Origin of the sequence: Sunxiuqinia dokdonensis (genome assembly GCF_001270965.1) — a bacterium.
Taxonomy (GTDB): Bacteria; Bacteroidota; Bacteroidia; order Bacteroidales; family Prolixibacteraceae; genus Sunxiuqinia; species Sunxiuqinia dokdonensis.
This window is the reverse complement of sequence record NZ_LGIA01000006.1, coordinates 1-48,754: the sequence shown is the minus strand read 5'-3', so window position 1 is coordinate 48,754 and position 48,754 is coordinate 1. Positions and strand designations below refer to the sequence as shown.

At 44.7% G+C, this 48,754-nt stretch carries 52 protein-coding genes and 2 tRNA genes; 20 read left to right on the top strand and 34 right to left on the bottom strand.

Annotation, left to right across the window (positions count from 1 at the left end; all coding sequences use genetic code 11):
- From NC99_RS00640 to NC99_RS00630, 3 genes are all read left to right on the top strand, one after another.
- The coding region (locus NC99_RS00640) for a T9SS type B sorting domain-containing protein (RefSeq protein WP_157624322.1) at window positions 1–1,884 on the top strand (1,884 nt) is incomplete at its 5' end.
- A 12-nt stretch (window positions 1,885–1,896) separates the two neighbouring features.
- Window positions 1,897–2,844: a PorP/SprF family type IX secretion system membrane protein gene (locus NC99_RS00635; protein WP_082326237.1), complete on the top strand. Its 948-nt coding sequence runs from the start codon at window positions 1,897–1,899 to the stop codon at window positions 2,842–2,844.
- 21 nt (window positions 2,845–2,865) lie between these two features.
- Entirely contained in the window at window positions 2,866–4,704 is a 1,839-nt protein-coding gene (locus tag NC99_RS00630) for an OmpA family protein (protein ID WP_053178800.1), read from the top strand.
- A gap of 402 nt (window positions 4,705–5,106) precedes the next feature.
- On the opposite strand, the gene NC99_RS00620 is transcribed toward NC99_RS00630, so the two are convergent.
- From NC99_RS00620 to NC99_RS00600, 5 genes are read right to left on the bottom strand one after another with little or no spacing between them, the layout of a single operon-like run.
- On the bottom strand, window positions 5,107–6,897 hold the full coding sequence (locus tag NC99_RS00620) for a MutS-related protein (protein ID WP_053178796.1): 1,791 nt from the start codon (window positions 6,895–6,897) through the stop codon (window positions 5,107–5,109).
- Between the two features lies 1 nt (window position 6,898).
- Entirely contained in the window at window positions 6,899–7,594 is a 696-nt protein-coding gene (locus NC99_RS00615) for a phosphatase PAP2 family protein (RefSeq protein WP_053178794.1), read from the bottom strand.
- Window positions 7,591–8,640, bottom strand: a complete 1,050-nt coding sequence (gene obgE / locus NC99_RS00610) for a GTPase ObgE (RefSeq protein WP_239684381.1) — start codon at window positions 8,638–8,640, stop codon at window positions 7,591–7,593. Before obgE ends, NC99_RS00615 begins: the two co-directional genes overlap by 4 nt.
- A gap of 28 nt (window positions 8,641–8,668) precedes the next feature.
- Window positions 8,669–9,241: an adenylate kinase gene (locus NC99_RS00605; protein WP_053178792.1), complete on the bottom strand. Its 573-nt coding sequence runs from the start codon at window positions 9,239–9,241 to the stop codon at window positions 8,669–8,671.
- A 32-nt stretch (window positions 9,242–9,273) separates the two neighbouring features.
- On the bottom strand, window positions 9,274–9,813 hold the full coding sequence (locus tag NC99_RS00600) for a phosphoribosyltransferase (protein ID WP_053178790.1): 540 nt from the start codon (window positions 9,811–9,813) through the stop codon (window positions 9,274–9,276).
- A 108-nt stretch (window positions 9,814–9,921) separates the two neighbouring features.
- Between NC99_RS00600 and purE the strand changes: the two genes are divergently transcribed.
- From purE to NC99_RS00575, 5 genes are all read left to right on the top strand, one after another.
- Entirely contained in the window at window positions 9,922–10,428 is a 507-nt protein-coding gene (gene purE, locus NC99_RS00595; protein ID WP_053178787.1) for a 5-(carboxyamino)imidazole ribonucleotide mutase, read from the top strand.
- Window positions 10,429–10,502: 74 nt separating this feature from the next.
- On the top strand, window positions 10,503–11,318 hold the full coding sequence (locus NC99_RS00590; RefSeq protein ID WP_053178785.1) for a PorV/PorQ family protein: 816 nt from the start codon (window positions 10,503–10,505) through the stop codon (window positions 11,316–11,318).
- Window positions 11,315–13,318 carry a ComEA family DNA-binding protein gene (locus tag NC99_RS00585; RefSeq protein WP_053178783.1) on the top strand — a complete coding sequence of 668 codons (2,004 nt, stop codon included), beginning with the start codon at window positions 11,315–11,317 and terminating at the stop codon, window positions 13,316–13,318. The genes NC99_RS00590 and NC99_RS00585 overlap by 4 nt, the downstream gene beginning before the upstream one ends.
- A gap of 41 nt (window positions 13,319–13,359) precedes the next feature.
- Window positions 13,360–14,493 (top strand): glycerol acyltransferase, encoded by a 1,134-nt coding sequence (locus tag NC99_RS00580; protein ID WP_157624320.1) that lies wholly within the window; start codon window positions 13,360–13,362, stop codon window positions 14,491–14,493.
- 99 nt (window positions 14,494–14,592) lie between these two features.
- Window positions 14,593–15,072, top strand: a complete 480-nt coding sequence (locus NC99_RS00575; RefSeq protein WP_053178779.1) for a DUF4251 domain-containing protein — start codon at window positions 14,593–14,595, stop codon at window positions 15,070–15,072.
- Between the two features lie 554 nt (window positions 15,073–15,626).
- Here NC99_RS00575 and NC99_RS00565 read toward each other — a convergent pair.
- Complete coding sequence (locus NC99_RS00565) at window positions 15,627–16,217, bottom strand: T9SS type A sorting domain-containing protein (RefSeq protein WP_157624318.1); 591 nt, start codon at window positions 16,215–16,217, stop codon at window positions 15,627–15,629.
- 240 nt (window positions 16,218–16,457) lie between these two features.
- Between NC99_RS00565 and NC99_RS00560 the strand changes: the two genes are divergently transcribed.
- On the top strand, window positions 16,458–17,147 hold the full coding sequence (locus NC99_RS00560; protein ID WP_053178773.1) for a 2-phosphosulfolactate phosphatase: 690 nt from the start codon (window positions 16,458–16,460) through the stop codon (window positions 17,145–17,147).
- A gap of 107 nt (window positions 17,148–17,254) precedes the next feature.
- The gene (locus NC99_RS00555; RefSeq protein ID WP_053178771.1) at window positions 17,255–18,421 is read left to right on the top strand and encodes a MalY/PatB family protein; all 1,167 of its coding nucleotides are present in this window, start codon (window positions 17,255–17,257) and stop codon (window positions 18,419–18,421) included.
- On the opposite strand, the gene NC99_RS00550 is transcribed toward NC99_RS00555, so the two are convergent.
- From NC99_RS00550 to NC99_RS00530, 5 genes are all read right to left on the bottom strand, one after another.
- The gene (locus tag NC99_RS00550) at window positions 18,418–19,431 is read right to left on the bottom strand and encodes a glycosyltransferase family 9 protein (RefSeq protein WP_053178769.1); all 1,014 of its coding nucleotides are present in this window, start codon (window positions 19,429–19,431) and stop codon (window positions 18,418–18,420) included. The two genes, NC99_RS00555 and NC99_RS00550, sit on opposite strands and share 4 nt — an antisense overlap.
- Before the next feature lie 35 nt (window positions 19,432–19,466).
- A complete protein-coding gene (atpC, locus tag NC99_RS00545; protein ID WP_053178767.1) occupies window positions 19,467–19,709 on the bottom strand; it encodes an ATP synthase F1 subunit epsilon in 243 nt (80 codons plus the stop codon).
- Window positions 19,710–19,722: 13 nt separating this feature from the next.
- Window positions 19,723–21,237: a F0F1 ATP synthase subunit beta gene (atpD, locus tag NC99_RS00540; protein ID WP_053178764.1), complete on the bottom strand. Its 1,515-nt coding sequence runs from the start codon at window positions 21,235–21,237 to the stop codon at window positions 19,723–19,725.
- Between the two features lie 116 nt (window positions 21,238–21,353).
- The gene (locus NC99_RS00535) at window positions 21,354–22,346 is read right to left on the bottom strand and encodes a polyprenyl synthetase family protein (protein WP_053178762.1); all 993 of its coding nucleotides are present in this window, start codon (window positions 22,344–22,346) and stop codon (window positions 21,354–21,356) included.
- Window positions 22,343–24,691, bottom strand: a complete 2,349-nt coding sequence (locus NC99_RS00530; protein ID WP_239684380.1) for an efflux RND transporter permease subunit — start codon at window positions 24,689–24,691, stop codon at window positions 22,343–22,345. Before NC99_RS00530 ends, NC99_RS00535 begins: the two co-directional genes overlap by 4 nt.
- 316 nt (window positions 24,692–25,007) lie before the next feature.
- Here NC99_RS00530 and NC99_RS00525 point away from each other — a divergent pair, with 316 nt between their 5' ends.
- Both NC99_RS00525 and NC99_RS00520 read left to right on the top strand, forming a co-directional pair.
- Window positions 25,008–25,772 carry a hypothetical protein gene (locus NC99_RS00525; protein ID WP_157624316.1) on the top strand — a complete coding sequence of 255 codons (765 nt, stop codon included), beginning with the start codon at window positions 25,008–25,010 and terminating at the stop codon, window positions 25,770–25,772.
- A 189-nt stretch (window positions 25,773–25,961) separates the two neighbouring features.
- Window positions 25,962–26,035, top strand: a tRNA-Asn gene (locus tag NC99_RS00520).
- Window positions 26,036–26,123: 88 nt separating this feature from the next.
- Here NC99_RS00520 and NC99_RS00515 read toward each other — a convergent pair.
- The 16 genes from NC99_RS00515 to NC99_RS21760 form a co-directional block, all read right to left on the bottom strand.
- Entirely contained in the window at window positions 26,124–27,008 is an 885-nt protein-coding gene (locus tag NC99_RS00515; RefSeq protein WP_053178756.1) for a hypothetical protein, read from the bottom strand.
- 32 nt (window positions 27,009–27,040) lie between these two features.
- Complete coding sequence (locus tag NC99_RS00510; protein ID WP_053178754.1) at window positions 27,041–29,902, bottom strand: phage tail tape measure protein; 2,862 nt, start codon at window positions 29,900–29,902, stop codon at window positions 27,041–27,043.
- A gap of 11 nt (window positions 29,903–29,913) precedes the next feature.
- Window positions 29,914–30,168, bottom strand: a complete 255-nt coding sequence (locus NC99_RS00505) for a hypothetical protein (RefSeq protein ID WP_053178751.1) — start codon at window positions 30,166–30,168, stop codon at window positions 29,914–29,916.
- Window positions 30,169–30,317: 149 nt separating this feature from the next.
- Complete coding sequence (locus NC99_RS21525; protein WP_082326236.1) at window positions 30,318–30,488, bottom strand: ribbon-helix-helix domain-containing protein; 171 nt, start codon at window positions 30,486–30,488, stop codon at window positions 30,318–30,320.
- A 270-nt stretch (window positions 30,489–30,758) separates the two neighbouring features.
- A complete protein-coding gene (locus tag NC99_RS00500; protein ID WP_157624314.1) occupies window positions 30,759–31,109 on the bottom strand; it encodes a hypothetical protein in 351 nt (116 codons plus the stop codon).
- Window positions 31,110–31,116: 7 nt separating this feature from the next.
- On the bottom strand, window positions 31,117–31,431 hold the full coding sequence (locus tag NC99_RS00495; RefSeq protein WP_157624312.1) for a hypothetical protein: 315 nt from the start codon (window positions 31,429–31,431) through the stop codon (window positions 31,117–31,119).
- A gap of 17 nt (window positions 31,432–31,448) precedes the next feature.
- Complete coding sequence (locus NC99_RS00490) at window positions 31,449–31,805, bottom strand: hypothetical protein (RefSeq protein WP_053178746.1); 357 nt, start codon at window positions 31,803–31,805, stop codon at window positions 31,449–31,451.
- Complete coding sequence (locus NC99_RS00485) at window positions 31,802–32,029, bottom strand: hypothetical protein (RefSeq protein WP_053178744.1); 228 nt, start codon at window positions 32,027–32,029, stop codon at window positions 31,802–31,804. Before NC99_RS00485 ends, NC99_RS00490 begins: the two co-directional genes overlap by 4 nt.
- Before the next feature lie 10 nt (window positions 32,030–32,039).
- Complete coding sequence (locus NC99_RS00480) at window positions 32,040–32,318, bottom strand: hypothetical protein (protein ID WP_053178742.1); 279 nt, start codon at window positions 32,316–32,318, stop codon at window positions 32,040–32,042.
- Between the two features lie 39 nt (window positions 32,319–32,357).
- The gene (locus NC99_RS00475) at window positions 32,358–32,771 is read right to left on the bottom strand and encodes a PriCT-2 domain-containing protein (protein WP_053178740.1); all 414 of its coding nucleotides are present in this window, start codon (window positions 32,769–32,771) and stop codon (window positions 32,358–32,360) included.
- Window positions 32,768–33,325, bottom strand: a complete 558-nt coding sequence (locus NC99_RS00470; RefSeq protein WP_053178738.1) for a BT4734/BF3469 family protein — start codon at window positions 33,323–33,325, stop codon at window positions 32,768–32,770. The genes NC99_RS00475 and NC99_RS00470 overlap by 4 nt, the downstream gene beginning before the upstream one ends.
- Window positions 33,322–33,534, bottom strand: coding sequence for a hypothetical protein (locus NC99_RS00465; RefSeq protein ID WP_053178736.1), 213 nt, complete (start codon window positions 33,532–33,534; stop codon window positions 33,322–33,324). The genes NC99_RS00470 and NC99_RS00465 overlap by 4 nt, the downstream gene beginning before the upstream one ends.
- A 326-nt stretch (window positions 33,535–33,860) precedes the next feature.
- Window positions 33,861–35,669, bottom strand: a complete 1,809-nt coding sequence (locus NC99_RS00460; protein ID WP_053178734.1) for a DUF927 domain-containing protein — start codon at window positions 35,667–35,669, stop codon at window positions 33,861–33,863.
- A gap of 20 nt (window positions 35,670–35,689) precedes the next feature.
- On the bottom strand, window positions 35,690–35,827 hold the full coding sequence (locus NC99_RS21765) for a hypothetical protein (RefSeq protein ID WP_157624310.1): 138 nt from the start codon (window positions 35,825–35,827) through the stop codon (window positions 35,690–35,692).
- Window positions 35,828–35,830: 3 nt separating this feature from the next.
- The gene (locus NC99_RS00455) at window positions 35,831–36,097 is read right to left on the bottom strand and encodes an excisionase family DNA-binding protein (protein ID WP_053178732.1); all 267 of its coding nucleotides are present in this window, start codon (window positions 36,095–36,097) and stop codon (window positions 35,831–35,833) included.
- Between the two features lie 10 nt (window positions 36,098–36,107).
- A complete protein-coding gene (locus tag NC99_RS21760) occupies window positions 36,108–36,269 on the bottom strand; it encodes a hypothetical protein (protein WP_157624308.1) in 162 nt (53 codons plus the stop codon).
- Window positions 36,270–36,419: 150 nt separating this feature from the next.
- Here NC99_RS21760 and NC99_RS00450 point away from each other — a divergent pair, with 150 nt between their 5' ends.
- The gene (locus NC99_RS00450) at window positions 36,420–36,869 is read left to right on the top strand and encodes a helix-turn-helix domain-containing protein (RefSeq protein WP_162231110.1); all 450 of its coding nucleotides are present in this window, start codon (window positions 36,420–36,422) and stop codon (window positions 36,867–36,869) included.
- A 203-nt stretch (window positions 36,870–37,072) separates the two neighbouring features.
- Here NC99_RS00450 and NC99_RS00445 read toward each other — a convergent pair whose 3' ends face one another.
- From NC99_RS00445 to NC99_RS00435, 3 genes are read right to left on the bottom strand one after another with little or no spacing between them, the layout of a single operon-like run.
- On the bottom strand, window positions 37,073–37,327 hold the full coding sequence (locus NC99_RS00445; RefSeq protein ID WP_053178727.1) for a Txe/YoeB family addiction module toxin: 255 nt from the start codon (window positions 37,325–37,327) through the stop codon (window positions 37,073–37,075).
- Window positions 37,327–37,581 carry a type II toxin-antitoxin system Phd/YefM family antitoxin gene (locus tag NC99_RS00440; RefSeq protein WP_162231109.1) on the bottom strand — a complete coding sequence of 85 codons (255 nt, stop codon included), beginning with the start codon at window positions 37,579–37,581 and terminating at the stop codon, window positions 37,327–37,329. Before NC99_RS00440 ends, NC99_RS00445 begins: the two co-directional genes overlap by 1 nt.
- Window positions 37,582–37,619: 38 nt before the next feature.
- A complete protein-coding gene (locus NC99_RS00435) occupies window positions 37,620–38,849 on the bottom strand; it encodes a phage integrase SAM-like domain-containing protein (RefSeq protein WP_053178723.1) in 1,230 nt (409 codons plus the stop codon).
- A 402-nt stretch (window positions 38,850–39,251) separates the two neighbouring features.
- On the opposite strand from NC99_RS00435, the gene NC99_RS00430 reads away from it, so the two are divergent.
- Both NC99_RS00430 and NC99_RS00425 read left to right on the top strand, forming a co-directional pair.
- Complete coding sequence (locus NC99_RS00430; protein ID WP_053178721.1) at window positions 39,252–40,238, top strand: 3-keto-disaccharide hydrolase; 987 nt, start codon at window positions 39,252–39,254, stop codon at window positions 40,236–40,238.
- 361 nt (window positions 40,239–40,599) lie between these two features.
- A complete protein-coding gene (locus tag NC99_RS00425) occupies window positions 40,600–42,084 on the top strand; it encodes a hypothetical protein (RefSeq protein WP_204374854.1) in 1,485 nt (494 codons plus the stop codon).
- A 36-nt stretch (window positions 42,085–42,120) separates the two neighbouring features.
- On the opposite strand, the gene NC99_RS22625 is transcribed toward NC99_RS00425, so the two are convergent.
- The 3 genes from NC99_RS22625 to NC99_RS00415 form a co-directional block, all read right to left on the bottom strand.
- Entirely contained in the window at window positions 42,121–42,273 is a 153-nt protein-coding gene (locus tag NC99_RS22625; RefSeq protein ID WP_082326235.1) for a GIY-YIG nuclease family protein, read from the bottom strand.
- 219 nt (window positions 42,274–42,492) lie between these two features.
- Window positions 42,493–42,741, bottom strand: coding sequence for a GIY-YIG nuclease family protein (locus tag NC99_RS00420; RefSeq protein WP_053178717.1), 249 nt, complete (start codon window positions 42,739–42,741; stop codon window positions 42,493–42,495).
- A 163-nt stretch (window positions 42,742–42,904) separates the two neighbouring features.
- Window positions 42,905–42,977 (bottom strand) — tRNA-Met (locus NC99_RS00415).
- A 220-nt stretch (window positions 42,978–43,197) separates the two neighbouring features.
- Here NC99_RS00415 and NC99_RS00410 point away from each other — a divergent pair.
- The 5 genes from NC99_RS00410 (at window position 43,198) to NC99_RS00390 (ending at window position 47,978) form a co-directional block, all read left to right on the top strand.
- A complete protein-coding gene (locus NC99_RS00410) occupies window positions 43,198–44,061 on the top strand; it encodes a M23 family metallopeptidase (protein WP_053178715.1) in 864 nt (287 codons plus the stop codon).
- Window positions 44,062–44,069: 8 nt separating this feature from the next.
- Complete coding sequence (locus NC99_RS00405; RefSeq protein WP_053178712.1) at window positions 44,070–45,242, top strand: 1-deoxy-D-xylulose-5-phosphate reductoisomerase; 1,173 nt, start codon at window positions 44,070–44,072, stop codon at window positions 45,240–45,242.
- Between the two features lie 7 nt (window positions 45,243–45,249).
- Window positions 45,250–46,584: an RIP metalloprotease RseP gene (rseP, locus tag NC99_RS00400; protein ID WP_053178710.1), complete on the top strand. Its 1,335-nt coding sequence runs from the start codon at window positions 45,250–45,252 to the stop codon at window positions 46,582–46,584.
- A gap of 50 nt (window positions 46,585–46,634) precedes the next feature.
- Entirely contained in the window at window positions 46,635–46,844 is a 210-nt protein-coding gene (gene tatA, locus NC99_RS00395) for a twin-arginine translocase TatA/TatE family subunit (RefSeq protein ID WP_053178709.1), read from the top strand.
- Between the two features lie 96 nt (window positions 46,845–46,940).
- Window positions 46,941–47,978 carry a DUF4837 family protein gene (locus tag NC99_RS00390; RefSeq protein WP_053178707.1) on the top strand — a complete coding sequence of 346 codons (1,038 nt, stop codon included), beginning with the start codon at window positions 46,941–46,943 and terminating at the stop codon, window positions 47,976–47,978.
- 79 nt (window positions 47,979–48,057) lie between these two features.
- On the opposite strand, the gene NC99_RS00385 is transcribed toward NC99_RS00390, so the two are convergent.
- Window positions 48,058–48,633 (bottom strand): DUF3332 domain-containing protein, encoded by a 576-nt coding sequence (locus NC99_RS00385; protein ID WP_053178705.1) that lies wholly within the window; start codon window positions 48,631–48,633, stop codon window positions 48,058–48,060.
- Between the last annotated feature and the right edge of the window lie 121 nt (window positions 48,634–48,754).

The following is a 48,754-nucleotide window of genomic DNA, read 5'->3' as shown; positions in this document are numbered from 1 at the left end:
ACATTTACAGCACCGGCTGACATCACCATCTATACCGATGCTGACTGCAACTACGATATTTCTGTAGCGAATGTTGGCGACGTAACCGATGAAGACGACAACTGCTCAACCGGGATCGAAGCAACTTACGTTGATGGTGTCCCACAACCAATAGAAGGACAAGAAGGTGCATACTCGATTGAGCGTACCTGGAGTCTAGTTGACAACTGTGGTAACGCTGTAGCCGACCAGATTCAGATGATTACCATCGAAGATAATACAAATCCAACCATTACTTGTCCGGCGACGGTTTCAGTTCCTGCTGATGCGGGATTGTGCTATGCTCTGGCCGAGAATGTGGACCTGGGAACACCAGTGACAGATGATAATTGCGGTGTAGCGTCAGTGACCAACGATGCTCCCGCTCAATTCCCGACAGGAGACACTCAAGTGACTTGGACGGTGACTGATGTGGCTGGAAATACCAATACTTGCATCCAGACTGTAACTGTATTCGACGATGAAGATCCAATTATCGCCTGTGCGGTGACTGAGGAACAATTGGTAGAGGCTAACGAAAGCTGTGTGTATGTAGTTAGTGGAACCGAGTGGGATGCCACAGCGACAGACAATTGCGGTGTGACCAGCCTGACTTATACCTTAAGTGGAGCAACAATTGGTTCGGGAAGTGCATCGCTCGATGGCGTTGAATTTAGCCTGGGAGAAACTACAGTAACCTGGACCGCCATCAATGGAACAGGCAATGAAATAACATGCAGCTTTACTGTTGTGGTGAACGACGTGAGTGCACCGACCTTCACCTGCAACGATTTCACAGTGACGCTGGATGAAAATAACCAGTACACGATTACTCCTGAAGATTTGGCCTTAATCGCCACCGATATTCAAGGTGGTTGTACCGAAGAGGCAACTGATATCACCGTTTCAGTAAACATCGAAGAATTTACCTGCGAAACATTGGGTGAGCAAACCGTAACGGTTACCGTTACAGACGCATCGGGTAATTCATCGACCTGCGAAACCACGATTACGGTTGTTGATCCGGTTGATCCAACCATTACCTGTGCAGGAGATGTTGAAGCTTCGGTGCAGTCTAATGAGAGCTGCCTCGGTTTTGTGGCCGTGCCTGCTCCAACGGTAGCAGACAACTGTGGAATCACCTCCGTAACCAACGACTTTAACAATTGGGATGATGCCAGTGGTGACTATCCCGTTGGTGAAACAGTGGTAACCTGGACGGTGACTGATAACGATGGCAATACAGCCACCTGTCAGCAGCGCGTTGTGTTGATCAGTGGGCCGCTTGCTTTGGATGATCAGGCTAGTTTGGAGGAAAATGAAGATGTCCAAATCTATGTGCTTGACAACGACGAGGATTGTGATGAGAACCTGGAGAACAGCAGCCTCACAATCACTTCGCAGCCTGCCGAAGGTACGGCAACGGTCAATGCTGACGGTTCAATCACTTATAAACCAAATATCGCTTATTACGGATCAGATCAGCTGAGCTACCAGATTTGTGATGCCGATGGACAGTGCGACGAGGCAACGGTGAGTATCACCATTACGCCAAACGAAGAACTGTTGATCCCGAATGGATTTTCACCCAACGGTGATGGAATTAATGACTATTTCCGTGTCCGTGGAATTAGCAGATATCCCAACGCACAGATTGAAATTTATAACCGCTGGGGAGCCAAAGTTTATAAGCGCGACCGCTACGGAGACATCGGGTTGTACGGAAATCCCGGCGCATGGTGGGATGGAAGGCCGAATGTGAATGGTACTTCGAATTCGGAAATACTACCTGAAGGAACCTATTTTATCATCCTGATTTTGGATGGTTCAAACGTGCACAAAGGAACGCTATACATTAACCGGTAAAAATGAACTGAGATGAAGATGATTAAGAGAATATCAAATTACGGGCTAAGCTTACTGTTGTTACTGTCTTCAGTTACAGCTTCATTTGGACAGCAAGATCCAATGTATAGTCAATACATGTTTAACATTCAGGCATTCAACCCGGCTTATGCCGGTACCTGGCAGAGCATTGGCATTATGGCCCTCGGCCGTCACCAGTGGGTGGGTTTCGAAGGAGCACCAACCACCTATACCTTGACGGTGCAAGCTCCTTTGCGCAACGAAAATGTGGGCTTAGGTTTGTCGGTTATCAACGATGAAATCGGGATTGAAAAACGCCTGGCCGTTTTTGCAGACTATTCCTATCGACTGAAAGTGACCGATGATGTGTCTTTACGCTTTGGTTTGAAGGCAGGTTTTACCAATTACGAAAATGACCTGAATGCCTATCGCTTGTATGTTCCGGAAGGCGGAACTGACCCGGCTTTTCAGGGAGTGATTGACAAAAAGTTTATGCCCAACTTTGGCGTGGGTGCCTTTATGCATTCGGAAAAATTTTATGCGGGCTTTTCAATTCCGAAAGTCCTGCAGAATGACTTTGAGAATGGCGTGGAAAACTACAACACCAGCTACGAGCTGCGCCACATGACCTTAATTGGAGGCTACGTGGTCGAACTCAGCGATGCGGTGAAGTTCAAACCCTCGTTTAATGCCCGTTACATGAAAGGGTCGCCCATTGTGACCGACATCAATGCCAGCTTCTTGTTTGCCGACCGATTCTGGATTGGCGCCATGTACCGGACGGCCGAGACCTTTGGCTTCAATACCCAATTCATCATCAACGAAAAGCTGAGGCTGGGTTATGCCATTGATTTTAATACGTCAAACATTAGCTCTTATAACGATGGAATTCATGAGGTGATGATGTCCTACGAGTTGAACTTTGTTAAATCGCGTTATACTTCACCCCGCTATTTCTAACGATAGAAAAAACATAAAGAAATGAAAACTAAATTTTTACTTTTAGCAACTTTCATCCTGATCACCCTCGGGGGCATGGCTCAAAAGCGTTTTTTCGATGCCGTGAACATGACCATCGATACGTTAAATATCAATACGGAATTCAGTGATTTTGGTCCGGCGATTATCGAGGATGAACTGTTTTTTTTATCGTTTAGCGAGAAAGACGGCAGAAAGTCGGATAACCAAAACAAGGTTTTCTACGATTTATACACGGTGGGCTTAAATGCTTTTGGCGAAGTGATGACCGAGCGCAAACGGATGAGTACCCTGGTTTCAAAATACCACGAAGGGCCAATGGCATACTGCGAAAGCACGGGTGAGTTATTTTTAACTCAATCGAATTGGCAGGATCCGCAGGAAGAAAATATCGTCTTCGTCAAAAAAAGTATCCGCCTGGGTATTGTAATTTACGAGAAGTCGGGCGATTCTTTCCGAATGAAAGACCGTCTTCCATTTAATAGCAGCGAATATTCGGTGGCTCACCCGGCCATCAGTTCAACGGGCGACACCCTTGTTTTTGTGAGCGACATGCCCGGCGGCAGTGGACAAACCGACTTGTATTATTCGGTACGAAATGGTGATGAATGGTCCGACCCCGTGAACCTGGGGCCGAAGGTCAACAGTGCCGGCGAAGAGATGTTTCCGTTTTTGAATGCCGACGGAAGCTTGGTGTTTTCCTCCAACGGCTTTGGCGGTGCCGGAAACCTGGATTTATTCTACATCGAATTTCCGGTCCTCGCATCAAGCGATCGTGGAACTTTCACTGGAGACATCAACTCCGAAGGTGACGACTTTGGTATGGTCATTCATCCCAACCAGCAGGTCGGTTACATGGCCTCGAACCGAAGTGGCGGACAAGGCGATGACGATGTTTACTTATTGCGAATCGATGACTTTGTGTTCGACGTGATTACCTACTCCAACCTGACCGAGGAAATTCTGCCAGGAGCCAGCGTTAACGTGATTGATGAGGACGGAACAGTTGCTGCATCGGGTAAGACCGATGATGAAGGCAAGCTGGAAGTGAAGCTGGAAGGTAACAAAAAATATACTGTGGTAGCAACAGCCGAAGAGTACATGGAAAAAGCGGTGGATTTGGATTTGACCAAGAAGGAAACCCTGACCGATAAGGAAGTGGAAGTTTATTTGGATCCGGAGTTCGTATTCAAAGGACAGGTGGTCGATATTATGGGTAACATCCCCATTCCGGATGCTTTGTTGGCTATTTCAGACGGAACCACCATCGATTCGATCTACACCGACGAGCAGGGAACCTTTACCTATAACCTGGAAACAGACAAACGGTACCGAGTGGATGTTTCGGCCTACAACTTCTTTGGCACCGAAGTCGAATTCAATACTATGGGCATGGACCAAGGCGTGTTTGATTACCTCATCCAGTTGTATTCGCTTGATGCCGGATCGCGGATCCAGTTGAAAAATATTTATTATGACTTTGGTGAATGGGCACTTCGGCCCGAAGCCAAGCGTGAATTGGATCGCCTGGCCAAAGTACTCGAAGACTATCCCGACATCCAGATTATTCTGGAATCGCATACTGACTCCAGGGGAACGCATGAGTTCAACATGGGACTGTCGGAAAAACGCTCGGAAACGGCCGGCAACTATATAATATCTAAAGGCATTGATGCCGCAAGAATTGAGTGGGTTGGCTTTGGCGAAACACAATTGGTGAATGAATGCGATGGCAGCATCGAATGTACCGAAGAGCAGCATTACGAAAACCGCCGCACGGTGGTCGAAATCCGCAAGTCGAAAGTCACGCGGAGAGCCAAAGGAAATATTTTCTATTTCTAGAAGAGAGATAGATGTAGAGCGGAAACGGGTTGGTAGGTTTACCAGTCCGTTTTTTCTTTATTGTTTTGCATGGGCTCGCTGGGCATAGCCGATCAATCCGCGCGTTTGCGGGCAATGATTCGACCAATAATTTATTTCGAATTGAGGCGGCTGCACCGCAAGCGCACGAACCAAAAGCAGTCATTCATCTTTATTTCCATGAAAATGGAAGCGAAAGCCAGCCGTCAACTTTCATTTCCGTGGTATTGGAAGCGAAAATCAGCCATCAACTTTCATTTCCGTGGTGTTGGAAACGAAAGTCAACCGTCAACTTTCATTTCTACAGAATCGGAAGCGAAAGTCAACCGTCAACTTTCATTCCGATGGAAATTGGAATGAAAATCCGCAGCACAAAGGGCAGGCTCAGGAAATGATGCCCATTTTGCGCATCAAAAAGTTGGCGTTCATGGTGGAGGTTACCCCGTCGGTGAGTTTGTAGTCAAACAGCAGTTCCTCGTCCGTCAGCTCAATTTCGAAACATTTGTTGGTAATGTTCTGTGGATAGCGCGTGGCCAGCTCAGTCAGCTTTAAATCGTGCGTAGCAACCAATCCCACGGCCTTCAACTGTATTAACTGTTCGATCAGTTTAATGGAGCCCGACAATTTATCTTCCGAGTTGGTTCCCTTCAGCATTTCGTCGATGATCACGAACACCGGCACACCGGCTTTAATTTCATCCAGAATGGCCTTGAGGCGCTGCAGCTCGGCAAAAAAATACGACTCGTCGTTTTGCAGGTTGTCGGTGGTGCGCATGTTGGTAAACAGTTGAATGGGCTTTAAACTGAGCCAACTGGCGTGGGCCCGGCAGCCGTTCATGGCCAGAATCAAGTTTACGCCAATCGTTCTTAAAAAAGTACTTTTGCCAGCCATGTTGGCTCCGGTAATAATCGCGATTTGCCCATGTCCATTCATCCGGAAATCGTTGCCAATATTTTTGGCTTCCTTAATCAGCGGGTGTTTTAGTTTGTTTGCCGTTAAATGAAAGTCGCCATCCTCCAGCTTGGGAAGGGTCCATTCGGGATGGTTGTGGTTGAGATTGGCCAGGCTTGATAAGGCATCAAATTGAGCCAGCACCTCGAACCACTGCTCAATGCTGCGGGCGTGTTTTCTCTGCCAGTGAAAAAGCCTGAGGCTACATCGCAGGTCCCACAGCAGCAAGGCATTGAGCACCGAGCCAACCAACAGGTTCTGGCGGTAGTCGAACTCGGCCATTCGTTGCTGAAGCAGGCGAACCGATTCGCTGGCCTTTTCCTGCCCGGTGAGCAAGTGGCTTTTTAGTTCGTTCAGCAGCGGGGCTTCAAATTCCTTTTCTTCAACCAAAACCAACAGTTCGGTATAGCTTGACAGGCGTTTGGCCTGGCTTCCAAATAAAGCATACGATTCGCCGATTCTTTTTCGGTTCGCGTACAACACGGCGCCATTCAGCAGCAGCGATCCCACCAAAAGGGCCCACGGAAGATTGAGAAACTGGCAAAGCCCAAACGACAGGAAACTGACCAGCGGAAGAATAATCAGCAGCCTGCCAACCAGCTCACTGTTGCCGAATTCAACTTGTTCGGTTATTTTTTTCAGAATTTGAAAATCCTGCTCGTCACTGGTGTTTCCCTTGGCGGCAAAGAACTGCCGCCAGCGGGAATATTTTGCCAGCTCGAGCAAGGCTTCCTGCCGTTTTTTTATCGTTGGAATGTCGGTTTCCGGCTGCCGCAAATAATTGGCCAAGCGCTTTTTGCCCAGTTGGGTCACGGTTCGGTTCACAAATTGGAAGATGGAACCGGGTCCAAAAATATCGAGGTCGAAGGTAAAATGATGATGCGGATCAGTAAATTCCTGCCCGTCATCGAACTGGTTGTATTCTTCGTCTAATGCGGCTAATTCTTTTTTGTTGATTTCAATCAGGTTCGAAAAAAGGATTTTCTCTTTTTCTTTTTTTTGAAAGCGCTTGATCCAATAAATAAACAGGAAGAAACTGACTCCGGCAACCGACCAGGCTAGCCAAGGCGAGATGCGTGGTAAATAAATGAGTGCCAGAATAATCGCAAGGAAGGCTGCAAGCCGCAAAAACGCCAGTTGACGGGTTCTTTTTTTTAACGACTCGAGTCGTTGCTGATCGTAGGTCAAAAACTTGTTGTATTCCTCAAAAAGCGCTTGCTTCATGTTATAAAAATTGAGCTTGCATCAATTGTTTGACGACAAGTAACATGGTGGATAAAAATAGCAGGAAGATCAGCAGAATGATGCCGCTCTCCTGATTGCTGAGTCCGGTTTCGGCCAGCTTGGGCATTTTCAGTATTAAAAAATGGTTCTCGATGATTAGCAGCAGCTTGTAAATGAAATGTCCGATCAGGATGCCAACCACGGCACCGGTCAGTATGTCGAAAGGATAGTGGACGCCCAGGTAGATCCGGGTGTAGCTGACCAGTGTCGCCCAGAAAAAGATAAAGACCTGGTAACGACTGTTCTTAAAAAGCTTGGCTGTGAACATGGCCACGGCGAAGGTATTGGTGGCATGCGATGAAAAGTAACTGTATAGTCCGCCTTTGCGGTACACATTGTGAACCAGGTGCTGGATATCCGGATCGTGGGTTGGCCTGAGCCGCTGAACGCTTTCTTTAACAAGAACCGAAAACTGATCGGCAATCAGAACCACCAAAGCCAGCATAACGAAAATAACCACCGCTTTCATCCGGTATTTACGAACGATGAAATACAGCAAGGTGAGGTAAAAAATACCCCAGGTAATGGTCTGGGTAAACAGCGTCATGACCACATCCCAAAAAGGGTTGTGTATTCCATTGAAAAAGAAAAACAGCGATTGGTCAACTTGCTTGATGGATTCGATAAACGCGATCATGAGGGATTTAAAATTTGCCAGATTTTGTCTTTCAGTTGTAAAATGCCCTGGTTGGCGACCGACGAAATAAAGCTGTGGGGAATGTCACTCAGTTCAGCACTGATTTCTCTTTGCAATTCTTCGTCCAGAAAGTCGGCCTTGCTGATGACCAGGTACCGATCCTTATCCAACAGTTCGGGATTGTATTTTTCAAGCTCATTGAGCAGGATGTTGTATTCCTTGCGATGATCTTTGCTGTCGGCCGGAACCATGAACAGTAGCATCGAGTTTCGCTCAATGTGCCGCAGAAACCGAAGCCCGAGTCCTTTACCTTCGTGCGCGCCCTCAATAATTCCGGGGATGTCGGCCATGACAAACGACTGCTGGTCGCGGTACGAAACGATGCCCAAGTTGGGAACCAGCGTGGTAAACGGGTAATCGGCAATTTTGGGTTTGGCTGCCGACACCACCGACAGCAGCGTTGACTTTCCGGCGCTTGGGAAACCAACCAGTCCAACGTCAGCCAGAATTTTCAATTCCAGAATTTTCCATCCTTCTTCGCCTTCTTCGCCGGGTTGTGCATAGCGCGGGGTTTGGTTGGTGGCCGACTTAAAGTGGGTATTTCCCAGGCCGCCACGACCGCCTTTCGCCAAATATTGTGTTTCGCCATCCTTGGTAATTTCAAACAGGAATTCACCGGTTTCGGCATCTCTGGCTACTGTTCCCAATGGAACTTCAATGGTTATATCCTCGCCATCGGCGCCAAAGCTGCCATGCCCGCTTCCCGATCCGCCATGTCCGGCATACACATGTCGTTTGTAGCGCAAGTGCAGCAGGGTCCACATCTGCGCATTGCCTCGCACGAATACATGGCCTCCGCGTCCTCCGTCGCCTCCGTCGGGCCCGCCTTTCGGAACAAATTTTTCTCTTCGCAGGTGAGTCGATCCGGCGCCCCCGTTTCCTGAGCGGCAAAATATTTTTACGTAATCAACAAAGTTGTTTTCAGCCATGGTATAATCTTGTGAATGTGCAAAATAAACAAAAAAAGACGAATGCATTCCAATCATTCGTCTTTATATATTTTTTGAAGATGGGTTATAATGAACGAACGGTATTTTTTAAGCGCGAAGCGATTTCGTCAACAGTTCCCATTCCATCAATGGGGAAATGTTTGTTTTGGGCTTCGTAATATTCCTTGATTGGGGCGGTTTTTTTGTTGTAAACCGAAATGCGCTTTTCAATAATCCAAACGTCCTGATCGTCTGACCGGCCGGAAGTTTTTCCCCGGAAAAGAATTCGATCGATGAGTTCCTGCCTTTCCACTTCGAGGCAAAGCATCGCCTTGATGGGCGTTTTGTTCTCTTCGAGCAAGTTGTCCAGTGCTTTGGCCTGCGCCACGGTTCGCGGAAATCCATCAAAAATAAATCCTTTGGCGTCGGGGTTTGCAGCAAATTTATTCTTAATCATTTCGATAACCACTTGATCAGGGACGAGTTCTCCTTTGTCGATCAGTTGTTTGGCTTCCTTTCCAAGTGGCGTTTCAGCCTTAATTTCCTGACGCAAAAGGTCTCCGGTTGACAGGTGGATCAAGTCAAAACTTTGAGTCAGAAATTGGGCTTGGGTTCCTTTTCCCGCGCCGGGAGGGCCAAATAAGATCAGGTTTAGCATATTCGTTATTGATTTATGCGTGTTTGATTCACTTACTCCACCACTTTAAAGATGTCGATCAAATTACGGCCTCTGCCGTCATAATCCAGTCCGTATCCAACGATAAAATCATTGGGAATCTCAATACCGATGTAATCCAGTTTGACTTCTTTAACCAACGCATCGGGTTTAAGCAAGAGTGTTGCTACTTGCACTTCAGCCGGATTATGCGCGATAATTTGTTTGATGGTGTTATCAATGGTAATGCCTGTATCGACAATATCTTCCAACACAATAATCGTACGTCCTTCCAGACTTTCATTCAGCCCAATCAGTTCTTTAATCTCACCTGATGATTGCGTGCCGGCATACGAAGCCAGTTTGACGAATGAAATTTCCGCATCGAGCAGGGTGATTCGCTTGAATATTTCGGCAGCAAACATGAATGAACCATTCAGGATACACAGGAATAATGGATTTTTTCCTGCTAAGTCTTCATTCATTTTGTCGGCCATTTTTTCAACCACCGATCGGATTTTTTCATACGGAATAAAAAGTTCAAACTCCTTGTCTAAGATCTTTATGTTACTCATTTGGCTGTCTTTATTTGTTGATGGAAAGATGAGTTTCAAATCTGTTTATTTTCAATTATTTTAGCTCAGAATTTAAAAAGTACAAAGAAACAAAAATTAATTGAAAACATGGAAGCGAAAGTGAGTATCATCATGGGAAGTACCTCCGACTTATCTGTCATGGAAGGCGCTGCAAAAATTCTGGATGAGTTCGAAATTCCGTTCGAAGTCAATGCCTTGTCGGCCCACCGTACGCCGGCAGAAGTGGAGGAATTTGCTAAAGGAGCTAAAGACCGCGGAATAGAAGTGATTATTGCCGGTGCCGGAATGGCTGCTCACCTGCCCGGAGTGATTGCGGCCATGACCACCTTACCGGTGATTGGCGTGCCCATTAAAGCCAGCCTCGATGGTTTGGACTCGCTGTTGGCCATTGTCCAGATGCCTCCCGGAATTCCGGTGGCCACAGTTGCCATCAACGGCGCACAAAATGCCGGAATACTGGCCGTTCAAATGATGGCACTGGGAAATGATGGCTTAAAGGACAAACTTGTCACATTTAAAGCGGCACTAAAGAACAAAATTGTGAAGGCCAACCAGGAATTATCTGAAATAAAATACAAATTCAAAACGAATTAGTTTTTTCTTCATTTTAAAATTTGTAACTTAACCATGCTTGTTGCTTAAGAGTGTGTGGATTACACTCTTTTGTTATGGTTAGAAGTTATGCTGTTTTTGTTTTGTTATTGATTGTTGGGAGCGTGGCTGGTCAGGAAGTTTTTCGTGTTCCGGCCCGGTTTCGTTCCATGGGCGATGCCAGTGTCAGTTTGCAGTCGCCACTTTCCCTGTTTTCAAATCCTGCGGGTATCGGATCCGAAAAGCAGCCTGCTTTTGGTGTTCAGTATGAAAAGCGTTTTCTGCTGAACGAGTTGAGTACGGCATCCGCTTTTGTGGTTTTACCGGTTTCGAAAACGAATTTCGGATTTTCTTTTTCCCAATTTGGACAAGACCTTTACCGGGAAACTAAGCTTTCGTTTGCGGTGGCCAAAAGATTATCCGGCCGTGTCCTGGCCGCACTTCAATTTCATTATTTCAATCTGAATCTGCCCGAAAACCGGGAGCATGCTGCTACGCTGATGGTTGACATTGGAGCGCAGTACCGCGTGGGGCGGGATTTTTGGATCGGGGCTCAACTTTTCAATCCTTATCCATTGTTGGTGCAACGCTTGCAACTCGAGTTCGACTACCCAATGGTGATGCGGCTGGGCATGCACAAAGTGTTCGATGAATTGATTCTGGTGGCTGTCGACATCCGAAGACAGGATGACAGCCGGCTTGGTGTGAGTTCGGGGCTGGAATTGCGGATTCGGGAGCAGTTGCAGTTGCGTCTGGGCGTCGAAACGCTTGGATCAATTTTTTCGCTGGGAGTGGGTTATTCGATCAACCGGATTCAAACCGACCTCGCGTTTAGCCATCATCAGTATTTGGGTTATTCTCCTTCATTTTCCATTTATTATCAATTGCCATGAAACGAGCTCTGTTCCTTTGCTTGGGTGTTATGCTGACTTCGGTGGTCATGGGCCAAACCACAGATTTTGACTTTCAAACCGAATTGGAAGATCTTGTGGAAACGCTGTTGGAGGACGATGAAAACGCCGATATTGAACAGTTAATGAATGAGCTGCAGTTGTTGCAGGATCGTCCGCTAAATATTAACCAGGCTACGCGCGACGATTTTGAACGGCTCTATTTCCTGTCTTCCTTGCAGGTTGATCGTTTGCTGACTTACCGGCAACAATACGGGCAAATTTATTCGCCCTTTGAGTTGAATAGTATCGAAGGCTTTGATCCAAAGTTGATTCAACTGTTACAGGCTTTTGTGTATTTTGGCGAAGTGGATGCGCGGCCGATGACTTTTAAACCACGGCAGGAAATTTTGATGCGCTCCATCCGTTTGCTTGAGGAGCAAAAAGGTTTTCAGGAGCCAGCAAAATACGAAGGATCGCCGGAGAAGCTTTATTTCCGTTACCGCTTTTCATCGTCGCAGGTTAACGCCGGACTAACAGCAGAGAAGGATGCCGGCGAGTCCTTTTTCGGCGGCTCCAATCCCCGCGGATTTGATTATTACAGTGCCTTTGTCAATTTTGGTTTGAACAAGGGAAAGCACCAGCTCTATTTTGGCGACTACCTGGTTCGCTTTGGGCAGGGCTTAACGGCCTGGCAAGGTTTTGCCCTATCCAAGTCGGCCGAAGTGGGCAATGTGGCTAAGTTCAACCAGGGAATCCGGAGCTACTCGTCAACCGATGAGAATAACTTTTTGCGAGGCGGCGCGGCCAGCTTGTCGTTGGGCCAATTTGAGTGGAGCAGCTTCTTTTCGTATAAAAAATTCGACGCCAACCGCGATAGTATTGATGGAGCGCCGGTTTTTACTTCCTTTCAGTCGTCGGGTTTGCACCGCACATCCGGTGAGATTGAGGATAAAAACTCGGTGGCAGGTATCACGGCCGGGACGAATCTCAGCTATTCCGCCGGGCGCTTTTCATTTGGCTTTTCCGCCATTCACCTTCAATATGAATTTCCGTTGCAACGGCAGTCATCCAGTTACAACTTGTTTTTGTTTGAAGGGAAGCAAATCAGCAATCTGGGGGTGAATTATCAATGGGGAATTAACCGTTACTATTTTTTTGGCGAAGCGGCCTGGGCAAGCACAAACGGTTTGGCCACGCTGCATGGGCTTCAGGCCAGTCCGGCCGATCAGGTTGAGCTGTCGGTGATTTACCGGAACATCAGCAAAAAATACAATGCCCCGCTTGCCGGTGCATTCACCGAAGGCAGCCAGGTAAACGATGAGCATGGCTTTTACGTCGGTGCAACCATTCGTCCTGTAGCAAAGCTGAGTTTACGGATGTATGCCGATTTTTTTGAGCACCGTTGGGTGAAGTACACCACTGCCGGACCTGCCAGCGGCCGCGAATATTTGGTGCAGGCTTCTTACAAACTTGCTGATCGCTGGGATGCCTACAGCCGTTATTTTTATGAGTGCAAGCCAGTTCGGGCCAATGGCGAGTTTACGAAAATCAACCTGGACCAAACCCGACAAAAACTGCGGATTCACGTGAATGGTTCGCTGAGCGATCGCTTTTTTCTGAAAAGCCGGGCCGAATGGACTTGGTATGCGCATGAAGAAATGTCGGCTGGATGGATGGTGCTGCAGGATGTGGGTTATCAATCGTTGGAAAGCAGGATGAGCTGGTGGCTGCGACTGGCTTATTTCAGTACCGATAATTACGATGCCCGAGTTTATGCCTACGAGAACGATCTGCTTTACCAATTTTCAGTTCCCGCTTTTTACGGGCAAGGCCTGCGTTCCTATGTCAACGGAAAAGTTAAAATATGTGAAAAGTTAGATGTGTGGGTCAAGCTTGCAAGAAGCTGGTTTATTGACGTTGAAAGCATTGGTAGTGGAAACAGTCTCATTGATGGCAACAAGCGCACCGAGGTTAAATTTCAGTTAAGATTCAAGTTTTAAGTTGCATTTTATATCTTTGCCGCAAAACTTAAAGGATTGGAGTGAAAATGAGCTACGACGATATTCGGCCGTATGACGACCACGAAGTCAACCATTACATCAACGTGTTGTTGGAAGACGAAATTTTCCAGCAAGTACTTCAGTTTATTTTCAAGGATGAAAAGGAGCTGGCCGGAGCCAAGCAGATGTTGTCTAAAATTCAAACTGTTGAGGAACTGCAGCTGAATTTTATGTATCCGCTGGTTAAGAACTGGATCATTGATAAAACAACGAGCGGTATCAGTTGGAGCGGTCTCGACAAGCTGGATAAGTCGAAAAGTTATTTGTTTATTTCAAACCACCGCGATATTATTCTCGATTCGGGAATTTTGAACTACATCATTGTCACTGCCGGAATGAATACCACAGAAATCGCCATTGGCAATAACCTGCTGATTTACGATTGGATTGTTCATGTGGTCAAGCTAAACCGCGCTTTTGTTGTGAAGCGAAATTTGCCGGCCCGTGAGTTATTGACCGCTTCAAAGAAATTATCCAACTATATTCGCGATGCTGTCACCAAGCGTAACCGGTCGGTATGGCTGGCCCAGCGCGAAGGACGAACCAAAGACGGCAACGACCAAACCCAGCAAGCCCTGCTCAAGATGTTGAACTTGAGCAATAAGAAAGACTTTGTGGAAGGATTTCGCGAGTTGCAAATCGTGCCGCTTTCGCTTTCGTACGAACGTGAGCCCTGCGGTATTTCGAAAGTTGAAGAACTGTACAAGCGCGAGAGCGAAGGCTACGAGAAAACCCAGGCCGACGATTTGAAAAGCATGGCTTTTGGCTTGACACGTCCCAAGGGGCGGGTGCATTTTTCGTTTGGCAAGCCCATTGATGCTCCGCTCGAAGAATTCGCCAAGGCCGAAACGCTGAACGAAAGTATTCAGCAACTGGCCAACTACATCGATAAACGCATTTATTACAACTACAAACTGTGGCCAAACAATTACCTGGCGGCCGATTTGTTGCATGGGCGCGACGACCACGCCGACAAAATTGAGCCGGCCACGCGCGAGAAGTTTGAAGAGTTGTTGCAGGATTTGGTGGGAACCATCGGTAACGGTGACCCCAAACGGCAGCAGGAACTGTTCATTCAGATGTACGCCAATCCGCTTTTAAACGCCGAAAAGTAAGTAGCCCCGTTTTTCAGAAATGTTAAAGGACCTTTAGCTTTTGAGTCTGGCATCTATTTTGATGATTGATAGCCGGTTTTAAAAAGAAAGGTTTTTATTATGAAGCAATTCGCATTGATCATCCTGATGTCATTCATGCCTTTCGTCCATGCTTTTGCACAAGAAAAGGAGAGCGGCGAAAAGGAGATTCTGGAATTGATCGAAAGCAAACAGTTTAAATTTACAGCACGGTCGGTGACGCCTTTGAGTGGTTCCACGATCAACTTAACGTCCACTTACGACCTGGTTGTAGATAGCGCGGAAGTTGAGGCATGGCTTCCGTTTTACGGGCGGGCTTATCAAACAGACTACGGCAGCACCGAAGGCGGCATTAAATTTAAGGAGAAAGCCAAAGTTTTTGAAGTTGAGGTGAATGAGAAAAAAGAAATGTATGTGATCCGCATTGAAGTGGATACCACGCGCGATTCGTACAAAATCATCATTCATACCGGCAAAAGCGGATACGGCAGCATGAGTATCACCTCAAACAGGCGGCAGTCGGTGAGTTACTACGGAATTATTGAAGCACTGGAAGAATAAGGAAGCAGATGGCCTTGGGCATGCTCCCTGGTGTTTTTATTTCAGAAAAAATTACATTGAACCAAGAAGGGTTTCACAGGCGTGAAGCCCTTTTTTAGTTTTCAGTCGCAGTTTTCAGTCCCAGTGATCAGTCACAGTCACAGTTTACAGTCGCAGTGTGCAGGGGCCATTCCGTCCGTCAGTTGCCGGATCGGGATCCCTCGGCGGGTGGAGCAGGAGCCGCTTCTATTGATCCGATACCTCGAAGTCATCGGACCAATAACTTCCTCGGGGCGAATTTCTTTCAACAATTCCTTTTCTGTAAAGATACGATAGGTGATCGTTTTGGGTCTGGCTTGGTGCCACGAAAGCTTGAGGTTCAGTGATCGTTCTTCCAGCAACTCGCTGGCGGATCGTGATCCGGCGGTTGCCGGACAGGAAGATGTTTTGTTTTTCGGGGGTGGAGCGATCTGCTGAGCTTTTGAGCCAGGAAACAAGGGATGAAATTGAGTTTTGGAGCAAAAAAATGCGGTCTCTTTTGGATAACCGCATTGGAAAAAAAGTTTAGGACTTTCTTATTTTACAGCGACTGCATAGTCGTAAACTTCATTTCCTGAAGCCAATACCACCTGGTATTCTCCCGAAGCTAATTTAGAAAGATTAAGTCCTTCGTTTACAGAGAAAGAATTTTCCAATGCTTTGCTGTAAACCAATTCCCCATCATTGTAAATGTATAAGTTTGTTTTTTCACCCGCGTGGTTCAGGAAAGCGACACGTAAAATGTCTTCCTTGTATGAAAAGAACGGAGTGGCCAGCATTTTTTCTTTTCCAACGTTGATTGATCCGTTGTTGATGGCGAATTCACGTTGGCCTTTCACGCCGTCAAGGCTGACAATCAATTTGTAGTTTCCGTTTTCCAGTTTCGAAAAGTCATATACTTTCCGGTAGTCAGCAACATTTCCTTCAGTCTCTTTAAAGTAAACCACGCTGCCGTATGCATCTTCAATACTGATTTGAAATTTGGTTTCCCCATCATTCGAAATGGCTACTACAGCACGTTCTGCATTCAGCGGCAGAATGTTCACACGCAAGTTTCCCGTTGCCAGGGCGATGTTTGCAATAACTGTTAAAGCAAGCATCATGCTAATTGTTCTAAATGTTTTCATAGTTTTGAATTTTTAAAAGTTCACTATTGAATCACAGAACAAATGTAACATGTTTTACAGCATGTGTTATAAAACATACGTTAATGGTGGGTTAAGTTTATGTTTCGAGATCGATAGAGAGAATTGATGGAGGAAAGAAAGTCTCGAACAGTAGTTTTTGCAGGGGGTTTGGGAGAAAACGATTCATGAAACAAAAATAGTGCCATCTGGTTTTGTTAATATTAAATCATCTTCAAGAAAATGGATATAAAAATACTTCAATTGCTCGATGGAGCCCGGCAGGCGGAAGGGTTGACCGTAATCATCGATGTGTTCCGTGCTTTTTCGGTGGCCTGTTACGCTTTCGATGGCGGTGTCCGGCGTATTTATCCGGTCGGACAAATCGAGCTGGCTTACCAGCTGAAACAACAAAACCCGGAATACCTGCTGGTGGGCGAGCGTAACGAGCAAAAGCCCGAAGGCTTCGATTTTGGGAATTCGCCTTCGCAGCTACTCACCGGTCAACTCGCCGGAAAAACCATGGTGCACACCACCAGCAGCGGCACCCAAGGAATTGTTAATGCCACCCATGCCGATGAGATCATCACCGGAAGCTTTGTAAATGCAGGAGCCATTATCGACTACGTGAAGCGCCAGAATCCGGAGAAACTATCGCTGGTTTGTATGGGCTATGCTTGCCAGTACCCAACCGACGAGGACACTTTTTTGGCCGAATACCTGAAAGCGAAGCTGGAAGGGCAGCCGGTTGATTTTCCGGCCATGGTCGACAAGCTGAGGCATGGTGCAGGAGCCCGTTTTTTTTCGCCCGAAAAGCAGCTGTGGGCACCCTCAGCCGATTTCGATCTTTGCCTCGATCTCAACCGTTTTAACTTTGTATTGAAAGTTGAACGAGAAAAGGATTTGTATTTTCTGAAAAAAATTGAACTTTAAGCCCGCTTTTGTCTTACTACCTGTGAAGATTGTTTACCGAAAAGTCGGGAGATTTTCCTTTGGTAAAGAAGCGAATTTTGATCAAGACAAATTGGAAATAACAACGCATGAAGAATTATAATTTTGACGAGTTGGTTGACCGGACCAACACCAACAGTATTAAATACGATGCCCGCGAACAGTTTTTCGGTACGGGAGACCTGTTGCCGCTGTGGGTGGCCGATATGGATTTTAAAACGCCCGATTTTATCATTCGGGCCTTAAAGCAACGGCTGGAGCATGAAGTGCTGGGCTACACCTTTCGCGGAGATTCGTACGCTGATGCTATTGTCAGCTGGCTGGATCAACGTCACGGTTGGAAAATCGAAAAGGAGTGGATTTCGTTTAGCCCGGGTGTGGTGGCCGGACTCACTTTGGCCATTGATACCTATTCGAAGCCGGGCGACGAGGTGATTGTGCAGCCTCCGGTGTACTTTCCGTTTTTCGATTCGGTGAAAGGCACCGGCCGCCAAATGGTTGAAAATCCGCTGAAACTTGTAGATGGCCGTTATACGTTTGATCTGGAGGATCTGAAAAGTAAAATCACGCCCAAAACCAAGATGCTGCTGCTGTGCAACCCGCAAAATCCCGGTGGCATGGTTTGGACGAAAGCGGAGCTGGAAGCGCTGGCAACCATTTGTCTCGAAAATGAGGTATTGATTGTTTCCGACGAAATTCACTCGGATCTGGTTTTTAATGGGCATCGACACATTCCGCTGCCCACCCTTTCCGAAGAAATTGCCAACAACTGCGTGGTATGCATGGCCGGAAGTAAAACTTTCAATATTGCCGGTTTAACCACCTCGTTTGTGGTCATTCCGAATAAAAAATTGTTTGTGCGCTACGAACGCACCTTGAAAGTGCCACACCTGCATATGGGCAATATCTTTGGTTCGCTGGCACTGGAAACCGCCTACCGCGAAGGAGGCGCCTGGGTCGATCAGATGATGGACTACTTGCAGGAGAACTACCGATTTTTGGAATCTTTTCTGAAGGAACACCTGCCACAGGTGGTGCCGATGAAGCCGGAAGCCACTTATTTGATCTGGCTTGATTTCTCGGCCTTCAATCTCAGCGATGAAAAATTAAACGACAAGCTGATTCAGGCTGGCGTTGGACTCAATCGCGGCGTGCAGTTTGGTAAGCAGGGGAGCGGCTATATGCGCATCAATATTGGTTGTCCGAAAGCCACACTGGAGCAGGCTTTAATTCGGATGAAGGAAGCTTTCGCCTAAAAATTCTTCTCAATCCATTTGGCCATTTCCGCTGTGTTCTGTTCGAGCATGCAGCGGAAATGTTTTTTTGGACAGTATTGCCGCCCAATCTTGGAGCAGGGCTGGCAGCTCAAGCCATCAAGCTTTTGAATGTGCGATGCCGGATGAGGCAGGTATGGCGTCATGCCCAGGTCGGGTGTAGTGCTTCCCCAAACCGACAGGATTTTCTTTTTAAAGGCCGCAGCGATGTGCATCAGGCCGGTGTCGTTCGAAACCACCACCCGGGCAGTTTTTACCAGGGAAGCCGATTGGTTAATGCTCAGTTGATGACACAGGTTCAGGATTTTTCCTTTGGCCTGTTGTTCAATTTCCCGGGCCAATTTCACTTCACTTTTTCCACCGATTAAAATGCAGGGGACGGTGAGCCGGTTGAGAAATTCCACCTGCTTTCTGGCCGGTAGCCTTTTGGTGTAGTAGGTGCCCGACAGAACCACTGCGACGTAGCCTTTTTTATATTCTTCGGGTAGGTTTTCCTGGCTAAAGCTTTCTCCTTCGGGAATGAAATAGTCCAGCCCGTGGCCATCGTCTTTAATCCCAAGCGGAGCCACGGCGTGCATCATCCGGTCGACAATGTGAATTTTTGGAAGAATATTGATTTTGAAGGAGACCAGCAGCCATTTCTTAATGTTCAGTTTTTTCAGGGTGAAGGATTTCTTCCGGAGGTTTCGCTTAATGAACTGGCTGCGCAGGTTGTGGTGGAGATCAACAATGTAATCGAACTCTTCTTTTTGAAGTTGCTGCACCAGCTCGGTCAGATTCGAACTTAGCAAATGGATCCGATCAATATAAGGATTGGCCCGCAGCAGGTTTTCGTGCTTTTCTTTGGTCAGAAAATGAATTTCAGCTTGATGTAGCTGCTTTTTCAAGCAACGAATCACCGGGCTGGTTAATACGATATCGCCGATGGAACTAAACCGTATGACTAATATTTTGGTTTTCAATGGTAAAATAATACCCTGAAAGATATTCATCTTTCAGGGTATTCCAATTGTTCATGCTTATTTTTTTAGGCCGATTCGGTTAGCACGATAATTTTGTTGTGCTTCACCTCAGCAACGCCGCCATCAATATCAAAAAAGCTGATCTGGTCACCTTTCTCCACCACTTTAATTTTACCTGCTTCCAAGGTTGAAATCAGCGGGGCATGGTTTTTTAGAACGGCAAATGAGCCTTTGGTTCCCGGCAGTTGTACCAGGGTAACTTCGCCGGCAAACACTTTCTTTGATGGTGTTATAATTTCAAGAAACATAGTTCTAAGTTTTTTAAGCTTCGGCTTCAGCCAGCATTTTCTCACCTTTTTGTATGGCTTCTTCAATCGTACCAACCAGGTTGAAGGCCGATTCCGGGTATTGATCCACTTCACCATTCAGAATCATGTTGAAACCCTTGATGGTATCTTCAATCGAAACCAGTTTTCCTTTTAAGCCTGTGAATTGTTCGGCAACAAAGAAAGGCTGCGATAAGAACCGCTGAACGCGCCGGGCGCGGTGAACGACCAGCTTGTCTTCTTCCGACAGTTCGTCCATACCAAGAATGGCAATGATATCCTGCAATTCCTTGTAGCGTTGCAGAATTTCTTTCACTTGTTGGGCGCAGTTGTAATGCTCATCGCCCACAATGTCGGCGGTCAAAATTCGCGAGGTGGAGTCCAGCGGATCAACGGCCGGATAGATTCCCAGTTCGGAAATTTTACGGCTCAAAACGGTGGTCGCGTCCAGGTGAGCAAAGGTTGTTGCCGGTGCCGGGTCGGTCAAGTCATCGGCAGGTACATACACCGCCTGTACCGAGGTGATGGAGCCGTTTTTGGTTGAGGTGATCCGCTCCTGCATTTCACCCATTTCGGTGGCCAGTGTGGGCTGGTAACCTACTGCCGAGGGCATCCGTCCCAAAAGTGCCGAAACCTCCGAGCCTGCCTGGGTAAAGCGGAAGACGTTATCGACAAAGAAAAGAATGTCGCGGCCGCCGGGGCTGTCAGAACCGTCGCCGTCGCGCAAGCTTTCGGCAATGGTTAGTCCTGAAAGGGCCACACGGGCACGGGCGCCAGGGGGTTCGTTCATCTGCCCGAACACCAGTGCCAGTTTCGACTTTTTGATGGCTTCCGGATCAACTTTCGAAAGATCCCATCCGCCTTCTTCCATCGACTTGCGGAACTCGTCGCCATAGTCAACAATTTTTGCTTCAATCATTTCGCGCAGCAAATCGTTTCCTTCACGGGTCCGTTCTCCAACCCCTGCAAAAACGGAAAGTCCGCTATGCGCCAGGGCAATGTTATTAATTAGTTCCTGAATCAATACGGTTTTTCCAACACCAGCGCCTCCAAACAAGCCAATTTTACCTCCTTTGGCGTAGGGCTCAATCAGGTCAATGACTTTAATTCCAGTGTAAAGCACTTCGGTTTCAGTGGTTAAATCTTCGTATTTGGGTGGTTTGTTATGAATGTCCAATCCTTCCTTGGGTAGGTTTTCCATGCCATCTACCGCATCGCCGGTCACATTCAGAAGGCGTCCCAGCACATCCTGTCCTTTGGGCATTCTGATTGGCGAGCCGGTGGCAACGACATCCATTCCACGCCGCAGTCCGTCGGTGGAGTCCATGGAGATGGCCCGGACTGTGTTTTCGCCGATGTGTTGCTGGCACTCAACAACCAGGTTGGTTTTTCCTTCGCGGATAATCTCCAATGCATCGTGGATATTGGGAAGTACGCTGCCTTCCTGGTCGAAACTGATATCAACTACAGGTCCGATAACCTGTGCGACTTTACCGATATTTTGACTCATGATAAAAAGTTTACTTCTGTGGAGCCGGAAATTACAAAAACCGGCTTAATTGAACAAATTTAATGGGTTTTATATTGTCTGTTGTTTTTACACGAATAGCAAACGTTTTTACTAGTTTAATGTTCACGTTTCATGATGGTTTTAGCCAGTAAAATCAGGGGTTTTTTCCGATCGCTTTCAAGCTCAATGGCTTGCAGTTCGTTCAGCGCTGCCAGGTAATAATCGTCCGATTTTTGTTGGCTGATTTTCTTCAGATTCAAATCGGTGTAGATTTGTTTTACGGCGGCTATTTTCTCCAGCGGGTCAAAGTCTTTTTTTGTGAGCCAATGATTTAAACGCTCTTTCTGCTCCGGCTTGGCCAGCTCCAAAGCTTTCAAAAGCAAAAAGGTTTTTTTATTGGCCAGAATGTCGCCACCGGTTTTTTTTCCAAACTTTTCCTGTTCAGCAAAAACATCGAGCAAATCATCCTGGAGTTGGAAAGCTAATCCTAAATTGATTCCGAATCGGTAAATCCGGTCAGCATCGGCATCGGTTGCCAGGGCCAGTTGGGCACCCATTTTGAAGCTTCCGGCAATTAATACGGCTGTTTTCAGGCGAATCATCTCCAGGTAGTCGTCAATGTTCACGCTGGTTTGATTTTCAAAATCCATATCGTATTGCTGGCCTTCGCAAACTTCCATGGCAGTTTTTGAGAACAGTTGGGTGACTTTTTGAATCGCCGGACTTTCTGTTTTCAATAGAAATTGGTAAGCCATAATCGACATGGCATCGCCCGACAGAATGGCCACATTTTCATTGTACTTTTTATGCACCGCAGGCTGGTTTCTCCGAATATCAGCATGATCCATAATGTCGTCGTGCAGCAAGGTGAAATTATGGAAGATCTCAACGGCAATGGCCGCATTCAAGGCTTGCGGAACCTTCCCGCCAAACAGGTCACAGGCCATGAGCAACATCACGGGGCGCAGGCGTTTTCCTCCCATGTTGAGGGTGTACTCAATGGGTTGGTATAAATTAACCGGCCGGGTTTGCCCGATTTTTCCTGCCTTCTCTTTGAGGCGGTCAATAACTAATTGTTGCAGGTATTCAATGGAATGCGGTTGTTTCATGCGTCTTTTTCTTCATTTTGTGTCCTTTCAATTTCAAGATCATCCAGTTCAATATCTTCCTCTTCGTCGTAGATTTGAAGCAAGGGCTCGTGGAACGACTTGGTGGTGGTGTATTTTTCAAGCCCGGCCAGAAGCGAGGGTAACAGGATGAGGTTCGACGTGATGGCCACAAATAGGGTTAAGGAAACCAGCACGCCCAGTGCCGCCGTTCCGCCAAATTGCGACACGCTGTAAACGCCAAATCCGAAGAAAAGCACCACAAAGGTGTACATCATGCTGACGCCGGTTTCGCGAAGCGCGCGCTTAACCGATTGCTGAATATTCCAGCCTGTGGCCGTTAGTTCCTGGCGGTACTTGGCCAGAAAGTGAATGGTGTTGTCGACCGAAATTCCAAAGGCAATACTAAAAACCAGTATGGTGGATGCTTTGATCGGGATTCCGGTAAAGCCCATGATGGCAGCGGTGAAAATGAGTGGAATAATATTGGGAATGAGTGACATGAGCACCATTCGCCACGAGAAAAACATGATGGCCATAAATGTCGAGATCAGGAAAATAGCCAGTGTCAGACTGCTGAACAGGTTTTTTACCAGGTATTGGGTTCCTCTGAAAAAAGTCACGCTGGAGCCAGTGATGGTCACGTCAAATTTGTCGGGCGGAAAAACCGAGTCGACTTCCTGTTTAAACTCCGTGTACAGTTCTTCCATGCGCTTGGTTCCCACATCGTGCATGCGAATGCTGATCCGCGTCACTTGTTTCGAGCTATCCAAAAACGAGTGTAAAGCGCTCACCCCGGCGGCTTCATCCTCTTCGCTCTCGGAGGCATAAGCCAGGATGAAGTTTTTTTCCTGGTTGTTTGGCAGGCTGTAATAACGTTCGTTTCCGTTGTAAAATGCCTGCTTCGAAAATTTCAGAATATTGAGCAGCGACATGGAAGAGGACAGCTCATCGTAGTCTTCCAGCTGTTTTTCGAGCCGTTCAATCCGCTGAAAATTACTTAGATTCATGACGCCATTCTGACGTTTGGTATCGATAATAATTTCCAGCGGCATCAGTCCATCAATCTGTTCTTCAAAATATTTTAAATCTTTGTAGATGATGTCGCTTTCAGGAATGTCATCGACCATAAAGCCGGAGCTTTTGATCAGAGAAATACCATAAAACCCCAGTAGTAAAACGCCGATGGTAGAGAAATAAACCAGTTTGCGATGGTTTTGCGAAATGGTTTCGAGTCGCTTGACGATTGTTTTAAAAACCCGGCTTTCCAAATGCTTCATATGTCGCCGGCCAGGAGGCTTGGAGAAACTAAACAGGATGGGGATGAGCAAAAGCGACAGGACAAAAAGTGTCAGGATATTTAAGGCGGCCACCACCCCGAACTGTCGCAACACTTCACTGTTGGTAATCACAAAAGTGGCAAATCCCGATGCGGTGGTCAGGTTGGTCAGAAAAGTGGCGTTTCCAATTTTGATGATCACGCGTTGCAGGGCCTTGATGTTGTTGCCATGACTTCGAAATTCATGATGATACTTGTTCAGCATGTAGATGCTGTTGGGGATACCAATCACAATCAGCAGCGATGGAATCATCCCCGTAAGCAAGGTGATTTTAAAACCAAAAAGCGACATGGTCCCCATGGCCCACAGTACCCCCGAGATGACAATCAGAATAGGGAAAAGAACCGCTTTGAATGAGCGGAAAAAGATGAAAAGTGTGATGACGCACAGCAATAAGGCCAGTCCGCTGAACAGGTAAATTTCTTTTTTTATTTTGATCGAGTTGATGACTTTGATGTAGGGAAGGCCTGAATAATGCAGGTCTAAGCCAGTTTCTTCGGAAAAGGTCTCGCAGGTTTTTTTGATGGCGAGCACGAGTTTTTCGCGCTCTTTCGACTTCATTTTATCTTTGTTGACCGTGATGGCCAGCAAGTAAAAGTCCGATTCCTGGTTGTAAAGCAGCCCTCGGTAAAACGGTAAACCGTGAAAAACCGAAGCCAGGCTGTCGAGTTGCTCTTGCGAGTCTATTTTGTCGGGGAAGATCTCTTCAATCTCGAATTGTCGTTTTTCCTGATTCTTTTTTAGGTTGTATGCGTTCGACACGGAGAGCAGGTTTTCAACGCCGTCAATTTGGTCGAGGTTTTCAACCAGGCGGTGCCAGTCTTCAAAATGATCGAGCTTGAAAAAATCCGCATCCTGCACGCCAACCACAATCAAGTTTCCTTCTTCGCCAAAAAGTTCCCGGAATTGTTGATAATCAACGTATGCACTGTCTTTTTTGGGCAGGAGTTGTGCCGACTCATACGACATTTCAACTTGAGTGGCCTGATAGGCCATAAAAATAGTCACCAGTCCTAAAATTGAAAGAAGTAACCGCCTGTTTCTTAGTATAATTCCGGAGAGCCAAACCCACATAATAAAATCTCGTATAAAAATGATGGCGAAAATAGCTAATAAAACGGGATTACGAAAGTAACGTGAATGAGGGTTTTTTGATTGTTGAGCTTTTTATGTTTCGCCTGGCTTTCTGGCAAATTAGTATTGATGAATTAATTTCGATAAGTGTCTTTTTACAATCGTTGCAATCTTGCTTCGCCAGCGTTTAACGCGGTGATGGAAATGTCGCAGGCAAAAGTCATGTAAAATACCAGTAAATCAGGAAGCTATGAAGAAGTATTTTTATTTGGTTGCCACCCCCGAATCTATTATTGTTTCTCATTTAAAGCCGCTTGACTTTGGGAATTACCTTTCGGTAGGCACGAAGAAGCAGATTCATGGGCAGGCGGTATTCTTCGAATTTGACCCTGATCAAACCAACTTGCACCAGGATTATATCAATCTGAAAATGAAGCCGTATGATGATGGTGAGCCGAAGCGTTCGGTGTTTCTTTCCATTTACCGGTGTTTTGAGCGCATACCGCTAAAGGCCCTGAAAAATCTTTACCTGGTGACCGACGACGGGAAAGTGTTGGAAATTGCGCCTCATGACTTTATTCCGAAAACAGCTAATGAAATTCATTTGTACCAGCAACTGATCCCCATAACCACACGCGTGGCCAGTAAATTATCGCCTGTTGATTTTATTCGGCGGCTGACAGATTTGAGCCAGCCGGTTTCAGCACCCAAAGTGTTTCTGGTCGATTTGAAGTTGAATGAACTGGTAAATAATCCGGATGCGCCATTGAGCGATTTGCCGTATCCCAACCCCGATCATCTGCGTGATTGCATAAAACGCTTGAAGGAGTCGCCCGCTCGCCAGACCAAAACCGTTCTGCGGTTTTTGCGCGACGACATTCCTTACCGGACCATTAAAACCGGCTTTTTTGTAGGCGATCAAAAACATTACCTTTTCTACCCGTTCCCTACAGAAAAAGAATTGGAAGGAAAATACTATTCCTGGTGGCGTTCAGCTTTGGTGCGGCACTTTTAATTTGAAGCGGCTGAAAATCAGAACGTGTTTTGCTAAATAGCTTCGGAAGCATCAGTTAGTATGACCGGTTCCGAAGCTATTTCCCAAAATTTGTAAATTAAAATTTCTCGCTTTTGTTTTTTCTTTTCAGAAAAGCTGTTATTTTTGCATCGCTTTTGAAACGAAAAGCAAGCGTTGTGAAAAATAAATTCCCTAGTAGCTCAGTTGGTTAGAGCGGCGGACTGTTAATCCGTAGGTCGTAGGTTCAAGTCCTACCTGGGGAGCTTTAAAAATAAATAACCCGTTGAAATTCAACGGGTTATTTTTGTTTAAAGAGGATTTTAAAGAGAGAATAGTGAAAGGGCCAATGTTTTATTCCCAAAAATCAATTCGGCTCTGAGTTCCCAAACTGGGGTCTTCGCTGAATCTCCGAAGTGGTTTAGTTCGGAAGGCTTTGGGATAAATAGCAACCGGGGCTTCGTGGTTGGTTCGCACAAGATCAAATATAATCGACAGGGGATCAGAGAACGGAAGACCGGCACTCCGAATATTTAAAATACCCATACGGTTGATCGTATTTAGCCCGTTCATGATTGCCTCCAGGGCTTCCAAAACTTCATTCTGAGCCTCATTCTGGGTGTAAACTGTCGTTGCTTCTTTTAGCGCATCCTCAAAATCTGGAGTAAGGACAAAAACGTTGTCTTCCTGGATAAAAAGCTGTCGGAATGGAAAAACAAAATTCAGGTCTCTGAGTCTTTGTTTCCACAAATGGAATTCTGAGCGGATAGCCAGGATCCCAGTGTAATCAGGCAGATCGAACAAGCCACTTTCGATGAGCTTTTCAGTTTTTAGAAACTCGACTTTCATCCCTTTGGCCTGAATGTATTTCTGTATAAGCCAGGTTTCCGGATTGTTCGATTTCAAAAACTCAATGATCAGATCCAGACTGAGCTCTGACATGGATTCTTCATCAATCAATTTTTCCAGCTCAAACTTCGCTTGATTGGCGGTGTCAACTAAATTGTCGTAAATTTTGTGGATAGCCTCTTTTTTTTTAGTATCCTGTGGACCAATTTGTTTTCTTTGAAAGGGGATCTGATCAGCATTTGATTCCAATTCTTTGAATTCGGGCTCATTTTCTTCTGCGGCAACTGAGCTTTTTTCCTGATCATTGGCACCAGTTTCATTTACTTTTGTTTCTGTGCTCTCGCCTACAATAAACGGAGCTTCATTCTGTTGGATTTCTTGTTCTTTCATTTTTAAAATATTTATGATTAATGATAATCTCTTTACAGGGTTACTTTCGACTTCATTTTTTTGTATTCAGATTCTTGATTTATTAGCCCATCACGCCCCAATAAGCGCGTATAAGTGCCATCTTTCCATAGCTTTTCGGCTGCATTCGTCATTTTATTTGTTGCTTTTATTTGAATTTCCATCTTAGCATCCAGTTTCTTCAATACGGCTGTCGTTTCGGGGTCGTTTTTTACAGGGGTCGGCTGTGCAACCGAGGTTTGAGCCGCCTGGGAAACGCGGGATGGATAGTTTATATGATTGCTTGGATGAACAGCCGCTATGGCCAACGGATTGACGTACGAACGGCGATTCCTTAAACCCTCCAGAGATTGAATGATAGGCCCGATGAAAGGATCCGAAACCATCCGGTTTGGGGCAATCCATTCTTTTCCTTTCTCCCCTGCTCGATATATGCGGTCGCCGTTGGTGTAGCCTCCAGCTGCGTAACCTTTGACTTCTTTTTTTGATTTTTTGGAGCCGGATGCCTGAGCAATTGTCTGGGCCAATACAAGCGCGGTATTTATTTTTGCTGAAGTGATGGCTTTAGCAGTCATTGCTGCACTGTAGGATGCCGCCAGGCCGGGACCAACGATAGGGATTGTAGCCATTTGGGCGGCGGCTACGGCAATTAATGATTTCTCTTTGGCCAGGTTTATCCATATCTGCGCAATAGCAATTGCTTTTTCGATTGCTATCATGGCAATCTGGGCGGCTGATCCCTGTTCAAACATGCCGGAAAGCGCACTCGCAATTTGACCGATTGCGGCTACCTGGATATTCTTCAATTCTTCCCTGGCTGCTGCAATTTCGGTTTCAATTTCAAGTCCTCTCACCGCTGCTGCAGTCCGCTCGTCAACTTGTTGATTCAAAAAAGCTGTCCATTCTTCCTCTGATCGTTTCTTTGATGCAAAGCGTTCGGCATCAGCCGCTAGCTCGGCCTCCACCCATCCTGTATCAATTTCTTCATCATTGGCAGGATTCAGAATACTCATATCAAATGCGCTGCTTCCATCTGTTGCAGTATTTGGTCGGTCTGAGGTCTCATTGGTTGATGTTTGAGTGGAAGTGTCTCCATCCGGCTCAACATTCCCAGGTTTTGTTTTTAACCCCGCAATAGCCTCATTTAATTCGTTTTCTTCATCGACCAATGCAGAAACTTTTTCCCGGTTTTTGTCGAGCCTTTTCCCGTAGGCGATCAATGAAGTTTCAGCGGTGGAGATGTTTTTTGCCAGTTCGTTGTATCGTGCACTTCCTGGCGCTTCTTCAGCTTGGGCGGCTTCCATTTCAGCCAGCTCAGTTTCTTTTTTTGCAATCTTTTTAATCGTTTCGAGCTCTTTTAATTTCAACTCAAAACGCTCTTTGTAGTTGTCCTTCAGAGAATCTTCCTTGATCGACAGCAGGATTTTATTTTCGTATTCGTCGTTGACTTCTTTGAGCCGGTCTCTTAGTTGTTCATTGGTCACTTTTTCTGTATCCAAATTACCTAGAAAATCAGGGTATTTGGTTTGAAGTTCTTCAATGAATTTATTCCTGGTTTCCTGTGAATTATTCACATTGGTGATCGAACCGACCAATAAATTAAGCTCCGTTTGTTCTTTGCGCAATGACTCTGCCGGAGATGTTTCGATCATCCTAACAAATGCCTGGGCGACAGACCCAGCGATTTTATACAGGCCGGTCATTGCCGGGCTTAGATTTTTACCAATTTCGACTGATGCATTGTGGAAAGCGTTGTTTGCCTGGGCTTGTATGGCTTTGGCGTTATCGGTATTTTTTGCCGCTTGCTCGATAGCGATACTGGTACCGGTTACAGCTTTCGTATATTCCTGAACTTTGCCCCGGTTCTGAACAAGCAGCTCACCCATTTTGGCGTGTTCAACTCCAAACAGATCCGCGGCAGTTTCACCACCAGCATATCTGGTGGCCAACTCTTCCAGGGCGGCATTCAGATTGAACGTACCGTTTACATAACCAATTTGTTTTTCTTTGATTTTCAGAAAAACTTTGTCGAGGGAGTTTCCAGCCATTTCCGCTTTGGCGTAGTTTGGGGCAATTGCTTCAATCAATCCGATGTTTTCTTCGAGAGAAACATTCATCAGATGCATGGTGGTACCTGATTTCTCAATTGCTTGGGTGAGGTATGGAATATCTGCGGCACCTTCTTTAGATCCGGCTGCCATAGCATTGATAATTCTCCGGCTTTCGGTAGCCGGGAGATTGAACTGGTTCATTGTTGTGGTCAAACCTTTTACGGCCGGTTCCAGGTCGGATTTGGCTGCTTCAGAAAGCAAAATAGCATCTTCAGTCACCGCTGCCAAGGCCTCCTTGTTTTTCAACAGCTCAGGCCGCTGGGATCCAACTTTGGTGAAAGCGTCCACAATATCATCGGCCGACTGCTTAATCCTCACACCGCCTTCAGTTATTTTTGTCGACATTTCCTGTGCTGTCCGGCCTAACGATTCCAAATCCTGACCTTGCAACCCGGTTAAAGCAGAAAGATTGTCAAGCCTTTCTTCAAAGTTGTCAGCGGCATCGGCTGCACGTTTATAAGCCATAGCCAAACCTGCAACTGAGGCAACCCCGGAGGCAACCAATCCGAAATACTTATTGATTTTTTCAGATGCAATTGATGTCCAGGATTTACCCATGTTGCGAACTTCCGCCTGGTGCTTAGCCAAAATTCCCTTTAACCGTCCAATTTTCTTAAATTGTTGGTTGTATTCTTCACTTCCAACGGTCATTCTTCGCTGCTCATGAATGAGTTTGCGCATTTCTCCCTGAATGGAGTTAATGTTGTTTTTCACCTCTTTGCCGTTGATGTAGAGGTTAATGCGCCTTGTGTATGATCCTGCCATAATTGAGATTCTTATTTAATTAATATTTGATCCGGGAAAGATTGCCGCTCAATGGTTTTTTGAGATGTTGCCCAGGTGAGCACATAATCATCATCATCATCAAAAATCAAGATTTTAGCGATGGTCATGGGGCATTTCTTTTTGATGTCGCTTTTTAGATAAACCGTGTCCCCTAAATCAAATCTCAATTTGCGTTTGAATTGCTGGGCATACTCCAGGGAGTTTTCGTCGGCTTCATCCAGCCTATTTTTTTCAAGTTTTGTCATAATATATTGAATTTGAAGGTTTCATAATAATCAAAAGGGGGTGCAATCCGCTGAAACGAATTATTTTGCCTGCGAGCTTCCGAACACGCCCTATCCAAGCGGGCAGAAAAAGAGGGGGAAAAGCAGGAAATATGACAGCCCCCCTTGGCCTAAATACATTCTTGATTCTGCTCATTTTCTTCCTTTTTCAGTTCGGCTTTGATCAACTGTCGGATGAGCTCACTCCGGGTTATTTTTCTGAGTTCGCACATTCGATTGATCCCGGCGTACTCGGTTGGTGTCATTCGGAATGAAAACCACTCGGTGAAAATTTTCTTCATGATCTTATCTTTTAAAATCTAACATGAAGGTAAGTTAGGCGTGTCACACACGAAAGGACAGATTCAAACGGGGCTCAGGGTGCACATAAGATGCGAATAAAAAATGTAGCTGTACAGAAAAAGCAGCTACATTTAAGTCTTTAGAAATGTGTTTTTAGGTATCGCGTGAAAGGAAAAAGCCCCCACGTGTGAGGGCTTTTTCTATGGCATATTCTTTTTTCTTGTTCGGCTTTTTTGAATTTGCGTTTACTGGGTAAGTGTCAGGTCTGGTTATCTTTGCTTGCTAAACAATCGCTTCCACCAGGGTTTTCTTTTTAATCCCCAACGGGCTGCCCATTCGCGGTTTTCTTTTTGGCTCCACCATTCATCATTGAGCGGATAAGGGTTGATCCCTTCTTTCTCCAAAAAAGTTACAATGGCTAAATACATATTCCCATATCGGTTGATCGACCTTTTGATGGTATTCTTAAAATCAAGCGATTCGTCCGTATCAACCGATCCATACTTATAAGACATATCTGTATCGACCATTCTCTCCAGCGCTTCAAGCCCGGTAATCGCGACCGGTAGTTCTTTTAGCATTTTCTGTGCGTGTTCGATTTTTTTTGTCGGTGTGTTCATTCGCTTTTTATTTTGAGGGTAAATTACTTTCGCCATTGGCTTTAAAAATACTCAGCCGGTTAATGGCCCAACGCAAAGTAGCGATAGAGTCAAGCAACCTTTCGGGGGAAATAACTTGATCGCCATGCAGATGAATAGATGTCATGAAGTCGATCACCTCATCAAGCTGTTTGATTTCACTGTTGATGGCGGAATTATTATTCCCCTGGAGATCCCTGATTTCTTCGGCAATTTCTTCAGTCATTTGAACATCATGGAGCAGGAATTCTAGTCTTGGGATAGCGCTATTCTTACTTTCGATTTTCTTTTCTTTTGTTGTCATTTCTTGATTTTTATTGGTTATTTACTCACAGCTGTGACTTCCTTGGAAACTACATATTTAAAATCAGCTACCATTGAATTTGCCACCTTCCGGGCTTCTTCTTCATCTTCGGCCCGCAAATGAAGCTTGACTTCCCTCAGGTCGCCGTTACTGTATTTAAGCAGCACTGAAACATAAAAGACATGGAGGTAGAAAAACTGGGTAGTGACTTTCAATATTTCATAAGCTTCAACATCTGTCCAGCCACAAATAATCTTATCGGCTTCCCGTTCCGCTTCTACTTCATTATCAGCAAAGCATGCTATACGAACCAGTACATTCTTCCGATTTTCTGCTCCGTACTCAATTTCGGCTTTGACAAAGTATTTTCTCATTGTTCTGCCTCCGTAGTTTTTTCCTGGTCAGTGTCAGGAATGGGTAAATCGCTTTGCCATTTGTCTAGATCGTGCTCCAGATCCACCAAAAAGCTTAGGTAGTAGATTGCTTCCGATTCGTCAATACCGGGTTCTTTGGCGGAGAGAATCAAAAAGTTTTTCACTTTGTTGATTCTCTCCAGGTGCAAACTGATTGCATTTTCATAAAAAATGTCTGATTTCATCAGTATTTGTTTATGGCTTTTCCAATTCAGTTAAGTAGTCCCGGCAGTAGGAAAGATCAGAGGATAGGTTCATTAAGTATTCCGTTCGTGATTCTTTGTCAAGTCCGGTATAGTCAAGGACCTCTTTCGATATAAAGCAGATTGCTTCAGCTATATACCCTTTAAGATCTTTAATAGATTCATTGTCGTTCTCCTGGAAAGTTTTTAGCTGTTCAGCTACCTTAGTGTTTAATACTGCACCATTGACAACAATAGTTTGATTTGCTTCAAGTTTGATTTGCTTTTCCATAATTCTAAATTTATTGATTGATAATTGATTAAAAAATAATTACACTTTTATATTTATTCCGGCCGATTGGGCCAGATAGAAAAAAGTCTTAATCGAAACGCCTGATCGCCTACCTTGCAGGCATTTGCTGTACTGCCGGTCACAATCTGCCTGGTTGTAGCTCGGGTGAAACCGGCTAAGGCGGTGGTAATAGTCCCGGCCGGTTTCGCCCAATCCATCAGCCAGGGCAAAGCCTACAATAAGCCAGTCCTGGTAATTCATGGTAAGATCCAGCTGATGAGCTTCAATCCGGCGAACAACAACTTCGATGTCGTGCTGAATCCCGGTTTCGTTTTTGATTGTCTGGGTTTGTCTGGGTCTCAATTTCCTTTGTTTTGGCTTTTCAAGCCAATCTTCCGGATTAAATGGACGGCGATTGGTGAGCCATATTTCCAGGTCGAAATTTGCTTTCATCTTATTAGGTGTTTAGGGTGAACAAAGGCATCTGGATCCCAGCTCAAAAAACAGACGCGGCAAATATCCCTGCCTGACTTGTCGATTTCCAGTTGATGAGTGCTTTTGATGTAATTTTTAATAGCATCGAAATACTGACCGTGTGAATATTTGCCGGAAATATCAATCTGAACAACCCATTTTAGGCCGTTACCGTTGGGCGAAACAAACAGCAATTCCGTATAAAAATGCGGGTCTTTCAACAGACGATCCTTCACGGCTGCCACATTCTCCAGGTGATCAAAATCTAAAACCATATACCCGGAGTGTTGAATTAGGCTCTTTTCGTTTCTTCGTGAGAACGTGCCGGAAAATGTAACAAAGCTGAAATTTGTTGCTTTAAAATTCCGGTTTTCGGTTTGATCTGTTATTGACCTCAATTCAAGGGTGGCCCGTTTGAAATAGTCGCCACTGATAGCCAGATAAGCATCCCGGATCGTGATCTGTCGATCAGGTGAAACATTGGCCACCGGTGCCTTGAAAAAGCTGAACTTTGGTGTATCGTTTAGTATCATTTTTTCCCTTTATATGAAAAGTGACATTTACCGGGATCCAATACTTCCCAGTCGATGAATTCGAATTTCATTCCCATCCGGGCACGCTGCATAAAATTCTCAACTTCCTTTGCTGCCTCCCATCCGGTTGCAGCAAAAGTTTTTCGTGAAGAGGTTTTCTTCTTTCCCTTTTTGTTGGAGATTAAGAAACTAATTTCAAATGCTTCCATATTGGTTGATTTTTGAATTGCTTTTTTTTGCCGGGCTTTTATGTATGTGTAGGGTTGTAAATGTTGTAAATCCTGTAAATGATTTCGAATAAAACATAGTTAATCAGCACATTACAGAAACTACCATTGTAAATCTGCTTTTTCACCTCAATGGTGTCTAATGGGCACAATATCAATTTATTGAGTGCTGTTTTGAGACATTTACAACATTTACAATGCATTTTTATGTTTATTGTTAGCTGTGTAAATCCTGTAAATGTGTTGTAAATGTTTAAGGTGTTGTTTTTCATTGGTTTATATTTCAATATTTACAATATTTACAAGATTTACATGTTTAACTCTACTTCATTGATTGCAAAACCGTTTTCATTTGATTCGAGCCGAAATTGATAGCAAGAGCCAAAATAGGAATCAGTGTAAGCTGCACTTCTGCCCTTCTGTACATTGGCGATAAATGGTTTGTAGGCTTTTGACGTTAAAAGCATGCGGAGACTATTTGAGTCTAAGAATCGTTGGTTGTTATTTTTGCAATAGCGTACATATTCTGTGTAGATCAATTGAAGTTTAATTTGCAAAATTGATTCTCCGGATTCCTCCATTTTTTTGCGGTAATGACATCTTTTAGGATCGCTACCGGGGTCATCATGAATAAACTGAATTAGGTTTCCGTTTCTCACATTGTAAGCAAATGCCTGCCAAAAGATTGTCACTTCATCGGTTTGCTTTAGGAGGCTGTTTTGGTCTTTTGCGTTGTCCACGACGGCCCTCTTTATTTCATTAAAGGCAAAGGGTAATTGAAGTTTTTTACTAAGCAGTTTAGCGGGGGTAAGCACTAGGGCGACATGCTTTAAGGTTCGTTCGGCAAAATCGGCTTTTAAGTCAGTTCTTAGCTCCTTTATATTCTCGTCAAATTCTCTTTTGAAGTTTTTGGCGAAATATTCACGGTGTTTCAGAATATCGGTTACAACAATCCCAAAACCATTATCCTTTATCCGATGCAAGCCTTCAAATGCTTTTCGCTGTTCGGGTGTAAACTTGTTGTTTTCAAAGTTCAACAAGATCATTCGACTTAGAACAGCCGTTTTTTGGTTGGGCAAATGGTTCCCATCAAAGATGATTGCTGATTTAACCGCTGCAATTCGGGTTCGGTTGTCGTTGCTTTTTACTCCGGTTACCCGGCCGGATCCATCGTAAGCAGTGAGAATGAGATCCTGGTTCGCTTCGTCTGTTTCGGGTGTGTATTCCTTGAGGTAAAAAATGGTATTGTTTCGGCTTGCGATTGTTCGGGATAGCGCAACCTGTGTGGCATTATTAAGCGGGATCCCAATGAAATCTTTTCCGAAAACTCGTAATAGGTTTTCGGTCATTGACGTTTTTCCGGTACCATAGGCCCCAAACAGAAAAAGGAACGGAAAGAACCCCACCTGGTTAAAAACTACATCCCAGAAAACCGAGAGGATCAGGAAAAGAATGGCTATTCCGCCGTTGGTTTCAAAAGCTTGGAAATAGAGCTTTGACCATTTTTCGAAATCAATTTCTCCCTCGATGTAAACAAATTTGCGCTCGCCTTCGTAATCCAGGTTGTTGATATGAGCTTGTCCAAAAGCCGGTAGGTAATATTTACTTTGAGTTTCTGGATCCGCGATAATGCCAACATCATCCACTTTTAATAGTTGCCCGGCCTTCGTAAAAATTGCATTTGCAAAAGCGTAAATTTGATGTTCAGGGTTCCATCCCATTACCTCAATAATAGTTGCCTGAACTTCTTCGTCCATCCACCTGGCGAATATCCGCTTGAGCTGGTAAGTGTTACCGAGAAAAGTACACTGTTTGCTTTTCAGGGTGGTTTCAAAACTGTCCAGTCTCATTTCTGATGATTGCAATTCAACCAGGTAAGTTTCTCCTGTGTATCGCTGGATCAGGATAATTCGTTTGCTGTTGTTGGTTCCATTGACCAGGTGGAACAAACTTTTCCCAACGAAATTTGAAAGTTCAACTTTTACCTTGTTCCGTCTTTGTATTTCAATCGTAAAGTATTTACTACCTGAAATATAGAACCCATAGATTTCATGGTGTTCTCCATGGTTTTCCGAGTCCGGGATTTCAGCAAGTACTTTTTTATTGTTGTTTGTCATAATGGTTTTCTAACAAGTGCCTATTCTTCTTTCTTCTCTTTCTCGTTCTGCTCCCGAATCACCTTTTGGAGCCAAAGGATCCTTTCGGCTCTCTCTTTAGATATTTCGACTTTTCCGATGCCTGGAAAGTGAGCTGTGTAGGTTTTTTTATTTTTCATGGGCTAGTCGATTTTTTTATAGGCTTCGATCAACTCAGATTTCAATAAAAAGCGGGTGGGGCCTTTTCCGTGTACCGGCACTTTGCCTGCCTTAATCCACTTACAAAGTGTGGTGTAGCTCACATCAATGTACTTTGCTCCCTCGCCTACGGTCATTTTATCAGCTTCAAAGTTCGTCTGCTGTTTTTGTTGGGCGGAATGTTCGTCCAGGATTATTCTTAACCCTTTGGCTATTTCTTCTGCTGTGGCGAGTATTATTACTTTTTCCATGGCTGAAGATTTAGAGGTCAAAAGTTTCTTTCAAAGCGAAACGGATCACATTGGTGAGCGTTACCTTGCGGTCGCGGCAGTACTGCTTAATTCGCTTGTGTTCGGTAGGGGTCACTAGAACAATCATCCGTTTGGTTTTGGTTTCTTGTTTGGGGATAGTTACATCTTTCATGTTGTTATAATATTAAGTGTTTATATGTGCAAATATAACTGATAAGTTTTTTAAATGTGCATAAAAGATGATAAAAAATCTGAATAGTTGTATTTGTGTTGTTTTAGTGTAAAATGATCCAAATAGTATTATTTTTACAACATGTTAGTTTTGAAACGGATAAAAGAACTCAGGAAGGCAAAGAAAATCAGTCAAAAACAAATGGCTGAAGCACTAAACATTAGCCAACCTGGATACCAAAAAATAGAGCAAGGAATAAATGTTTTAAGTATTGAGAGATTTTTGGAGATTTGCCGGATTCTTGGAATAAATTCATATAACGATCTATTGCCAGCAGTAAGTGCAGACGTTGTTGAAAGTATAAATAATACATTAATCGAAGGCAATTTGTCATTTTCACATATCTTAGAAAATGCCAAATATTCAGCCAAACTGGTAGATGAATTAGTTGATCGAATTAAAGATTCGGATATTAGCAAGGAAGGTATAATTGAAGAACTTGAGTTTCTGAATAATTATTTGGCAATCATCCGTAAGGAAAGCACCCAGAAAGAATATGCCCTTAGACATCAGTTAATTAAAACTGATAAAATAGATTAATGAAATCTGAATCTATTTTCCCCTTCTACAACTGAACGTAAACTGATTTTTTGGTATCTGGAGTCAGATTTCTTTATCAAAATTATGTGGGGTATGGTTTTTTGTACCACAAAAACACATCTTGCATACCCCTTTCTTATAATCAAGGTAATGCCTTTTTTCTATTTTTAAAACCGGGGGCAATATGGATGAAGGATCAAAAGTTAATAATGATACCGGCATTGGGCAATGTACAAAACATCATTTTCAACCTTATATACTAACCGGTGTTCGCCGGTAATTCGCCGGGACCAAAAGCCGGAAAGGTTTTGTTTTAGGGCTTCGGGCTTGCCAGTTCCGACAAATGGTGTGCGTTGGCACTCTTTTATTAAGGCGTTGATTTTTCTTAGGATCTTTCGATCATTCGTAACCCAGTACTGGTAATCTTCCCAGGCTGTTTTATCCCAATAGATATCCATTATTCGGCAATAGGTTTTTTCACCAGGTTTGTTTTAGAGTTGATATTTTCAACGGCGTTTTCAAGTCTTTGGCGGTTTGTTCTGCTCCGGTTCAGGTGCAAGGTTTCCTGCAATGCGTTAAACTCTGCCAATGACATCATAACAATACTTTTCCCCTTGGGCCGGTGTACAACCAATAGTTCCTGATCATCCGTTACCGCGTCCAGATTGGATTTAAGGTTTTGCCTCAATTCTGAATAATTAACTGCTTTCATTTTTGTCATTTGATTTAGTACAAAATTACGTACTTTTTTTAGATATTCCCAAAAGCTTTATTCATGGCTTCTTTTTCCATGTTTTTATCTGATCCCATGTACCGGCGCAAGGTCTTATCCTGGGTGATCCCTGCATTCTTTTTGGTTAGGTTCACATCTTTTGTATTGTGGTAGAAATTGCTGATGAATGTTTTTCGGGCCGTGTGAGATCCCACCAGTTGGTATTTGGGAGAAATCTTTTCGGTTGTAATCCCTTTGGAAAAGTCTTTATAAACCGTAGGCGTTTTAATGCCAGCCTTTTCGCAACATTCTTTTATGTAGTCATTGAATCGCTGGTGGCTGATCTTTGGCAGGGCTTTGTATTTGTCCTGGTAACGTTTCATGATTTCAAGAGCCGGTAATGCCAGTTCAATGTCCAGCGGGATCTTTGTCTTGTGTCTGAGCTTGGTAAGTGTTCCGTTGTTGATGTGTTCCCTGGTCAATGAGTCCAGATCGGAAAAGGCCAATCCGGTAAAGCAGCCAAAACAAAATTTATCCCGTACCTGGTTTAATCGTTTGTTGTTGAAGTCGTGATGATAAAGCGTGGAGAGTTCATCCATGGTCAGGAATATGATTGTAGGTTCTTTTTCAGTTGCCGAAAATTCCTTGAATCCCTTTTCGCTGTGGTACTTTTGTTTCAGGCTCCAGTTCATAAAGAATTTGAGTTTTTTAATCGCCGTTGCAAAGGTATTCCACCCCAGGCCCTTTTCGGTCAGAATGTAATGTCGGTATTTTTCAAAGAATATGGCATCGATTGTGGGATAGTCAATGTAATAGCCGGTTTCTTTCTCAAACTCGCTCAACTTGTTGTAATAAAGGGTGTAGTTCTGTTTGGTTTTTGGTTCAACCTGCTTTGATGCCAAATATTCATCATAGGCCATCCAGAATGCTTTTTCGGTCAGGCTTCTTTCTCCATTCAGGAATTTCTTTGCAATAGCTGGAGTTAATTCTATTTTGTTCATCCGGCAACGCCTGGTAAATTCTTCAAAGTCTTTCACCAAAATTTCAAGTGTGGTGTTGATTAGATCGTGGCCGTTGGTTTTACCTGGGCGGGGAGGCCTTACCCGTTGTTGTTTCGGGTTCCAGTCGGACGGAAGGATATGATCTATTATCTTTGTTGTGTTCTTGTAGTTAACCGTGATGTTTGCTTTTATAGGTGCAAATCCTTTTTTATTCCGGTTATTCTTGTCGATATAGAATGTTACCTTTGGTTGTGTCTGCCTGGGCATGGTGTTAGTTTTATCCAAAGATATGAAAGAGAATTTAAAAGAGAGAATAAAGAATGAAGTTAAACTTACCTGTCTTAATTTGGAATCAAAAATAGTCTTTAAAGTGCAGAAAGATAGTTAATTGAATGCATCTGTCTGAATCTAGGTTTGTAGACAATAAGTCCTACCTGGGGAGCTGAGAGGTCAATCAGAAGTGGTTGACCTTTTTTTATGCCCAATTTTTCGTCTTGGCAGTGGTGGAATAGCTCCCGGATACATCAATTTAAATGCTTAGACAATAACGCATAATGAATTTTTGAAAGGGGTAAATTGCAAAAGTGTATTCAATTCAATGCAGTTTTTGAGTAGATTTGTAACATATAAAAGCAAGAATGTCATTTTACTAATCAAAACAGCTACGCGATGAAAAGAATTAAAACTCTCCTTTTATTATTTGTATTTACTTTAGTTGGCTTCGTTTCTGCGCAGGCACAACGCGTCGAAAGCGACTCGGATGTGATTGGCAAATGGGATCTTACCATCAACATGGAGAAGGATCAATTAGAGAATCTCGGAATTTTCAGGCATGGACTTTTGGCATCCGATGGTTTTCCCGGATGGTTGGAAATCAAATTATCTGGATTTTCAACACTCGTCGGTTATTATGTTGGTTACGAAGGAAGCGCACGTCCGATTGCGGAAGTGCATTACTCAGCCGATGAAGATAAGTACCATTTTACTATTCCTCCGCAGTGGATGGATATCGATGATATTTATTTTGAATTTACTTTGAAAGATGATGTTCTGACCGGGTATAAAATGCTCGATGGCAACAAGCTAAAATGGACTGGTGTTCGTGCTCCATCTTTGGAAAGAAAAGAACCGCCGGTGTGGGGAAATCCCATAAACTTACTCACTGATAACATGGACCGATGGATCATTCCGGAGAACAATAAATTTGAGATGGTCGATGGCGTATTGGTGAACAAGGAAAAGGGTGGCAACCTGATTACCAACCAAAAATTCGATGATTTCAAACTGAGCGTTGAATTCAGATACCCGGCAGGAAGTAATAGTGGAATTTACCTTCGTGGCCGCTACGAGCTGCAGATTGAGGATTCCAAAGGAAGAGCTGATGGTGTGAGTATCGGCGGTATTTATGGATTTATAGCTCCAGCGGTCAATGCGGCCAGCGAACCTGGCGAATGGCAAACCTATGAAGTAACGCTTGTTGGTCGCCATGTAACGGTTGTGCACAATGGAATCGAAGTTGTTTCGAACCGTCCAATTCCCGGAATAACGGGTGGCTCACTGGATAGTCATGAAGGGGAGCCGGGACCAATTATGATTCAGGGTGATCACGGGCCGGTTGAATTTCGCAAATTTGTTATTACGCCATCGGTTAACTAAGTAAGGATGGATTAACATACGTCAGCTCTGAAGAATTAAGCTATAACTTTCTGAAATATGCAGCGCTGCGGTACGAAAACGAATAAACGAAAAATGCTTGAAGCCAGTCGGCTTCAGGCGTTTTATTTTGAGCCTGTTCTGAGGTTTATCCAAGCTCTGACCTACCGGGAGAGGACGACTGCGTTCCGAGCGAAATAGGCAGTCAGATTTTTGCTACATTTGGACCCATGAAGCATATTTCAACCAGATGAAAAACGTACACTTATTGCTATTCTTATTTTTCGTTGGAAGTTTAGCAATCGGACAAACTAAAAAGACAAATGAAACTAGGCAGGTACTGGTCGATAAATCCGCGGCAGATGTGCATCAACTGAAAAACCGCGGGATGGTTCGTTACAGTGACTTTGGAGCGCAAGGCAACGGCAAAGTGGATGATATGGATGCGATTGTTGCGGCCCATGCCTTTGCCAATGAGCACGGTTTTCCGGTGAGAGCCGACGAGGGTGCTGCCTACTACATTGGGGGAAAAGACCGCACGGCAATCATTCAAACCAACACCGATTTCGGCACCGCTTCCTTTGTGATCGACGATACGGATGTTGAAAATCGTAATGCGCCTGTTTTTCTGGTTAGTTCAAGTTTGGAATCTTTTAAGCCGGAGGGATTGACCTCGCTGAAAAGAAATCAGGAAAAAATTGACATCTCTTTGCCCGGGCCTTGCCTTATGACGGTTACCGATGCCAATACCAGACGTTATATTCGGTTTGGGCCAAATCAAAACGATGGCTCTCCTCAGACAGATATCTTTATCGTTAACCAAGATGGGCATGTGGATCAGAATGCCCCAATCATCTGGGATTTCAACCAAATCACCGACATGACCGCCCTTCCGATAGACGAAGCAAGGCTAACCATTACCGGAGGACGTTTCACTACAATCGCCAACCAGGCTGAATCAAAGTACACCTACTACAGCCGGGGCATAGCTATCCGACGTTCAAATGTGCTGGTCGATGGATTGCAGCATCACATCACAGGCGAAGGCGATCATGGCGCGCCTTATGGCGGCTTCATCAACATCAGCAATTGCGCCGACGTAACAGTTCAAAACACCATGCTCACCGGGCACAAAGCCTACCGCACCATTGGTTCGGCAGGCGTTCCGGTCTCTATGGGGAGCTACGACATTTCGGTCAACCGCGCGCTCAACATTTCATTCGTGAACTGTCGCCAGACCAATGATATCAATGACAGCCGTTATTGGGGGATCATGGGCTCCAATTACTGCAAGAATCTTGTTTATGACCATTGCATCTTTTCGCGGTTCGATGCCCATATGGGCGTTGCCAATGCCGCGATTCGCAACTCAACCTTGGGACACATGGGAATTAACGCTATCGGGAGTGGGGTTTTCACGGTGGAAAACACAACTGTTCGCGGGCGGACTTTTATCAATTTGAGGGACGATTACGGCAGTACGTGGCGGGGCGAATTTATTATTCGCAATTGCGTTTTTGTTCCAGCAAACGGAAGACCAGCCAGTGCCAGCCTGATTGGAGGATCGAATTCGGGGCAGCACGATTTTGGCTACACTTGCTATATGCCGGAACGAATCACCATCGAGAATCTTCATATCAACGATTCCAACCATCCGGATCAGTACCAGGGGCCGGCCATCTTTTCCAATTTTAATCGTGAAAAGACGGATGCTTCCTATGTGGAAAAGTTTCCGTATGTCATTTCCAAAGAAGTGATACTTCGGAATGTAACGACATCAAGCGGCCAGGATTTGCGGCTTAGCGAAAATCCATATATGTTTAAGGAAGTGCAGGTGAAAGCCGACTAACAAGCTGGTCATGACTTCTGATTTTGTTGCGTGTTCTTAATATCCGATCAGTTTCCAAGGTCTGAAGCTTTTTGTCCAGCCTTTGGGTAGGTTGTTATGGGCAAATACTCGTCTTTCAAGATCGCTGGTCATGCCCACGTAAATCTTGTCAAATTTTTCCGAATGCAGCACATAAACATGATAAGTCATTCCCAAAAATAAAGAAAAGGTAGTCAATTAGCTAGATATGACCTAATTGTAGCGGGGATACGACTCGAAAGTGGGTCCGGCCTTTGCCGGATATGAGCCAACGAGCTACCGAAAAAAAACAACAAAAAAAAGGAGAACCAATTGATTGATTCTCCTTCACTGTAGCGGGGACACGACTCGAACGTGCGTCCGGGCTTTGCCGGATCTGAGCCCAACGAGCTAGCGGTGAAGAATATGGTTGCGTATGAAATCTCTTCCTTGATGGCTTTTCAAAGCTTTTTCGCGTCTCAGTGCTTCTGCTTTTTCTTCGAATGTTTCGGAAAAAATCAGTTTCCAAGGTCTGAAGCTTTTTGTCCAGCCTTTGGGTAGGTTGTTATGGGCAAATACTCGTCTTTCAAGATCGCTGGTCATGCCCACGTAAATCTTGTCAAATTTTTCCGAATGCAGCACGTAAACATGATAAGTCATTCCCAAAAATAAAGAAAAGGTAGTCAATTAACTAGATATGATATAATTGTAGCGGGGATACGACTCGAAAGTGGGTCCGGCCTTTGCCGGATATGAGCCAACGAGCTACCGAAAAAAAAACAACAAAAAAAAGGAGAACCAATTGATTGATTCTCCTTCACTGTAGCGGGGACACGACTCGAACGTGCGACCTTTGGGTTATGAGCCCAACGAGCTACCAACTGCTCCACCCCGCAATATATTTTTGAATGTTTTTGTCTGTTTTGAACGTTCATTCTTGGCGTTCCTGCCTCAAATGCGGATGCAAATATAAACGATGTTTTTCGAGAAACAAAACGATTCGGACAATTTTTATTTTTTCTTTCGGGTTGGATCAGTTAAAAAGTATTAATTTCAATCTGCTTCAATAGGCATTCATCGAATTGTTACTAATTTTGTTGCCTGCAAAAACGGAACATGGTAAAACAGGAGAAAAGCAAAAAATTAATTGACAAACTGAAAAACCGCTACCGGTTGATTATCTATAACGATTCGACCTATCAAACGGTGTGGAGCATGAAGCTTAGCCGGATCAAAGTTTTTTTGATTGTCAGTTTTGGCGGTTTGCTGTTGGTTGTTTTTACGGTCCTGATGATTGCTTACACACCCATTCGCGAGATGATACCGGGTTACCCATCGGCAGAAGTACGACAGATGATTGTGTACAATGCCATGCTGGTTGATTCGCTGGATGAACAGCTTCAAATCCGGGACAACTATTTTGAAAAGATCCGTGCTTTAATTGAAGGCGAACTTCCTCAAGAGCCGGATTTTGTTGCCGACACCAGTATTCCGTCGAGCGACTTGCAAATTAATTATTACAACCACGATTCAATTTTTCAGCAAAAAATTCTTGAAGAACAACTCGATCTTTCTCTTCAGTCAGAAGTCCCTAAATCAAAAAGTATTGCCAATCTCCACTTTTTTACTCCCCTAAAAGGTGTGATTACCAATAAGTTTGACAAGCAAACGGACCATGTTGCGGTAGATGTGGTCGGCATGCCCAACTCGCGGATTTCGGCGGCGCTGGACGGCACCGTGATTTTTGCCGGGTGGACTGTTGAAACTGGCTATGTCATTTACCTTCAGCATCAGAACGATTTGGTGTCGGTTTACAAGCACAATGCCGAGCTGCTAAAGCAGGTAAATGAGCGGGTAAAAGCCGGAGAAGCGATCGCCATTATGGGCAACACCGGCGAACTAACCACCGGACCGCACCTTCATTTTGAGTTGTGGCACCAGGGCATTGCGCTTGATCCCGAAAAATACATTGACTTTTAAACTGGACTATGAAAAAACGGATTGCCATTCTTGGATCTACGGGATCTATTGGGACCCAGACGCTGGAGGTGATTGCACAACACCCCGATCACTTTGAAGTGGAGGTGCTGACAGCCAACAATAATATTGAACTGCTGATACAGCAAGCCAAGGTTTTTCAGCCCAACATGGTGGTGGTGGCCAATCATTGTCGCTACAAGGTGCTGGCCGAGGCCTTGAAAGATGAGCCCATCAAGATTTTTGCAGGAAAGGAAGCGTTGGAGCAGGTGGTTCAGCTTGAAACCGTTGATCTGGTGGTTACCGCAATGGTGGGTTACTCCGGGCTGATTCCAACACTGAAAGCGATTGAAGCTGGAAAACATATTGCACTGGCCAACAAGGAAACGCTGGTGGTTGCCGGTGAGATTATCACGCGCGAAGCCGTCAAAAATAATGTCAATATTTACCCGGTCGACTCGGAACATTCTGCCATCTTTCAGTGTTTGGCTGGGGAGCATATGAATGAAATTGAGAAAATTTACCTGACTGCTTCCGGCGGACCGTTTCGAAATCTTTCGGAAGCAGAGCTGGAAACGGTAACCCGCGAGGATGCCCTGAAACATCCCAACTGGGATATGGGAGCCAAAATTACCATCGACTCGGCGAGCATGATGAATAAAGGATTTGAAGTGATTGAGGCCAAATGGTTGTTTGACTTGCAGCCACAGCAGATTGATGTGATTGTTCATCCGCAGAGTATCATTCATTCGATTGTGCAATTTCGCGATGGGTCGATGAAAGCCCAAATGGGATTGCCAGACATGAAATTGCCCATCCAATATGCGCTGAATTTTCCGCTACGTTTGCCATCGGACTTTAAGCGCTTCAACTTCCTGGATTACCCAAAACTGACTTTCGAACAGCCCAATACAAAAATTTTTCGTAACCTTGCACTCGCTTTTGAGGCACTGAAAATGGGAGGAAATCTCCCTTGCATTCTCAATGCTGCCAATGAAGTGGTGGTTCAGGCATTTCTGAAAGAGAAAATTCGTTTCGTTGACATGCCCGGGCTGATTGAAGAAAGCATGCAGCGGGTGACGAACATAAAAACGCCGGTTTTGGAAGATTACATTCAAACCGACAAGGAAACCCGATTGTTAACGACTTCATTGATTAGACAACGAAGTAAAATTAAGATGTAAGAGAAGTATGGAACAAGTACTGATAAAAGCCGCCCAATTAATCCTGAGTTTATCGATTTTAGTGGTGCTGCACGAGTTTGGGCACTTTGCCTTTGCCCGGTTGTTTAAAACAAGGGTTGAAAAGTTTTACCTTTTCTTCGACCCCTGGTTTGCCCTGTTTAAGTTTAAACGAGGCGAAACCGAATATGGCGTGGGCTGGCTTCCGCTGGGTGGCTATGTGAAAATTTCGGGCATGATTGACGAATCGATGGACAAGGAAGCGATGAAATTACCCCCGCAGCCACATGAGTTTCGCGCCAAAAAAGCTTACCAGCGGTTGTTGATCATGTTGGGTGGTGTAATGATGAACTTTATTTTTGCCTTCGTCATTTATGCCGGAATACTGTATGCCTGGGGAACGCAGTACCTGCCTACCGAAAACGTGACTCACGGAATTATGGTTTACGAAACAGGCGAGCAAATTGGTCTTCAAAACGGAGACCAGATTTTGTCTGTCGATCAGCAATACATTGAAAACTTTGACAAGATTATCCCAACAGTCATCCTCGATGATGCGCACAGTATCCAGGTTTTACGCGATGGACAGCAGGTGGATGTTGAAATTTCGGATGAAGATTTGGCGCTTTTAATCAAAAGTCGGGCGGTTATTGCTCCCCGCCTCCCGTTTGAATGCAGTGCGGGCAAAGTGATGCCAGATTCGCCAGCCGAACAGGCAGGGCTGAAGAAAGGTGATGTTTTTGTGAATATCGACGGTCAAACATTCAACTTTTATGACCAATTCACTGGTTACATCAAGGCCAAGAAGGAGCAGAAAATTACCATGAACGTTTTGCGTGACGGGCAACCACAATCGCTGAATGTGACCGTTTCTGAAGATGGGACCATCGGCTTTTACCCGGAGTTTCACGAAAGTGCTTACGCCTTTCTCGAATATGAAACCATCAACTATGGCTTCTTGGAAGCCATCCCGGCAGGCTTCGATCGCGGCATTAATACCATCAAAGATTACCTGAAGCAATTTAAGCTGATTTTCTCTCCAAAAACGAAGGCATACGAATCCTTGGGCGGTTTTATTGCCATCGGTAATATTTTCCCTGGCGCATGGGATTGGGCCCAGTTCTGGAACATGACCGCCTTCTTGTCGATCATTCTGGCCGTGATGAATCTGTTGCCTATTCCGGCTTTGGATGGCGGACACGTCACCTTTTTGCTCTACGAAATTGTCTCGGGGCGCAAGCCTGGCGACAAATTCCTGGAGTATGCACAAATTACCGGCATGGTAATTTTGCTGACTTTGGTACTTTATGCCAATGCAAACGATATTATCAAGCTCTTTACTTAAGAAGCGATTAAATTTTTCCTATTTTTGCAGAAACCATTAAACTTTGGACTATGTACTTATCGATTATTTGCGGCATGTTTGGCCCACAAGAGATTATCATCATACTAGTCATTGTACTACTCTTATTTGGAGGGCGCAAGATTCCTGAGCTCATGAAAGGATTTGGAAAGGGGATGAAGGAATTCAAGAAAGCCACCAGCGAAGATGATGATGATGATCAAACAAGTGAAAAGAAGAACACTGAAAAAATTAATAAATAATCAGTTTTGCTTGACTTAAAATCCCGTCCACAAAGGCGGGATTTTTTGTGGTAAGATTTTTGTTGGAACATGCCACACACCACAGCATCAATAATTATGAAACGAATTTTAAGCCTTGGATTTTTGTTGGCAGGTCTTGCGCTCCTCCTCGGTTCCTGCCAGGATGATAGTACCAACATGCGCAAAAAAATTACCGGAAAAGCCGGAGAGTTGGTCGTCGTTGTTCCCACACCAACCTGGGAAGGCGCCACCGGGAAACGATTTCGCGAAGTAATGGCCCAGCCCCAGCTTGGCTTGCCGCAGGAAGAACCCATCTTCGATTTGATTGCCGTTCCGCCCTCTGCCTTCAAAGAAATTTTTAAGACCAGCCGAAACATTGTGCAGATCAAAATTTCAACGACAATTGATTCATCCAAAGTAGAATTCAAGAAAGACATTTGGGCCTGGCCGCAGGCTGTGGTCAACATTCAGGCCAAGTCGACGGAAGATTTCAATCAGTTGTTCGACCAGTATTCAGACCGGATTGTGGCTTATATGCTACGTGCCGAGCGCGACCGTTTGCAACTGAACTACAAAAAGTACCACGACAAAGCGGCAAAAAATGTCATCCGCGATAAATTCAACATTGAACTGAATGTTCCACCGGGTTTTAAGGTCACCAAGGAACGGGACGATTTTGCCTGGGTGCGCTACGAAACACCGGACATTAGTCAGGGAATCCTCATTCATACTTATCCCTACACTTCGGACAGCACGTTTACGGAGAACTACATTTTGAATAAGCGCGATTCGATTTTACAGGCTCATGTTGAGGGGCCGGCCGACGGGAGTTATATGACCACGGAACACCAGCTGCCTGCTATTTTCAATGTATTTGAACTGCGAAAAAATTACGCTGCCGAAACACGCGGTCTGTGGAAAGTGGAAGGCGACTACATGGGTGGCCCCTTTATTAACCTGACGGTTTTGGATGCGGCCAACAATCGCATTGTGATGCTCGATGGTTATGTGTATGCGCCACGTTTCGATAAACGGAACCTGCTTCGCCAGGTGGAAGCCATGGTGTATTCGGTCGAATTTCCGGATCAGCAAAAAAATGACAAAATAACAAGTCAGGCGAAAATGGGAAATTAAAATTCGCGCAAACGCAACAAGAGCGGGAACTGTAACTGGTACAGCTCCCGCTCTTGTTTCATGTTTTCGCCAGCACCTTTTACGGTTGCAAGGCCATTTGTCCGGCCAGCTCCAATTGTTCTTTCAGAGCAAGTTTGTCAAAACCGCTTTTCAAATTCATGGTTCCTTCAGGCAAAACAACATGATAAGAAGTTTGCTCCAGGGTTTCGCCCAGCTCTACTTCAACCAGTTTTTGATATTTGTTGCCTTTTTTCAGATACCAGCTTTGATCAATTTCACGAAAAACCAGCTCTGTTGCCTCCTTGTTTTCTCCCAGCTCTTCAATCGTCATCTTATACTTTTCCGAAGTTAACTGATAGGTTTTACCATCGATCTCAACAATTTTTTCATGCTTTTCGCCTGCTTTCATCGACATCGGATTTTCGTCGGTCCAGAATTCGATCGTGTTCAAAACAACCGCATCCACAAAAACAGCGACACTGTACACCGGAACGATATTCAAGGCCAAAAAAACCAGTTCGTTCACAAATTTGTCACCAACCGACCGGTTCCAGTCCAAAACGGTACGGGTCAAATTAAAACTGCCGATACAACTGCTCAGCAAGAAGACACCCGATAGAAGGGCCACAAAAGTAATTTTCCTAATTTTCTTCATAATTTTAAAATTTAATGACTAATATTCTATCAAAGATATTAAACACTTGTCAAAACAACACCTTTAAAAACATCGAACATTTCGACTTGTTCTACATCATCCATTTTTATTCTATTTTTGA

What these genes read in the sequence shown, in the direction of transcription:
- NC99_RS00390 (WP_053178707.1), top strand. Translation starts at nt 46,941, where the DNA reads ATGAAACGAATTTTAAGCCTTGGATTTTTGTTGGCAGGTCTTGCGCTC.
- NC99_RS00490 (WP_053178746.1), bottom strand. Translation starts at nt 31,805, where the DNA reads ATGAGAAAATACTTTGTCAAAGCCGAAATTGAGTACGGAGCAGAAAAT.
- NC99_RS00480 (WP_053178742.1), bottom strand. Translation starts at nt 32,318, where the DNA reads ATGGAAAAGCAAATCAAACTTGAAGCAAATCAAACTATTGTTGTCAAT.
- tatA (WP_053178709.1), top strand. Translation starts at nt 46,635, where the DNA reads ATGTACTTATCGATTATTTGCGGCATGTTTGGCCCACAAGAGATTATC.
- NC99_RS00525 (WP_157624316.1), top strand. Translation starts at nt 25,008, where the DNA reads ATGAAGAAGTATTTTTATTTGGTTGCCACCCCCGAATCTATTATTGTT.
- obgE (WP_239684381.1), bottom strand. Translation starts at nt 8,640, where the DNA reads ATGATTGGAATGCATTCGTCTTTTTTTGTTTATTTTGCACATTCACAA.
- rseP (WP_053178710.1), top strand. Translation starts at nt 45,250, where the DNA reads ATGGAACAAGTACTGATAAAAGCCGCCCAATTAATCCTGAGTTTATCG.
- NC99_RS00630 (WP_053178800.1), top strand. Translation starts at nt 2,866, where the DNA reads ATGAAAACTAAATTTTTACTTTTAGCAACTTTCATCCTGATCACCCTC.
- NC99_RS00475 (WP_053178740.1), bottom strand. Translation starts at nt 32,771, where the DNA reads ATGAAAGCAAATTTCGACCTGGAAATATGGCTCACCAATCGCCGTCCA.
- atpD (WP_053178764.1), bottom strand. Translation starts at nt 21,237, where the DNA reads ATGAGTCAAAATATCGGTAAAGTCGCACAGGTTATCGGACCTGTAGTT.
- NC99_RS00515 (WP_053178756.1), bottom strand. Translation starts at nt 27,008, where the DNA reads ATGAAAGAACAAGAAATCCAACAGAATGAAGCTCCGTTTATTGTAGGC.
- NC99_RS00460 (WP_053178734.1), bottom strand. Translation starts at nt 35,669, where the DNA reads ATGACAAACAACAATAAAAAAGTACTTGCTGAAATCCCGGACTCGGAA.
- NC99_RS00485 (WP_053178744.1), bottom strand. Translation starts at nt 32,029, where the DNA reads ATGAAATCAGACATTTTTTATGAAAATGCAATCAGTTTGCACCTGGAG.
- NC99_RS00465 (WP_053178736.1), bottom strand. Translation starts at nt 33,534, where the DNA reads ATGGAAGCATTTGAAATTAGTTTCTTAATCTCCAACAAAAAGGGAAAG.
- NC99_RS00635 (WP_082326237.1), top strand. Translation starts at nt 1,897, where the DNA reads ATGAAGATGATTAAGAGAATATCAAATTACGGGCTAAGCTTACTGTTG.
- NC99_RS00385 (WP_053178705.1), bottom strand. Translation starts at nt 48,633, where the DNA reads ATGAAGAAAATTAGGAAAATTACTTTTGTGGCCCTTCTATCGGGTGTC.
- NC99_RS00620 (WP_053178796.1), bottom strand. Translation starts at nt 6,897, where the DNA reads ATGAAGCAAGCGCTTTTTGAGGAATACAACAAGTTTTTGACCTACGAT.
- NC99_RS00455 (WP_053178732.1), bottom strand. Translation starts at nt 36,097, where the DNA reads ATGGAAAAAGTAATAATACTCGCCACAGCAGAAGAAATAGCCAAAGGG.
- NC99_RS00510 (WP_053178754.1), bottom strand. Translation starts at nt 29,902, where the DNA reads ATGGCAGGATCATACACAAGGCGCATTAACCTCTACATCAACGGCAAA.
- NC99_RS00430 (WP_053178721.1), top strand. Translation starts at nt 39,252, where the DNA reads ATGAAAAGAATTAAAACTCTCCTTTTATTATTTGTATTTACTTTAGTT.
- NC99_RS21760 (WP_157624308.1), bottom strand. Translation starts at nt 36,269, where the DNA reads ATGAAAGATGTAACTATCCCCAAACAAGAAACCAAAACCAAACGGATG.
- NC99_RS00445 (WP_053178727.1), bottom strand. Translation starts at nt 37,327, where the DNA reads ATGGATATCTATTGGGATAAAACAGCCTGGGAAGATTACCAGTACTGG.
- NC99_RS00555 (WP_053178771.1), top strand. Translation starts at nt 17,255, where the DNA reads ATGAAGAATTATAATTTTGACGAGTTGGTTGACCGGACCAACACCAAC.
- NC99_RS21525 (WP_082326236.1), bottom strand. Translation starts at nt 30,488, where the DNA reads ATGAAGAAAATTTTCACCGAGTGGTTTTCATTCCGAATGACACCAACC.
- NC99_RS00505 (WP_053178751.1), bottom strand. Translation starts at nt 30,168, where the DNA reads ATGACAAAACTTGAAAAAAATAGGCTGGATGAAGCCGACGAAAACTCC.
- NC99_RS00435 (WP_053178723.1), bottom strand. Translation starts at nt 38,849, where the DNA reads ATGCCCAGGCAGACACAACCAAAGGTAACATTCTATATCGACAAGAAT.
- NC99_RS00500 (WP_157624314.1), bottom strand. Translation starts at nt 31,109, where the DNA reads ATGAACACACCGACAAAAAAAATCGAACACGCACAGAAAATGCTAAAA.
- NC99_RS00575 (WP_053178779.1), top strand. Translation starts at nt 14,593, where the DNA reads ATGAAGCAATTCGCATTGATCATCCTGATGTCATTCATGCCTTTCGTC.
- purE (WP_053178787.1), top strand. Translation starts at nt 9,922, where the DNA reads ATGGAAGCGAAAGTGAGTATCATCATGGGAAGTACCTCCGACTTATCT.
- NC99_RS00615 (WP_053178794.1), bottom strand. Translation starts at nt 7,594, where the DNA reads ATGATCGCGTTTATCGAATCCATCAAGCAAGTTGACCAATCGCTGTTT.
- NC99_RS00600 (WP_053178790.1), bottom strand. Translation starts at nt 9,813, where the DNA reads ATGAGTAACATAAAGATCTTAGACAAGGAGTTTGAACTTTTTATTCCG.
- NC99_RS00565 (WP_157624318.1), bottom strand. Translation starts at nt 16,217, where the DNA reads ATGAAAACATTTAGAACAATTAGCATGATGCTTGCTTTAACAGTTATT.
- NC99_RS00590 (WP_053178785.1), top strand. Translation starts at nt 10,503, where the DNA reads ATGGTTAGAAGTTATGCTGTTTTTGTTTTGTTATTGATTGTTGGGAGC.
- NC99_RS00550 (WP_053178769.1), bottom strand. Translation starts at nt 19,431, where the DNA reads ATGAATATCTTTCAGGGTATTATTTTACCATTGAAAACCAAAATATTA.
- NC99_RS22625 (WP_082326235.1), bottom strand. Translation starts at nt 42,273, where the DNA reads ATGACTTATCATGTTTATGTGCTGCATTCGGAAAAATTTGACAAGATT.
- NC99_RS00410 (WP_053178715.1), top strand. Translation starts at nt 43,198, where the DNA reads ATGGTAAAACAGGAGAAAAGCAAAAAATTAATTGACAAACTGAAAAAC.
- NC99_RS00405 (WP_053178712.1), top strand. Translation starts at nt 44,070, where the DNA reads ATGAAAAAACGGATTGCCATTCTTGGATCTACGGGATCTATTGGGACC.
- NC99_RS00470 (WP_053178738.1), bottom strand. Translation starts at nt 33,325, where the DNA reads ATGATACTAAACGATACACCAAAGTTCAGCTTTTTCAAGGCACCGGTG.
- NC99_RS00560 (WP_053178773.1), top strand. Translation starts at nt 16,458, where the DNA reads ATGGATATAAAAATACTTCAATTGCTCGATGGAGCCCGGCAGGCGGAA.
- NC99_RS00440 (WP_162231109.1), bottom strand. Translation starts at nt 37,581, where the DNA reads ATGAAAGCAGTTAATTATTCAGAATTGAGGCAAAACCTTAAATCCAAT.
- NC99_RS00535 (WP_053178762.1), bottom strand. Translation starts at nt 22,346, where the DNA reads ATGAAACAACCGCATTCCATTGAATACCTGCAACAATTAGTTATTGAC.
- NC99_RS21765 (WP_157624310.1), bottom strand. Translation starts at nt 35,827, where the DNA reads ATGAAAAATAAAAAAACCTACACAGCTCACTTTCCAGGCATCGGAAAA.
- NC99_RS00585 (WP_053178783.1), top strand. Translation starts at nt 11,315, where the DNA reads ATGAAACGAGCTCTGTTCCTTTGCTTGGGTGTTATGCTGACTTCGGTG.
- NC99_RS00420 (WP_053178717.1), bottom strand. Translation starts at nt 42,741, where the DNA reads ATGACTTATCATGTTTACGTGCTGCATTCGGAAAAATTTGACAAGATT.
- NC99_RS00605 (WP_053178792.1), bottom strand. Translation starts at nt 9,241, where the DNA reads ATGCTAAACCTGATCTTATTTGGCCCTCCCGGCGCGGGAAAAGGAACC.
- NC99_RS00495 (WP_157624312.1), bottom strand. Translation starts at nt 31,431, where the DNA reads ATGACAACAAAAGAAAAGAAAATCGAAAGTAAGAATAGCGCTATCCCA.
- atpC (WP_053178767.1), bottom strand. Translation starts at nt 19,709, where the DNA reads ATGTTTCTTGAAATTATAACACCATCAAAGAAAGTGTTTGCCGGCGAA.